The organism is Pseudacidovorax intermedius (assembly GCF_001476815.1).
GTDB classification, from domain to species: domain Bacteria; phylum Pseudomonadota; class Gammaproteobacteria; order Burkholderiales; family Burkholderiaceae_C; genus Xenophilus; species Xenophilus intermedius_A.
The window spans coordinates 56,308-111,328 of sequence record NZ_LDSL01000030.1; the positions used below are offsets into that span (position 1 = coordinate 56,308).

Genomic DNA, 55,021 nt, shown 5'->3' on the forward strand with positions numbered 1-55,021 from the left:
AGAAGGTGCCGGCCGACCTGGTGGCCAAGGTCAAGGCGCGCGAGGCGGAGATCCTGTCGGGCAAATACAGCGTCAAGATCGACGACCGCCAGCCCAAGTCGTCCAAGTGAGGCCCGCGCGCGCATGATCCGCCTCCGCCGATTGCTCCTGGCCCTGGCAGCCAGCGCCGCCCTTGCCGGCTGTGCCGGCATGGCCGCCGCGCCCCAGGCCGACACCACGCCGCGCATCGCCGTGATGTCGGCCTTTGAGCCCGAACTGGTCCTGCTGCGCCAGAAGCTGCAGGACGCGCGCACCACGCGCATCAACGGCGTCGAGTTCCACACCGGCACCCTGCAGGGCCGGCCGGTGCTGCTGTTCCTGTCGGGCATCAGCATGACCAACGCGACCATGAACACGCAGTTGGCGCTGGACCGCTTCAAGGTCAGCCACGTGGTGTTCAGCGGCATCGCGGGCGGTGTCAATCCCCAGCTGTCCATCGGCGACGTCACGGTGCCGGCCCAGTGGGGCCAGTACCTCGAAGTGCTGATGGCCAAGGAGGTGGCGCCCGGCCGCTACGAAAAGCCGCCCTTCATCCAGGATGCAACACTGCCCAACTTCGGCATGATGTTCCCGCGACCGGTGGAATTCCGCTCGGCCGCGCAGCCGCAGATCACGCGGCGCTTCTGGTTCGAGGCCGATCCAGGCATGCTGGCCGCCGCGCGCAGCATGAAGGTGGACCTGGCGGCCTGCGCCGCCGGCACTTGCCTCAGGCATGCGCCGCGCCTCGTCGTCGGCGGCAACGGGGTGTCGGGCCAGGCCTTCATGGACAACAAGGCCTTCCGCGAATACACCTACGCCACTTTCCAGGCCAACGTGCTGGACATGGAGACGGCGGCGGTCGGCATGGTGGCCCATGCCAACGGCGTGCCCTACATCGCCTTCCGCTCGCTGAGCGACCTGGCGGGCGGCGGCGACGGTGCCAACGAGATGGGCACCTTCATGCGGCTGGCGGCCGACAACTCGGCACAGGTGCTGCTGGCCTTCCTGGCGCAATGGAAGCCCTGAGCCCGGCGGGCGACGCGGCCGGCCGCGCGCCGGTGCTGCGGCTCTCGGGCATCACCAAGCGCTTCGGCCCGCTGGTGGCCAACGACGCCATCTCGCTCACGCTGCATGCCGGCGAAGTGCTGGCGCTGCTGGGCGAGAACGGCGCCGGCAAGTCGACGCTGATGTCCATCCTGTTCGGCCACTACGTGGCGGACGAGGGCCGCATCGAGGCCTTCGGCCAGCCCCTGCCGCCCGGCCAGCCGCAGGCCGCGCTGGCCGCGGGCATCGGCATGGTCCACCAGCATTTCACGCTGGCCGACAACCTCAGCGTGCTCGACAACGTCGTGATGGGCAGCGAGCCGCTGTGGCAGCCCTTCAGCCGCCGGACCGCGGCGCGCGAGCGATTGGCGGCCGTGGCCCGGCGTTTCGGCCTGCCGGTGTCGCCCGATGCGCGCGTGGCCACGCTGTCCGTGGGCGAGCGCCAGCGGGTCGAGATCCTCAAGGCGCTCTACCGCGGCGCCCGCATCCTGATCCTGGACGAGCCCACCGCCGTGCTGACGCCGCAGGAGAGCGAGGCCCTGTTCGACACCCTGGGCCAGATGGTGGCGCAGGGGCTGTCGATCATCTTCATCAGCCACAAGCTGGGCGAGGTGCTGCGTGTGTCGCACCGCGTGGCGGTGCTGCGCCAGGGCCGGCTGGTGGCCGAGGCCCGGGCCGGCGACGTCACGCAGGCCCAGCTCGCGCAGTGCATGGTCGGGCATGCGGTGGAGGCGCCGGTGCGGCAGCCGGCCCCGCGTGCCGGCGCCGCGGTGTGCGTGCTCGACGGCGTGAGCACCGACGGCGGCGCAGGCGCGCTGCGCGCGGTGTCGCTCAGGCTGCGTGCCGGGCAGATCACGGCCATCGCGGGTGTCTCCGGCAACGGGCAGGTCGCGCTGGCCGAACTGCTCTGCGGCACGCGCAAGGCGCGATCCGGCCAGGTGCAGTTGCTGGATGCCCCGCTGGCCGCGCAGCCGGCGCGGCTCGTTGCGCAGGGCGTGGCGCGCATCCCCGAAGACCGCCATGCCGTCGGCGTGGTGGGCGACCTGCCGGTGTGGGAGAACGCCGTGGCCGAACGCCTGCGCACGCCCGCCTTCTCGCGGCCTTGGCTGCCGGGCCTGCGCTGGGTGCGCCGCGCCGCGGCCCGTGCGCATGCGGCGCGCATCCAGCAGGCCTTCGACGTGCGCGGTGGCGGGCCCGACGTGCCGGCCCGTTCGCTGTCGGGCGGCAACATGCAGAAGCTCATCCTCGGCCGGGCGCTGATGGCGCCCGATGCGTCAACGACCGAAGTCCCCCGGCTCATCGTCGCGCACCAGCCCACCTGGGGCCTGGACATCGGCGCCGTGGCCTATGTGCAGCGGCAGCTGATCGCGGCGCGCGACGCGGGCGCGGCGGTGCTGCTGATCTCGGACGACCTCGACGAAGTGCTGGCCCTGGGCGATCAGGTCGCCGTCATGCATGGTGGCCATCTCACGCCCACCCGGCCGGCCGAGGCCTGGACCCGCGAGGCCATCGGCCTGGCCATGGCGGGCGAAGCGGAAAGGACGCCGGCATGACGATGCGGCTCGAACGACGCACGCAGCCCTCGCGCGCGGCGCTGGTGCTGGCCCCGGTGGGCGCGGTCGCCTTCACGCTGCTGGTCAGCGCCCTGCTGGTGCTGTGGGCCGGCGCGCCCGTGGGCCGCACCTACGGACTGCTGCTGTCAGGCGGCTTCGGCTCGGTCTTCGCGCTGAGCGAGACGCTGACGCGGGCCATTCCGCTGATCCTCACCGGGCTGTCGGCGGCCGTGGCCTTCAGGGCGCGGCTGTTCAACATCGGCGCCGAGGGCCAGCTCTACGCCGGCGCGCTGGCGGCGGTGGCCATCGGCGGCATGCACGACGGCACGGGGCTGGAATGGCCGGTGGCGGTGCTGCTGCCGCTGATGTTCCTGGCCGCCGCGCTCGCAGGCGCGGTGCTGTTGCTCGGCCCGGCGCTGATGAAGAGCCGCCTGGGCGTGGACGAGGTCGTGACGACGCTGCTGCTCAACTTCATCGTGCTGCTGGCCGTCGGCGCGCTGCTCGACGGCCCGATGAAGGACCCGGCGGCCATGGGCTGGCCGCAGAGCGTGGCGCTGCAGCCGGACCTCGAACTGTCCAAGCTCATTCCCCAGACGCGGGTGCACAGCGGCCTGCTCGGTGCGCTGGTGCTGGCGGTGGGCGTGTGGCTGCTGTTCAAGCACACGGTGCTGGGCTTCGACATCCGCGCGCTGGGCGCCAACCCGCGTGCCGCCGCCTTCGCCGGCGTACCGGTCACACGCACCGTCGTAGTGACCGCGCTGCTGTCGGGTGCGCTCGCTGGACTCGCTGGTGCGGTCGAAGTGTCGGGCCGCACCAGCTACGTCACGCTCGACATGTCGCCCGGCTATGGCTACACCGGCATCGTGATCGCCATGCTCGCGGGCCTGCATCCGCTGGGCGTGGTGGCGGCTGCCGTGTTCGTGGCCGGCGTCCTGGTCGGCGCCGATTCGATGAGCCGCGCCGTGGGCGTGCCGACCTACATCGCCGACGTGATCGTTGCCGCCTCGCTGCTGTCGGTGCTGGTGGCGGCGCTGTTCACGCAGTACCGGGTGAGGCGGTCATGAGCGCGGTGCCGCATCTTCGTGCCGATAAGGCCTCGGCGCTGGGAAGGACGTGCCCATGAGCGACGTGTTCGACATCGTCTCCCACGCCGCCTTCTGGGTGGCCCTGCTGCGCATCGCCACGCCGCTGATCCTGGGCACGCTGGGCGTGCTGATGTGCGAGCGCGCGGGCGTGCTCAACCTCGGCATCGAGGGGATCATGGTGGCCGGCGCCTTCGGCGGCTGGCTGGCCGTGTATGCCGGCGCACCGCTGTGGTGGGGCGTGGCGGCTGCGGCGCTGGTGGGCGCGGCGTTCGGCCTGCTGCATGCCTGGCTCACGGTCGGCCTGGCCCTGTCGCAGCACGTCTGCGGCTTGGGCATCACGCTGCTGGCGACCTCGCTGTCGTACTACGGCTACCGGGTGAGCTTTCCCAAGGTCAGCACGCCGCCCACGGTGACGCCCTTCGCGCCCATGGACTGGCTGCCGGTGCCCGTGCTCGACGCCCAGACGCCGATGACGCTGCTGGCCCTGCTGCTGGTGCCGCTGATCGGCTGGCTGCTCTACCGCACCCCCGCCGGCCTGGCGCTGCGCATGGTGGGCGAGAACCCGCAGGCCGCCGAGAGCCAGGGCGTGTCGGTGGCGGCCACCCGCACGGCGGCCATCGTGGCGGGCTCGGCGCTGATGGGCGTGGCGGGCAGCTTCCTCACGCTCTCGGCCTTCAACGCCTTCTTCTTCAACATGGTCAATGGCCGCGGCTGGATCTGCGTGGCGCTGGTGGTCTTCGCGTCCTGGCGGCCGGGCAAGGCGCTGCTGGGCGCGCTGCTGTTTGCCTTCTTCGACGCGCTTCAGCTGCGGCTGCAACAGGCCGGCGACGCCGCCCTGCCGTATCAGGTCTACTTGATGCTGCCGTACGTGCTGTCGATCCTGGCGCTGGTGCTGGTGGCCCGCAAGGCCAGCTATCCGCAGGCGCTGATGAAGCCCTACCGCAAGGGCGAGCGCTGAAGCGCCGCGTCGGCGCACGATAAGCTCGTGCCATGCCCGCGACCGAGCCGCCCTTCGCCCTCGTCGATCCCGCATGGCTCCAGGGCCCGCGGGTGCGCCTGCGCCCCTGGCGGCCCGCCGACCTGGCGCCCTTCGCCGCGATGAGCGCCGATGCGCAGACGATGGCCTACTTCCTCTCGACCCTGGACACCGCCGCCAGCGAGGCCATGGTGCAGCGCTGCCAAGCCCTGATCGAGACGCAGGGCTGGGGCCTTTGGGCCATGGAGCTGGCCAGCCCCGGTGCCGACGGTCCTTTCATCGGCCTGTGCGGGCTTCACCGGCCGGCCTGGTCCCTGCCTTTCGCGCCGTGCATCGAGATCAGCTGGCGGCTGGCCCGGCCCTGGTGGGGCCGGGGCCTCGCCCGCGAAGCGGCCGGACTGGCGCTGGCCGTCGGCTTCGGCCCATTGGCGCTGGACGAGATCGTCGCCTTCACCACGGCGGCCAACCAGCGCAGCCGCGCGCTGATGGTGCGGCTGGGCATGCGGCACGACCCGGACGACGACTTCGACCATCCCGCGCTTCCTGACGGCCATCCGCTCCAGCGGCACGTGCTCTACCGGCTTGCCGCGCCTCGCGGGGCCCGGCCGCAACGATGAATCAGGCGACACACCCCGACGTGGTGCTGGAAGCCTGGACGGCAGCGGCCGCCGGGCCGCGGCGCTTTCTGGTGCTGCCCGATGGCTGCCACGACCTGATCCTGCATCTGGGCGACGGCCCCGACGCGGCCAGTTGGCAGGTCTCGCCCCTGGACGACGCCGCCCGCCGCGTGGACAGCCCAGGCACAGGCCGCTGGTTCGGCTGGCGGCTGCGCCCCGGCACGCGCGTGATGCAGCCGCTGCTGCTGCAGTCGGTGGCCCAGCTCGGGCGCGATCTGCCCATCGATGCCAACGCGCTGCAAGGTCAGGTTGCGTCGAGACTGGCCGACTTCTGCCGCACCGATCCGCGGGTCGACGAAGCGCTCGCGGCCGTGGCGGGCGCCACCCACGTCGCTGCCGCCGGCCGCGCGCTTGGCGTGAGCGAGCGCAGCCTGCAGCGCCTGATCACGCCCGCCACGGGCCACCCGCCTGCCTTCTGGCGTTCGCTGGCACGCATCCGTGGCGCCGTGCGGGCGTTGGCCGGGCCGGCGCCGCTGTCAGCGATCGCAGCCGATCATGGTTTCGCGGACCAGGCGCATTTCAGCCGCGAATGCCGGCGATGGATGGGACAGCCACCGGCCCGGCTGCGGCGCGACGTCCAGGCGCTGCGGACGGCGACAGCGTCCGGCTACGGCTGATCCGCCGCAGGCGGCGCCACGGGCGTGCACAGCTCGACCAGCACCCCGTCGGCGTCGTGCACATAGGCGATGGTCTGGCCCCAGGGCATGGCCTCGGGCGCTCGCACCAGCGTCGCGCCGGCCGCCACGGCGCGCCCGACGGCCGCCGCCACATCCGTCGTGGTGAAGGCGATTTCGCCACTGGGCGCCGCCGGATCGGCGCGGCGGGGCGATTTGCCCAGGCTGCGCATCAAGGCCAGCGAGGCGAAAGCCAGCGCGGTGCCGCCGGTCTCGAGCTCGCCATAGTCGCCCTGCGGACTCACGAAACGGCGCCGCTGGCCGAACGCGCGTTCGTAGAAATCGAGCGTGGCTGGCACGTCGTCGACATAGAAGATGGCGTAGGCGAATTGCATGAGGGATGCTCCTGGAGTCGTCGAAAGAGGGACTGGCGTGGAAGCTTAGGCCAGGGCGGCCGCGTGCTCTTGAACGAAGCCGACGGGAGGACTGGAAGACGGCAGGATTGCAGACGCCCGGGGCGCCGTGCCCGAGGCCCACCCCTACACTGCCATGACGCTGGCAAGCCCCTTGCGAGCGCCACGCCATCTCCTCACGCCTGCCATGCTCGACCTGCTCATCACCCACGCCAGCCTGCCGGACGGACGCACTGGCCAGTCCATCGCCGTCCAGGATGGCCGCATCGTCGAAGTCGCGACCGCCCTGGCCGCACCGGCGCACGAGACCATCGACGCCGGCGGCCTGCTGGTCGCGCCGCCCTTCTGCGACCCGCATTTCCACATGGACGCCACGCTCAGCTACGGCCTGCCGCGCGTCAACCAGAGCGGCACGCTGCTCGAAGGCATCGCCCTGTGGGGCGAACTCAAGCCGCTGCTGACGCCCGAGGCGCTGATCGAGCGCGCCCTCGCCTACTGCGACTGGGCCGTGGCCAAGGGCCTGCTGGCCATCCGCAGCCACGTCGACACCAGCGACCCCAGCCTGCTGGCGGTCGACGCGCTGCTGGAAGTCAAGCGCCGCGTGGCGCCGTACCTCGACTTGCAGCTGGTGGCCTTTCCGCAGGATGGCGTGCTGCGCACCGCCGGCGGCGTGGACAGCCTGCGCCGCGCGCTGCGCAAGGGCGTGAACATCGTGGGTGGCATTCCGCACTTCGAGCGCACCATGGCCGATGGGGCCGAGAGCGTGCGCCTGCTGTGCGAGATCGCGGCAGAGGAAGGCAAGCTGGTCGACATGCACTGCGACGAATCGGACGATCCGCTGTCGCGCCACATCGAAACCCTCGCCTTCCACACCCAGCGCCTGGGCCTGCAGGGCCGCGTCACCGGCTCGCACTGCACGTCGATGCACAGCATGGACAACTACTACGTCAGCAAGCTGCTGCCGCTGATCGCCGAGGCGGGCGTGAGCGTCATCGCCAATCCGCTGATCAACATCACCCTTCAGGGCCGCCACGACAGCTACCCCAAGCGACGCGGCATGACGCGCGTGCCCGAGCTGATGGCCGCGGGCGTCAACGTCGGCTTCGGCCACGACTGCGTGATGGACCCGTGGTACGGCATGGGCTCGGGCGACATGCTCGAAGTGGCCCACATGGGCCTGCACGTGGCGCAGATGACCAGCCAGGCGGGCATCCGGCAGTCCTTCGAGGCCGTGACCACGAATGCGGCGCGGCTGATGCACCTGCCCGGCTACGGCATCGCGCCGGGCTGCGACGCGAGCTTCGTGCTGCTGCAGGCGCGCGATGCGGTGGAGGCCATTCGCCTGCGGGCGGCGCGCCTGGCGGTCTACCGGAAGGGACGGCTGATGGCCAGGTCGCCTGCGGCCACGTCGCAGCTGTTCGTCGAAGGTCGGCCGGCAAGCATCGCCTTCATGCCGGCGCGGGGCTGAACGCGCGGCGGGCGCGCCCGCCGCCTTTTGCGCCGCCTTCGCTCAGACGCTGCCCCGCTTTCTCGGTGCTGGCCGAGGTACGCGCGCATCCTTACCTTGACGACGCCAGCCGTGGGGCGCATCACCCACGCCTGCTCAGCGCTGGCCGTCGTGCACCGACACGTTCTCCTTGAGCAGGCCGCCCAGGCGCGAGTGCACGCGGCCGCCGGTGCCCATCACCAGCGCGAACAGGATCTCGCGCGGCCGCGGCGCATCCTGGATGCCGACCTCGATGCTGTTGAAGTGGCTGCGGACGTACGACGCGTGGACGTAGTGCACCGGCACCATCAGGCGGTAGCCCGCCACCGCCACCGCCTTGTTGGCCGGCACCATCGACTTGGGCTGGCCCAGCACCTCGCGCATGGCCCAGCCACCGGCCTCGTGCCAGACGGCGCCGTGCTCCATCTCGCCATCGACGCCCACGATCGCGGCCTTGCTGTAGACCTCGATGCTGTCCTTGCCGCCCAGCGCCTGCACCAGCTCGGTGGCCAACTCGGTGCCCAGCGCGCGCAACTCGGCCATGAAGGGCATCAGGTCGGGCTCGTAGCGGCCGGCGTAGGGGTTCTGGATCACGGCGCAAGCGGCCGCCAGCTTCAACGGTTGCGCGGGTGCGGGGCCGCCTTCGTGGTAGGTGGTCTCAATGGTAAGGCTGCGTTTGCGGATCTGGATGAGGGACATGGTGTGCGGGAAGAAGTGGGTTGGGTGCAGTATGTGCCGACGGAGCGTGGGGTCCTGGGGGCGCTAAGCGTAAAGGGTCGGGGGCAAGCGCTGAGCCAGCCACATCGTGGCCGATGCTGCCACGCATCGCAGGGCCGCGCCACCGGCTGCCTCGCGCACAGAGGTGCCATTCGTCGCTTCATTCTTTCCCGGAAATTAAATATTAATTGACGAACCAAAATTTATACTGATCGAATGTTTTCTGTTGTTCACGAAGATTTTTAGCGGATGCGTGAAAAATTCACGTCAGGTCGAGATCAGCCTTAGGAACTCCGCTGCTACGCTAATTCCCCAGGCCGGGCGGCCGGCCATCTTTTCCAAAGGGAGTTCTGACCATGCAGTTCCGTCGTGCACGCACGCAGCAGCGCGGATTCACATTGATCGAATTGATGATCGTCATCGCGATCCTCGGCATCTTGGCGGCGGTAGCGTTGCCGCAGTACACGAACTACTCCTCGCGCGCGCGGGCAGCAGCTGCGTTGACCGAGTTGTCGCCCATAAAGAGCGCCGTTGTGAATTGCGCAGCGGAGCTTGGAAAGTTCGCAGGCTGTGATAAGGGAGAAATGGGCATTCCAAACAGTTTTACCTCTACGAAAAACATTACCGGCGGCTACGAGGTCAAAGACGGCGTCATCAAGGCCACCACGGGCGTCACGGACGCCGCAGGCAAAAATCTCGACATCAAGCTGACGCCGACCCAGGCGGAAGGCGCCGCAAATATGGTGTGGACCACAGAAGGAACGATTTGCGACGAAACCCGCGGCATTCGCCCGGGACAGGCGGGTTGCGCCGAGAAGGCAAAGTCCGGGAGCTGAGTCAGCAACGCCGCAGAACAAGGTGCCTCGGCGCCTTTTTTGTTCGCTCGAAGGGCCCAGACGTACTGAGCCTGGCTCCCCACGACGATGCGCCAGTGCTTGGGCAGCACAACCACATTCACTGACCCGACAGCGCTGCGCGCACAACTGACCGAGCCCTGCTTTGGTGCATACCCGGTCGCCGCCCGCCATCACAAGGTGCAGACACCCCGGCATAGCGCCTAAATGACCAGGCACGCCGTTTGCTTAACTGATCACAGAAGTCCCCGGCAGCGTCGCCGACCGGACTTCGGCGCCCCGCCAATGTCGGCGGAACCCCGCGCGCCCGGCCCAGTTCGCTGAGCCTCCTGCGCGGTTGTTCCAACTCGATTTGCATCCCACGCTCCGGCGGCGGCGCTCGCGACAGGTCTTCAACAGACACTGGCCGCGATCCTGGCCCCCTGGCACGGGTGCGCAGGACTCCCCATGAAAATCATCGTCATCGGTCACGGCATGGTCGGCCACAAGTTCCTGGAAGAACTCGCCGTCTCCTCCCTGGCTTCGGCCGAGGTCACCGTGCTGTGCGAAGAGCCGCGGCCGGCCTACGACCGCGTGCACCTGTCCGAATTCTTCAGCGGCAAGACGGCCGAGCAGCTGTCGCTGGTGGAGGCCGGCTTCTTCGAGCGCAGCGGCTTCTCGCTGCGCCTGGGCACCCGCGTCGTCGCCATCGAACGGCGCAACAACACCGTCACCACGGCCGACGGCGAGGTGCTGCCCTACGACAAGCTCGTGCTGGCCACGGGTTCCGTGCCCTTCGTGCCGCCGGTGCCGGGCCGCGACCGCCCGCATTGCCACGTCTACCGCACCATCGAGGACCTGGAGGGCATGAAGGCCTCGGGCGCCAAGTCGAAGAGCGGCGTGGTGGTGGGCGGCGGCCTGCTGGGCCTGGAATGCGCCAAGGCGCTGCGCGACCTGGGCCTGGAGACGCACGTCGTCGAATTTGCGCCGCGCCTGATGGCGGTGCAGGTGGACGAAGGCGGCGGCCGCGTGCTGCGCAGCAAGATCGAGGCGCTGGGCGTGCAGGTGCACACCGGCCGCAACACGCTGGAGATCACCGATGGCGCCACGGCGCGCCACCGCATGGTGTTCGCCGACGGCACCTGGCTGGAATGCGACATGATCGTCTTTTCCGCCGGCATCCGGCCACAGGACGCCCTGGCCCGCCAGAGCGCGCTGGCCGTTGGCCCGCGCGGCGGCGTGGCGGTGGACGACCACTGCCGCAGCGCCGACCGCGACATCTACGCCATCGGCGAATGCGCCTCGTGGAGCGAGCAGCTCTACGGCCTGGTCGCGCCCGGCTACGAGATGGCCCGCGTGGCGGCCCGGCACTTGGCCGGCGATGCCGAAGCCGCCTTCGCGGGCGCCGACATGAGCACCAAGCTCAAGCTGATGGGCGTGGACGTGGCCAGCATCGGCGACGCCCACGGCCGCACGCCCGGCAGCCGCAGCTTCCAGTACGTGGACGAGATCAAGCAGGTCTACAAGAAGATCGTGGTCAGCGCTGACGGCACCAAGCTGCTGGGCGCCGTGCTGGTCGGCAACGCCGACGAGTACGGCACGCTGCTGCAGATGGCGCTCAACGGCATCGCCCTGCCCGCGTCGCCCGAATTCCTGATCCTGCCCGCCAGCGACGGGCAGGCCAAGCCCGGCCTGGGCGTGGACGCGCTGCCGGACACAGCGCAGATCTGCTCCTGCAACAACGTCAGCAAGGGCCAGATCTGCGCCGCCGTGGGCGACGGCGCCTGCACCATCGGCCAGCTCAAGGCCTGCACCAAGGCCGGCGCCACCTGCGGCGGCTGCGTGCCGCTGGTCACGCAGGTGATGAAGGTCGAGATGGCCCGCCGCGGCCTGGCCGTCAACAACCACCTGTGCGAGCACTTCCCGCATTCGCGGCAGGAGCTGTATCACCTGGTGCGCGTGGGCGGCATCAAGACCTTCGACGAGTTGCTGGCCAGGCACGGCCAGGGCCTGGGCTGCGACATCTGCAAGCCCACGGCGGCCAGCATCCTGGCCTCCTGCTGGAACGACTTCGTGCTCAAGCCCGAACTTGCCAAGCTGCAGGACAGCAACGACTACTTCCTCGGCAACATCCAGAAGGACGGCACCTACTCGGTGGTGCCGCGCATGCCCGGCGGCGAGGTCACGCCCGACGGCCTGATCGCGGTCGGCCAGGTCGCGAAGAAATACGGCCTGTACACCAAGGTGACGGGTGGCGCGCGGGTGGACATGTTCGGTGCGCGGCTGGAGCAGCTGCCGCTGATCTGGGAAGAACTGATCGCCGCCGGCTTCGAGAGCGGCCATGCCTATGGCAAGTCGCTGCGCACCGTGAAGAGCTGCGTGGGCAGCACCTGGTGTCGCTACGGCGTGCAGGACTCGGTGGGCCTGGCCGTCGAGCTGGAGAACCGCTACAAGGGCCTGCGCGCGCCGCACAAGATCAAGTTCGGCGTCTCGGGCTGCACCCGCGAATGTGCCGAGGCCCAGGGCAAGGACGTGGGCGTGATCGCCACCGAAAAGGGCTGGAACCTCTACGTCTGCGGCAACGGCGGCATGAAGCCGCGCCATGCCGAGCTGATCGCCAGCGACCTCACCAAGGCGCAGCTGATCCAGCTGATCGACCGCTTCCTGATGTTCTACGTGCGCACCGCCGACCGGCTGCAGCGCACCAGCACCTGGCGCGACAACCTCGAAGGCGGCCTCGACTACCTCAAGAAGGTGTTGATCGACGACAGCCTGGGCCTGGCCGCCGAACTCGAGACGCAGATGCAGGCCGTGGTCGACACCTACCAGTGCGAATGGAAGACCGCCGTGACCAACCCCGCCGTGCGCAGCCGCTTCCGCAGCTTCGTCAACAGCGATGCGCCGGACGAGCGCATCATGTTCGTCAAGGAGCGCGGCCAGATCCGCCCCGCCCGCGCTGAAGAACGCCCTGCTGCGCCGGGCGCCGCCGACGCACAGACCCAAGCCGAGCAGTCCGAAGCCACGCCCGCCTGAGGAGAACCCGCATGACCTCGACCCTCGCCCCCGAATGGACCGCCGCCTGTGCGGTCGACGACATCCTGCCCGACACCGGCGTCTGCGCCCGCGTGGGTGGCCGGCACATCGCCATCTTCCGCATCGGCGACGACCGCTTCTATGCCATCGACAACGTCGACCCGCGGTCCGGCGCCAGCGTGCTGTCGCGCGGGCTCACCGGCAGCCTGGGCGGCCGCACCGTCGTCGCCTCGCCGCTCTACAAGAACCACTTCGACCTGGTGACGGGCGAATGCCTGGAGGCGCCGCAGCACTCGGTGCGCGCCCATGCGGTGCGGGTGGACGGCGGCCGCGTGCTGGTCGCCCTCGGCTGAACGCCGCGCCCCCTTCTCGAACTCCAAGACTCTTCCAAGGAATCCCATGGCCTATCTCGCCCCCGCCGAATTCGTCACCAAGATGGTGGACGCCGGCGAATCCAAGCTGCTGATGTCCACCCGCGACACGCTGATCCGCTCGTACATGGCCGGCGCCATCCTTGCGCTGGCCGCTGCCTTCGCCGTCACGGTCACCGTCAACACCGGCAACGCGCTGGTGGGCGCCATGCTGTTCCCGGTCGGCTTCATCATGCTGTACCTGCTGGGCTTTGATCTGCTGACCGGCGTGTTCACGCTGGCGCCGCTCGCCGTTTTCGACAAGCGCCCCGGCGCGACCTGGCGCGCCGTCCTGCGCAACTGGTCGCTGGTCTTCGTCGGCAACTTCGCCGGCGCCCTCACGGTGGCCGTGTTCATGGCCATCATCTTCACCTTCGGCTGGTCCGAAGCGCCCAACGCCGTCGGCCAGAAGATCGGCCACATCGGCGAAGGCCGCACGGTGGGCTATGCGGCCCACGGCGCCGCCGGCATGCTGACGCTGTTCATCCGCGGCGTGATGTGCAACTGGATGGTCTCCACCGGTGTGGTGGCGGCCATGATGTCCACCACCGTGTCCGGCAAGGCCATCGGCATGTGGATGCCGGTGATGGTGTTCTTCTACATGGGCTTCGAACACAGCATCGTGAACATGTTCCTGTTCCCCTCCGGCCTGCTGCTGGGCGGCAACTTCACGATCATGGACTACCTGATCTGGAACGAGATCCCCACCGTGCTGGGCAACCTGGTGGGCGGCCTGACCTTCGTCGGCGCCACCCTCTACTCGACGCACTACAAGACGGCGCCCAAGCGCGCCCGCGCCTGACCGACGGCCGGCCGACGCGCACGCCGCCTTCGTGACCCGCCCGCCTGCGCCCGCCCTGGCCGTCACGCTCGGCCAGCATTCGCGCGCCGCGCCGGGCGGCGGCGCCAACCAGGACTTCCATGGCGCCATGCTGCCCACGGGCCACCTCCTGGCCAGCAAGGGCATCGCGGTGGCCATCGCCGACGGCATCAGCAGCAGCCCGGTCAGCCAGGAGGCGGCGCAGACGGCCGTCGGCGCCTTCCTCAGCGACTATTACGCCACCTCCGAAGCCTGGTCGGTGCGCCGCGCCGGCCAGCGCGTCATCGGCGCCACCAACGCGTGGCTGCATGCGCAGACCCTGCGCGGCGATGCCCGCTTCGACAAGGACCGCGGCCATGTCTGCACCTTCAGCGCGCTGGTGCTCAAGGGACGCACGCTGCACCTGCTGCACGTGGGCGATGCCCGGCTCTACCGCGTGCATCCGCACGCACTCGAGCCGTTGAGCGAGGACCACCGGCTGCACGTCTGCGCCGGCGAGTCCTACCTGTCGCGCGCACTGGGTGCCGGCGCGCAGGTGGAGATCGACTACCGCCACTGGGAGGCCGAGCCTGGCGAGCTCTACCTGCTGGCCACCGACGGCGCCTATGGCCATCTGGATGCGGACGCGGTGCACCGCCACCTGGCGCAGGCTGGCGACGACCTCGACGCCGCGGCCGCCGCCCTCACCGCCGATGCCCACGCACGCGGCAGCAACGACGACGCCACCGTGCTGCTGCTGCGCATCGACGCCCTGCCCGATGCCGACGCCCCGCTGCCATCGCTCAGCCGCGACGGCCTGGCACTGCCGCCGCCCCTGGCGCCCGGCATGGCCTTCGAAGGCTTCACGCTGGTGCGCGAGCTGCAGTTCAGCGCCCGCAGCCACGTCTACCTGGCCACCGACGACGCCACCGGCCTGCCCTGGGTCCTCAAGGTGCCGGCGGTGGACCTGCGCGACGATGCGGACGCCCTGGACCGCTTCGCCCGCGAGGAATGGATCGCGCGGCGCGTCGACAGCGCACACGTGGTCCAGGCCTGGCGCGGTGAGCGGCCGCGGCGGCACCTGTTCGTGGCCCTGGCGTACATCGAAGGCCAGACGCTGGCGCAATGGATGGTGGACCATCCGCGCCCCGACCTCGACACCGTGCGCAGCCTCGTCGAGCAGGTGGGCCGCGGCCTGCAGGCCCTGCACGGCCGCGAGATGCTTCACCAGGACCTGCGGCCGCACAACGTGCTGATCGACCGCCAGGGCAACGCGCGGTTGATCGACCTGGGCAGTGCCCACGTCGCTGGCCTGGCCGAGGCGGGCGACATGGCATTGCCAGCGGTGCCCGGCACGCTGCAGTACACGGCGCCCGAGTACCTGCTCGGCCAGGGCGGCAGCGTGCGCACCGAACTGTTCTCCCTCGCCGCCCTCACCTACCAGATGCTCTGCGGCCAGCTGCCCTACGGCCTGGACGCCAGCCGCGTGCGCACCCCGCAGGACCTGCGGCGCCTGCGCTACGTGCCGCTGCGCCACCACCGGCCCGAGTTGCCCGCATGGCTGGACGCCGTGCTCCAGAAAGCCCTGTCGCCGGAGCCGCGGAGGCGCCAGGAAGCGGTGTCCGAATTCCTGCACGATCTGCGTGCCCCCGGCGCCGCCTTCCACCGACAGCGCACCGTGCCGATGGCGGAGCGCGACCCGGTGCGCTTCTGGCAAGGCGTAGCACTGGTCCTCGGCGTGGCGGTGGTGGTGCTTCTTGGCCGCCTCGTCCTCGGGACGCCGTGAGCACACCGGCAGCAGCCCAACATCCTCAAAAAAGACGAAGGGGCCAAAGGCGAATGTTGACGCACCACAGGTTAAGGTCGGCACCGATTCCCTTTTGGTGCCCCCGTCCCCATTCATGACCGCCAAAGCCACACGCGCCGCCGCTGCAGCCACTTCCGCCAAGCTCGCCCTCTTCCTCGCCTCGCTCGCCGGGCTGGCACTGGGCCTGGTTTATCTGGTCAATCGATTCGGCTAGGCCCGGCCCAAAAGACAAAAGGCCCGCGATGCGCAAAACGCACCGCAGGCCTTTGTCGAATACTGGTGGGACGTGCGGGGGTCGAACCCACGACAAACGGATTAAAAGTCCGCTGCTCTACCAACTGAGCTAACGTCCCGCTTCACACCGATGCCAGCGCACCGTGTGCAGCAAAGCCAGCGATTATAGCGTGGATTTTTGTGAAATCTGGTCGATGACCCAACCTGCCGCGCACAGTCCGAAGGTCGCCGTGACGCTCACCATCGACCCGTAGCCGTGGCAGTTGAGCGAGCCGTCGCCGTCCATCGCGCAGGATGCATCGGGCGGCGCCACGGGCTCCCTGCTGAAAACGCAGTTCAGCCCGATCGGCTTGCCGTCCTTCGGCGCGCCGTGATGCTTGCGAAGGCGCTGGCGCAGCTGCGCCATGAGCGGATCGTGCGTGGCACGGGCCACGTCGTCGACCTCGACCTTGTGCGCATGCCGCTTGCCACCCGCGGCGCCGACGGTCACGAACCCGACCGAGCGCCGGCGTGCCAGGGCCCAGGCCGCCATGGCCGTCTTGGCCGCCATCTGGTCGCAGGCATCGATGACGGCGCTCACGGAGCCGGCGGCGGCTTCGGCCTGTGCAAGCACGGCGAGCCAGTTGTCGGGCGTGACGAAGTCGTCCACCGGAATCACGCGGCAGGCCGCATTGATCTGCGCGATGCGTGCCTGCATGGCCAGCACCTTGGCCTGGCCGACAGTTGCGTCCAGCGCATGGATCTGCCGGTTGATGTTGGACTCGGCCACGTGGTCCAGGTCGACCAGCGTGAGCGTTCCAACACCGCTGCGCGCCAGAGCCTCGGCCGTCCATGAGCCGACGCCGCCAATGCCGACCACGACAACGTGCGCGCGGCGCACGGCATCCGCACCGCCGATGCCATACAGGCGATCCATGCCGCCGAAGCGGCGCGCCAGGTCTGCTTGGCCGACGGCGGGGGCCGCGGCCCCTTCGCCGCCGTCGGCAGCGGCCGGGACGGATGGCGCGGTCAACGCAGGCGGGACAGTCGCTCGCGCGCCGCGGTGGCCGCTTCGGACTGCGGATAGGCCTTGACCAGGTCTTCCAGCGTGCGGCGTGCCGCACGCGCGTCTTTCAGCTCGATCTGGCAGTTGGCGATGGACAGCACGGCTTCGGGCGCCTTGGCATGGTCCGGCGCCAGCGACAGCATGGAGCGGAAGTTGGCGATGGCCTCGGTGTAGTTGCGCGTGGCGTACTGCGCATTGCCCAGCCAGAACAGCGCGGAGGGGTTGTAGCCGCTGCGCGGGTAGCGCTTGACGAAGTCGGCGAAGGCGGTCTGCGCCTGCGCGAACTGGCCGGCACGGAACACACCCAGCGCCGCCTCGAAGTCCGCCTTCTCGCGCGGATCGGCCGTGAAGTCCTTGCCATCCACCGACACCTGCTGCGGCTCGCTCTGCTTGAGCTTGTCGTCGATGGTGGTCTGGCGCTGCTGCAGGTCGCTCAGCGTTCGGGTCAGCTGCTCGTTCTGTCCGGTCATGCGGGCCAGGTCGCCACGCAGCGCGTCGATCTGCTGCTGCAGGTCGACCAGGCTGCGGCGCAACTGGCCGTTCTCGTCGGCGAGCCGCTGCGTGGTGTTTTCCGACTGTTGGCGGATGGTCTCCACACGCTGGCGCAGGTCGAGGATGGCGCGGCGAGCCTCGTCGTCCTCGAACAGCGCCGCATTCGCCCCGGCCGACAGGCACAGAAAAGCGGCCGCAAGGGCCGCCGGGCGGACGAGGTGCTGCAGGCGCTGCATCAGCGGTACACGATCTCGGCGCGGCGGTTCTGGGCGCGTGCGTCTTCGCTGGTGCCCTGGACGGCCGGCTTTTCCTTGCCGAAGCTGACGGCCTCGATCTGGCTGTCGTTCACGCCCAGCAGCGTCAGCGCGCGGCGCACGGCTTCGGAACGCTTCTGGCCCAGGGCCAGGTTGTACTCGCTGCCGCCACGGTCGTCGGTGTGGCCTTCGATGGAGATGCGGCGCGACGGGTTGGCCTTCAGGAAGCGGGCGTGCGCGTCGAGCAGTTGCTGGAATTCGGGCTTGACCGTGTAGCTGTCGAAGTCGAAGTAGACGATGCGGGCCACGCCGACCGGACCCTGGCGGGTCTGGGCGTTGGGATCGATGGTCACGGGGGCCACGCCGCTGGCAGCGCCGCCGGCACCGGAACCCGTGCCGCCCATGCCGGCGTTGCTCACCGGCGCCTCGTTGAGCTTGGTGCCCGACGAACAGCCCGCCACCAACGCGACGAAGGCCAGGGCAAAAATCGATTTCTTCAACATACGAACACTCCTCAGTGCGGACAAAAAATCATTGCTTCTGGAAGGGGCCCCAATCCGGTTCCCGGATGTCCCCCGCCTTCCCCGCCAACCGCGCCTTGATCTTGCCGTCCAACGTGGTCGTCATCAGCGCTTCTCTACCCTGGATCTGTGTGGAATAGACGAGCAGCTTGCCATTCGGCGCGAAGCTGGGGCTCTCGTCCGCTGCCGTGTCGGTGATGGCAGTGGCGTTGCCGGTGGCGAGTTCCATCACGTGGAGCTTGAAGGCGCCGCCGACCCGCGAGATGTAGGCCAACCACCGTCCGTCGGGACTGATGGCCGGCGAAATGTTGTAGGAACCCGAGAAGGTCACCCGCACCGGCGCACCGCCGCTCGCGGGCATCTTGTAGATCTGCGGTGCGCCGCCTCGGTCGCTCACGAAATAGATGGTGCTGCCGTCGGCCGTGTACGTCGGCTCGGTGTCGATGCTGCTGCTGCTCGTCAGGCGGCGCGGCTCGCCGCCCGTCGACGGGATGGTGTAGAGCTGCGAGCCACCGTCGCGGCTGAGCGTGACGGCCAGCGTGCGGCCGTCCGGCGCCCAGGCCGGGGCGCTGTTGGAGCCACGGAAGTTGGCCACCAGGCGGCGCTGGCCCGAAGCCACCGTGTGCACGTAGACCACCGGCTTGCGCGACTCGAAGGACACGTAGGCGAGTTCGCCGCCGTTGGGCGACCACACCGGCGAGATGATGGGCTCAGGACTCGCGAGTGCCGCCTGTGCGTTTTCGCCGTCGGCATCGGCCACCCACAGGGTGTAGCGGCCGCTGGCCCGCGTCACGTAGGCGATGCGCGTGGAGAACACGCCCTTCTCGCCCGTGAGCTTCTCGTAGACGTAGTCGGCGATGCGGTGGGCCGCGAGGCGCAGGTCGGCTTCGGGCACCGTGTAGCTCTGGCCGCCGAGGTCCTGACCGCGCACCACGTCCCACAGGCGGAATCGCACGTCGTAGCGGCCATCTGCCAGCCGGCTGACGCTGCCGGCCACCAGCGAATCGGCGGTGCGCTGGCGCCACAGCGCGAGGTCGGGCCGGCTGCTCTCGTCGAGCGACTGGCCGGAGGGATCGACGCCGCGGAACTGGCCGCTGCGCTCGAGGTCGGCCTGCACGATGGTGGAGAGCTTCTGCGGCGAGCTCTCCTCGCCGCGGAAGGGCACGAGGGCGATGGGCAGCTGGGTCAGTCCCACGCCGGACACCTCGACGCGGAACTGGGCAAAGGCCGGAAGCATCGGGGCCGCGGCAAAGGCCGTGATCAGCGTGCGGCGGCCAAGGGTCGGGAGATCGAAGAAGGACTGCGACGTCGACGGTTTATTCATGCAGCTCGGAGGAATTTACGCCTGGAAAGTTTCAGTTCGAGGACAGGTCGCCCGGGGCGCGAAGCCGGCGATGTTACACCTCGGCCCTCCGCGCAAACCCGGGCTTGCCAGCCGAAGTCGCTCACGTCCTACATGTCCCGGGGCGGTGCGACCCCGCCCGTAGAATCCGCCGCCATGTCGAGTTCTCCCGCCGATGCGGCCGCCCGGGCCCCCCTGACCCGCCGGCTCGCCAGGCTCATGACCTGGTTCGGCGGGTCCCGTCGCTGGTGGGTGCTGGCCGTGGGTATGTCCGTGCTGGCGGCCATCACCGAGCCCCTCATGCCGGCCCTGCTCAAGCCGCTGCTGGACCGCGGCTTCGCCCGCGGGCAGCTCGCACTGTGGACGGTGCCGACGGCCATCATCGGGCTCTTCGCGGTGCGCGGCGTGGCGCAGTTCGTGTCGCAGTACGCGCTGGCGCGCATTGCCAACGAGGGCATGCAGCGCATGCGGGGCGTGCTGTTCGAACGGCTGCTCGCAGCGGAGCTCGGCCTCTTCGCACGGCAGTCGGCCAGCGCCCTGTCCAACACCATCGTCTACGAGGTGCAGACCGGCGCCATGCTGCTGGTGCAGGCGCTGCTGAGCATTTCGCGCGACGGCTTCACCGTCGTCGCCCTGCTCTTCTACCTGGTCTACCTCAACTGGAAGCTCACGCTGGTCGTGGCGGTGCTGGTGCCCGGCGTGTCGTGGATCATGAAGGCGCTCTCGCGCCGGCTCTACCGACTGACGCTGATGGGCCAGCAGGCCACCGACGACCTGGCCTACGTGGTCGAGGAGAACGTGCTCGCGCACCGCATGGTCCGGCTTCACGGTGCCCAGGCCGGCCAGTCCGGCCGCTTCGACCGGCTCAGCCACAGCCTGAACCGGCTGGCGGTCAAGTCGACCATCGCCTCGGCCGCCATGACGCCGCTGACGCAGCTCTTCGCGGCCGTCGCGCTGTCGGTGGTGGTGATGATCGCCCTCTGGCAGAGCGGCGACCAGGGCCTGACCGTGGGCGGCTTCGTCGCCTACATCACGGCCATGCTGATGATCATCGCGCCCATCCGCCGCCTGGCGGACATGGCCAATCCCATCACCCGCGGCCTGGCGGCGCTGGAGCGCGGACTGGGGCTGATGGACGGCACGCCGGTGGAAACCGATGGCCGCTTCGAGATGGCGCGCGCGCAGGGCCGCGTCGAACTGCATGGCGTGCAGGTGCGCTACCGGGAGGACGCGGGCATGGCGCTGGAGGACATCGACCTGCACATCGCGCCCGGCGAGGTGGTGGCGCTGGTGGGGCCCTCGGGCTCGGGCAAGACCACGCTGGTCAACCTGCTGCCGCGCTTCGTTCAGCCCACTGCCGGCCGGGTCACGCTGGATGGTCACGACGTCGCCGACTGGCGGCTGCACAGCCTGCGCCGCCAGTTTGCGCTGGTGAGCCAGGACGTGGTGATGCTCAACGACACGCTGGCCGCCAACGTGGCCCTGGGCGCCGACGCGGTGGACCGGGACCGGGTCCTGCGCTGCGTGGAGGCCGCCAACCTGGCGCCGCACGTGGCACGCCTGCCCCAGGGCATCGACACCCTGCTCGGCCACAACGCGACGGAGCTGTCGGGCGGCCAGCGGCAGCGGCTGGCCATTGCCCGGGCGCTGTACCGCGATGCGCCCGTGCTGCTGCTGGACGAGGCCACGTCCGCGCTCGACACCGAATCCGAGCGCCTGGTGCAGGAGGCGCTGCAGCGCCTGATGGAGGGCCGCACCACGCTGATCGTGGCGCACCGCCTGTCCACCATCCAGCATGCGGACCGCATCGTGGTGATGGACCGCGGCCGCATCGTGGAACAGGGCAGCCATGCCCAGCTGATGGCCCTCGACGGGCTCTACGCCCGCCTGCAGGCGCCACGCGCGCCTTCCTCGTCCGCCGCCGCTGCCGCGGGCTGAACGAGACGGAATGCAGCGGGGCCCGGTGGCCCCCTCGTACCTCGACGCGACATGCCGCGCAAGCCACGTCCTACGCGCGGAAAGGCCAATACGCGTCCTCTTGAGTCAGGTCATGTACGAGTTTTAAAAACTTAACAGAATGTTAACCTGCACCATGACGTGGTGGAACGCGCCACGTCTTCCGACAGTCAGCGACGAAGGATTAGGCAATGCAGTCCACGCAAGCGGCACCTGCCGGTGCCCATGACGATCATTGCGGCACGCTAGACGATGACGCCGGTCCTGCGGGCATTCATGGCGTCCTGGCGGCCGTACGCCGCCATCTGGGCATGGATGTGGCGTTCGTCTCGCGCTTCGAAACCGAGGACCGGGTGTTCGAGTACGTGGATGCGGGCCCCGGGGCGCCGATCCAGCAACAGCAGCGGCTGTCGCTCAACGAGGGTTATTGCCTGAAGGTGGTGCGCGGCGAACTGCCCGAATGCATCCCGGACACCTCCCAGGTGGAAGCCGCCCGAACCATTCCGCAGACCGACAGCGTGCCCATCGGCTCCCATCTGAGCGTGCCGGTGCGTCTGCCCGACGGCCGCATCTACGGCACCCTGTGCTGCTTCAGCTATCTGCCCAATCCCGCACTCGGCGAGCGGGAGATGCGCCTGATGCACGCCTTTGCGGAAGTGGTCGGCCTGCGCGTCGAAGAGCGCACCGCGGCGCAGCGTGAGCGCCAGAACGTGGCGCGCGAGGTGCGCGATGCCATCGCGGCCGGTGCACCGCGCATCGTCTACCAGCCCGTCTACAGCATCGCCGAGCGGGCCGTGCGCGGCTTCGAATGCCTTTCACGATTCGACGTCGCGCCGAACCGTCCGCCGGACCAGTGGTTCCGCATCGCCGAGGAGGCGGGCGTGGGCATCGAACTGGAGTTGCGGGCCATCGAAAAGGCGCTCGAGAGCCTCAACGCCTTCCAGGGCCACTGCTCGCTGAGCGTGAACTGCTCGCCCGCACTCATCCTGTCGGGCAAGCTGCAGCCCCTGCTGGAAGCCGTGGCAACGCCGTCCCGCATCACGCTGGAGATCACCGAGCACGCCATCGTGCAGGACTACGTCGCACTGGCCACCGCCCTGGCGCCGCTGCGTGCGCTGGGCTGCTGCCTGGCGGTGGACGACGCCGGCGCCGGCTACGCCAGCATGCGCCACATCCTCAACCTCGCGCCCGAGATCATCAAGCTCGACATGAGCCTGACGCGCAACATCCACGACGACAGCAAGCGCCGCGCGCTGGCCAAGGGCCTGACCAGCTTCGCCCACGAGATCCACAGCCTGGTCATTGCCGAGGGTGTCGAATCGCAGGCCGAACTGGAGATGCTTCGGAACCTGGACGTGGACTGTGCCCAGGGCTACTTTCTGGCCCGGCCGCTGGGCCTGAAGGACGCCCTGGCCTTCAATCCGCAGGCCTGAGAAGAAACACCCCCATCTCCTTCCAGGGGCGCACCCGGTGGTCCGGCGAAGCCGGCTCCGCGGGGCCGCGCATCGCCTGCTGCGCGACCCTGCGAACCCGCTCAGAGCAGCACGATGTCGTACTGCCCCTGCCCCATCGCCGATTCGGCCTGCAGCGAGATCGGCTTGCCGATGAAGTCCGACAGCCCGGCCAGGTGCTGGCTCTCCTCGTCAAGGAACAGCTCGATCACCGCCGGCGACGAGACGATGCGGAACTCGCGCGGCGTGAACTGGCGCGCCTCGCGCAGGATCTCGCGCAGCACTTCGTAGGCGACGGTGCGTGCCGTCTTCACGATGCCCTGGCCGCCACAGGCGACGCAGGGCTCGCACAGCATGTGGGCCAGCGATTCGCGGGTGCGCTTGCGCGTCATCTCCACCAGGCCCAGCTGCGAGAAGCCGCTCGCCGTGGTCTTGACGCGGTCGCGGCCCAGTTGTTTGCGCAGTTCGGCCAGCACCTGCTCGCGGTGGTCGGCGCGGCCCATGTCGATGAAATCGACGATCACAATGCCGCCTAGGTTGCGCAGCCGAAGCTGCCGCGCGATGCCCAGCGCGGCCTCCAGGTTGGTCTTGAAGACCGTGTCGTCGAAATTGCGGGCGCCGACGTAGGCGCCGGTGTTGACGTCGATGGTCGTCAGCGCCTCGGTCTGGTCGATCACCAGGTAGCCGCCAGACTTGAGATCCACCCGACGGCCCAGCGCGCGCACGATGTCCTCGTCGATGTTGAAGAGGTCGAAGATGGGCCGCTCGCCGGTGTAGAGCGTCAGCTTCTCGGCCGCCTTGGGCATGAATTCGCGGCCGAAGCGCAGCAGCGCGTCGAATTGCTCGCGCGAGTCGATGCGGATGCTCGTGATGTGGTCGTCCACCAGGTCGCGCAGCACGCGCTGCAGCAGGCTCAGGTCCTGGTGCAGCAGCGACACGGGCGGCATCTTGCCCGACCGTTCGTGGATGCGCGCCCAGGTCTTGCGCAGGTAGGCGATGTCCTCGGCCAGTTCGGTGTCGCTGGCGTCCTCGCCATTGGTGCGCAGGATGTAACCGCCGTGCTCGCGCGGCGCCATGCCGGGCACGGCCTCGGCCTTCACCGCCGCATCGGCGAGCGTCTGCACGCGCTGGCGCAGCGCATCGCGCTGGTCCGGCGGAATCTTCTGCGAGACGCCGATGTGGTTGTCCTGCGGCAGGAAGACCAGCATGCGCCCGGCGATGCTGATCTGCGTGGACAGCCGCGCGCCCTTGGTGCCGATCGGGTCCTTGATCACCTGCACCAGCAGCGACTGCCCTTCGAACACCTGGCGCTCGATGGGCACGACTGACTGCGGCGGCCGGCCGTCGGCGGTGGGGCGCGTTTCGGCACCCGGCGCGGCGCGCGAGCCCGGCGTGTACGGCGCCACCAGGTCCGCCACGTGCAGGAAGGCGGTGCGCTCGAGCCCGATGTCGATGAAGGCCGACTGCATGCCGGGCAGCACGCGCGACACCTTGCCCAGGTAGATGTTGCCGACCAGGCCGCGCTCCAGCGTGCGTTCGACGTGCAGCTCCTGCACGGCACCGTGCTCGACGACGGCGACGCGGGTCTCCTGAGGGGCCCAGTTGATGAGGATTTCCTGCATGGCTTCGCGCTTCGACCTTTAGGGGATGCGCCAACCGGCCTGCCGCAGGAGTTGCGCAGTCTCGAAAGTCGGCAGGCCCATGATGCCCGAGTGGCTGCCGGCGATGTGGGCGACCAACGCACTCCCCAGCCCCTGGATCGCGTAGGCGCCGGCCTTGCCCATGGGCTCGCCGGACGCGACGTAGGCCGCGATCTGGCTGGTCGCTAACGGCGCGAAACGCACGCGCGAGACGCTGAGCGCCGCCAGCCGCCGGCGTCCGGCCTGCACGGCGACTGCCGTCATCACGCGGTGGGTGCGGCCCGACAGCGCCGCCAGCATGCGCCGCGCATCGGCCGCATCGGCCGGCTTGCCCAGGATGGCACCGCCCAGTGCCACGGTCGTGTCGGCGCACAGCACCGGTGCTGGCGGCAGCCCGCGGCGCTCGAGCCGTGCCACGGCCGCGTCGAGCTTGAGGCCGGTCACCCGCTGCACGTAAGCCGCCGCGGCCTCGCGCGGCAGTGGCGCTTCCAGCGATTCGGCATCCTCGTCGGCATCGGCCAGCAGCGGCCGGTGCGGCACCTGCAGCAGGTCGAGCAGCTGGGCACGGCGCGGGCTCTGGGAGGCGAGGTAGAGGAAGTCGGCGCGGGTCTTATTCACGGTGGTACGGATGGCCGGCGTTGACCGACCAGGCACGGTAGAGCTGCTCGACCAGCAGCACGCGCGCCATGGCGTGCGGCAGCGTCAGGTCGGACAGGCGGATGCGTTCATGGGCCGCCGCCTTGAAGGCGGGATCGAGCCCGTCGGGCCCGCCGATCACCAGCGCGACGTCGTCGCCTTCCCCCTGCCAGAAGGACAGGCGGGCGGCCAGGGCCTTGGTCGTGAGCGCCGTGCCCCGCTCGTCGAGCACGACGATGCGCATGCCGCGCGCAATGGCGGCCTCGATGCGCTCGCGCTCGGCGGCATACAGGGTCTCGAGCGACTTGGAGCCGCGCGGCTCGGTCTTGACCGCCTTGAGCTCCAGCTTGAGCTCGGGCGGGAAGCGCTTGGCGTAATCGTCCCAGGCGGTCTGCGCCCAGTCGGGCATGCGCTGCCCGACGGCGACCACCAGCAGCCTCATGCCTTCTTGCGGGCCGGTGCCTTCTTGGCCGCCGCCTTGCGGGCCGGGGCGTTCACGACCACCTTCTTGGGTGCGGCCTTCTTGGTGGCGGGCTTGCGGGCGGTCTTGGCGGCGGCGCCGCCCGCGGTCTTGCGTGCCGGCGCCTTGGGTGCCGCCGGCCTGGACGAAGACTTCTTCGCCGCCGGCTTGCGGGCGGCCGGTGCCGCGGCCTCGGCGCTGCCGCCGGCGGCACGCTTGCGCGGCGCCTTCCTGGCGGCCGGTGCATCCGGCTCGGACGCGGTGCGGGCCGAGGGCTTGGGAGCGCCGAACTTCACCCGCACCGGCTTGTCGCCCCAGATTTCTTCCAGGTGGTAGTAGGCGCGGATGTTGGGCTGCATGATGTGGGCCACGGCGGGGCCGCAGTCCACGATGATCCATTCGCCGTTGTCCTCGCCCTCGATGCGCGGCTTGCCGAAGCCGGCTTCCTTGACGGCCTCGCGCACGCTGGCGGCAAGGGCCTTGGTCTGGCGGTTCGAGGAGCCGGAGGCCACGATCACCCGCTCGAACAGCGGTGACAGGTGCTCCGTGTTGAAGACCTGGATGTCCTGGGCCTTGACGTCCTCGAGGCCATCGACGATGGCCCGCTGGAGTTTCTGGATGTCTTTCTTGGCGGAGGCGTCAGTGCTCATCAGGCTGGCGGTAGAGGTGGTGTTGGTCAATATAGCGCGCGACGGCAGGGGGAACCAGCGCCGCCACATCCTGCCGCTGCGCGGCGCGCTGGCGGATGTCGGTGGCACTGGTGTCTGCCGGCGCGAGGCGCAGGGATTCGAAGCGCGCCCCCGCCGGCAGGTCCGGCAGGCTGTTCGGGTCGAAGGCGATGGCATGGCCGGCGTCGTCCAGACGTTCGGCCACCGCCACCACGGCCAGCTGCAGGATCTGCCGCCAGCCGTGCCAGGTGGGCAAAGCCGCCGCCTGGTCGGTGCCGAGCATCAGCACGAATTCGGTGCCAGGCTGCTCGGCCCGCAATTCTCGCAGGGTGTCGAGGGTGTAGGTCGGGCCGCTGCGCAAGGTCTCGCGCGCGTCGACCACGACCGGACCCAGGGACTCGAACGCCAGCCGGGCCATGGCCACGCGGTGAACGGCATCGCTCAACGTACGGGCCTTGTGCCAGGCGTGGCCGGTCGGCAGCACCCGCAGTTCGCGCAGGCGCAGCTGGGCCAGGGCGGCGCGCACCAGCGCCACATGCGTGTTGTGCGGCGGATCGAAGGCGCCGCCGAACAGGCCCACGCGGGGTGTCACAGCCATTCGCGGCGCGGCAGGAAGTCGGTGTAGAGCCGTGCCTCGGGCGTGCCCGGCGCCTCCTCGCGACGGTAGGCCCAGCTGGCCTGCGGCGGCATGGACAGCAGGATGGACTCCGTGCGACCGCCCGATTGCAGGCCGAAATGCGTGCCCCGGTCCCACACCAGGTTGAACTCGACGTAGCGCCCCCGGCGGTAGAGCTGGAAGTCGCGCTCGCGCGAGCCCCACGGCAGGGCGCGCCGGCGCGCCACGATGGGCAGGTAGGCCGGCAGAAAGGCATCGCCCACCGCCTGCAACATGCCGAAGCTGCGCTCGACGCCGAGTTCGGAGAAGTCGTCGAAGAAGATGCCGCCGATGCCGCGCTGCTCACCGCGGTGTTTCAGGCAGAAGTAGTCGTCGCACCAGGCCTTGAAGCGCGGGTACTTGTCGTCGCCGAACGGTGCGAGCGCGTCGCGGCAGCTGCGGTGGAAATGCACCGCGTCCTCCTCGAAGCCGTAGTACGGCGTCAGGTCCATGCCGCCGCCGAACCAGCACACCGGCTCGGCACCGGCCGGCAGCGCGGCAATCATGCGCACGTTCATGTGCACGGTCGGCACGAAGGGATTGCGGGGGTGGAACACCAGCGAGACGCCCATGGCCTCGAAGGGCGCACCCGCCAGTTCGGGCCGGTGCTGGGTGGCCGAGGGCGGCAGGCGCGGCCCGCTCACCTGCGAGAAGCCGCAGCCGGCCCGCTCGAACAACTCGCCGCCTTCGAGGATGCAGGTCAGGCCCTCGCCCTGCAGTGGCTCGCCCGGCGACTTCTGCCAGGCATCGCGCACCGCACGGCCCCCGTCGGCCGATTCGACGGCCTCGACGATGCGCGCCTGCAGGCCGCGCAGCCAGTCGCCGACCGCCTGCGGCCGCAGCGCCATCAGGCGCCCTGCCCGCGCGCGGGCACGGCCCGGTGGCCGATGTCGCGCCGGTACTGCACGCCGTCGAAGCGCACCTGCGCCGCCACCTCGTAGGCGCGCTGTTGCGCCAGCTTGACGTTGTCGGCCAGCACGGTCACGCACATCACGCGGCCGCCGCTGGTGACGAGCTTGCCGTCCTGCAGGGCGGTGCCGGCATGGAAGACCACGGCGTCCGGCGCCTCCGCGGGCACGCCGCTGATGGCGTCGCCCTTGCGCGGATCCAGCGGATAGCCATGGGCGGCCAGCACCACGCCGAGGGCGGTGCGGCGGTCCCACTCCAGCTCCACCTGGTCCAGCGTGCCGTCGGTGGCATGCCAGAGCAGGTCGAACAGGTCGGACTTGAGGCGCATCATGATCGGTTGCGTCTCGGGGTCGCCCATGCGGCAGTTGAATTCGAGCGTCTTGGGATGGCCGGCGGCGTCGATCATCAGGCCGGCGTAGAGGAAGCCGGTGTATGGGATGCCGTCGCGCTCCATGCCGCGGATGGTGGGCAGGATGATCTCGCGCATCACCCGCGCATGCACCTCGGCCGTGACTACCGGGGCGGGCGAATAGGCGCCCATGCCGCCGGTGTTGGGGCCGTTGTCGCCGTCGAGCAGGCGCTTGTGGTCCTGGCTGGTGGCCAGGGCCGCGACGTTCCTGCCGTCGCACAGCACGATGAAGCTGGCTTCCTCGCCGGCAAGGAATTCCTCGATCACCACGCGCGCGCCGCCCTCGTTGTGGCTGATGCCCAGCTTGTTGTCGAGCAGCATGAAGTCGATGGCCTCGTGCGCCTCGGCCAGCGACGTGGCCACGACGACGCCCTTGCCTGCCGCCAGGCCGTCGGCCTTGATGACGATGGGCGCGCCTTTGGCGTCCACATAGGCGTGGGCGGCCGTGGCGTCGGTGAAGGTCTCGTACTCCGCGGTGGGAATCTTGTGGCGCTTCATGAAGGCCTTGGAGAAGGCCTTGGAGCTCTCGAGCTGCGCGGCCGCCTTGGTCGGGCCGAAGATGCGCAAGCCGTGGTCGCGGAATTCGTCGACCACGCCGGCCGCGAGCGGACCTTCGGGGCCGACCACCGTCAACGCGATCTTTTCCTGCTGCGCCCATTCGCGCAGCGCGACGGGGTCGGTGTGCGGCACCTGCACGAAGCGCTTGTCCAGCGCCGTGCCGCCATTGCCCGGCGCCACGTAGACGCGGGTGATGCGCTCGGAATGCGCCAGGCGCCAGGCCAGCGCATGCTCACGCCCGCCGCCGCCGATGACCAGAACCTTCATCAGTAGGCCTCCGCGATCGCCGCGTTGTGGTACACCTCCTGGACGTCGTCCAGGTCTTCGAGCATGTCCAGCAGCTTCTGCATGCGGACGCCGTCCTCGCCGGCCAGGTCGATCATGTTCTCGGCGCGCATGGTCACTTCCGCCAGTTCGGGCTTGAGGCCGGCGGCTTCCAGCGCGTTCTTGACGGCCTCGAATTCGGCCGGTGCCGTCAGCACCTCGATGGCGCCGTCGTCGTCGGTCACCACATCGTCGGCGCCGGCTTCGAGGGCCACTTCCATAACCTTGTCCTCGTCCGTGCCGGGCGCGAAGAGGATCTGGCCGCAGTGCTTGAACTGGAAGGCCACCGAGCCTTCGGTGCCCATGTTGCCGCCGTACTTGGCGAACATGTGGCGCACCTCGGCCACCGTGCGCACGCGGTTGTCGGTCATGGTGTCCACGATGATGGCGGCGCCGCCAATACCGTAACCTTCGTAACGGATTTCTTCGTACTGCACGCCTTCGAGGTTGCCGGTGGCCTTGTCGATGTTGCGTTTGATGGTGTCGGCGGGCATGTTGGCCGCCTTGGCCTTGTCCACCGCCAGGCGCAGGCGCGGATTGGCCGCCAGGTCACCGCCGCCGGTACGCGCGGCCACCATGATTTCGCGGATGACGCGCGTCCAGATCTTGCCGCGCTTCTCGTCCTGCCGGCCCTTTCTGTGTTGAATGTTTGCCCACTTGCTGTGTCCGGCCATGACCTGGTGCTCGCGTTTCTTTGTCTGTCGTTGACGGGGTGCGCAATTTTACCTTCCGGTCCGGCCGGCGCTTCCCGCGGACGGCATACTCCGCGTTTTAAAAAAACACAGAAGAACTCCGTGAGCACCGAATCCCCCTCCCCCACGATGCCGCACGCCGAAGCCTGCGACGTGTTCGTGATCGGCGGCGGACCGGCCGGCGCCACCATCGCGACGCTGCTGGCACGCCAGGGCCGCCGGGTGGTGATGGCCGAGAAGGCCCACCATCCGCGCTTCCACATCGGCGAATCGCTGTTGCCCGCCAACGTCGCGCTGTTCGACGCGCTGGGCGTGCGCGAGCAGGTCGAGCGCGTGGGCATGGCCAAGTGGGGCGCGGAGTTCGTCTCGCAGGAGCACGGCCGCAGCGTGCGCCTCGGCTTCGCCGAGGGCTGGAACAAGCAGCTCACCCACGCCTGGCAGGTGCGCCGTGCCGACCTGGACGAGATCCTGTTCCGCCACGCCGCGCAGGAAGGCGCCACCGCGCTCGAAGGCTGCCGCGTGCGCGACGTGGCCATGGATGCCGAGGGCGCGACGATCACCGCCACGCTGGACGACGGCGCCACCCGCCAGTGGCGGGCGCGCTTCGTGGTCGACGCCTCGGGGCGCGACACCTTCATGGCCAATCGGCTCAAGTCCAAGGTCAAGAACCCGCGCCACAACAGCTCGGCGCTGTTCGGCCACTTCCGCAATGCCTGGCGGGCCGAAGGCGAGTACGAGGGCTACATCACCATCTTCTGGTTCAAGCACGGCTGGTTCTGGTACATCCCGCTGGCCGACGGCACGGTGAGCGTGGGTGCGGTGTGCTGGCCCTACTACCTCAAATCGCGCGACAAGCCGCTCAAGGACTTCTTCGCGGACACCATCGCGATGAGCCCCGAACTGGCTGAGCGCCTCAAGGACGCCCAACTGGTCGACGACGCCGTCTACGCCACCGGCAACTATTCGTACAGCGGCACCCACTGCACGGGCGAGCGCTACCTGATGCTGGGCGATGCCTTCACCTTCATCGACCCGGTGTTCTCCTCCGGCGTGTACCTGGCCATGCACAACGCCTTCCGGGGCGCCGACCTGGTGGCCACCGCACTCGACGAACCGCGGCGCATGCCCGCGGCCCGCCGCGCCTTCGAGCGCTACATGCGCCGCGGCCCGCGCGAGTTCTCGTGGTTCATCTTCCGCGTCACCAACCCGACGATGCGCGACTTCTTCATGTACCCGCAGAACCCCTTCCGCGTGAAGGAGGCGCTGATGTCGCTGCTGGCCGGCGACATCCACGACGGCACGCCGATCTGGCGTTCGCTGCGCGTGCTCAAGACGATGTACTACGGCGTGTCGGCAGCGCATCCGCGTCGCAGCTGGCAGGCCTGGCTGCGGCGGCGCCGCAACGTGCGCGACCTGGGCCCGCTCAAGGGCGAGAACGTGCTCGAGAACCGATGAGCGTGGTGCAGGTGCAGGATGCCGTCGGAACGCCGGGCCGTTTCGCGCGCCACACATGGGCCGATGCCGCGCGCCTGCCGGCTGACCGCGTTCTCGGTGGCCTGGCCTACGGCGTGGCGGACGACGATGTGTCGCTGCCGGACTGGCTGGCACCCGTTCCCGCCGCTGCGTTGCTGTCCGACGATCGGGCGCATGCCGATGTCTGGCCCGCCGCAGGGCGGGTGCGCGAAGGCCGCACGGGCAGCATCCGCTGGCGCCATGACGGCCAGCACCTCTTCGGCGCCGTCGAGTTCGAGGAGGACGGCCGCGGGCTCGAGGTGCTGGCCCATCGCGCCTACCGCGACCTGTTCTCCACCCTGGCCGACACCGGTTACGCGCACCTGATGCGGCTGTGGAACTACCTGCCGCGCATCAACGAGGACGGCGGCGGCCTGGAGCGCTACCGCCAGTTCAACGCCGGCCGGCAACAGGCCTTCATTGACGCCGGCCAGGCGGCCTTCGAGGGCGCACCGGCCGCTTGCGCCCTCGGCTTCCATGGCGAAGGCCTGCTGCTGCGCTTCATGGCCGGCCGCACCGTGCCCGTGGCCATCGAGAACCCGCGGCAGGTGCCCGCCTGGCGCTATCCCGCCGACTACGGGCCGCGCGCGCCCACCTTCTCGCGCGCGGCCGTGGTGCGCACGGCCAGCGACGCCGCCCATCTCTTCGTGTCCGGCACGGCCAGCATCGTGGGCCATGCCACGGTGCACGAAGGCGACCTCGACGCCCAGATCGACGAAACGCTGCGCAACCTGGAGGCGGTGTTCGCCGAAAGCCGGCGCAGCGGCGTCGCCTTCTCGCTCGCGGACAGCGAGCCGGTGGTTTATGTCCGGCACCCCGCGCAGGCGGCCGCGGTACGCCACCGGCTGGCCCAGGCGCTCGGGCCGCAGAGCCGGTTCATGCGCCAGGCCGTGTACCTGCATGCGGACATCTGCCGCAGCGATCTGCTGGTCGAGATCGAGACGCACCTGCATGCGAGCGGTCTGCCCGGCGTGACCGCAACGGACGGCTCAGTGGCCGAGGAACGGGCATGACCCCGCGCGCCGACTTCTCCTGCGGGCAAAAGAAGCGCGGGTGCCGCCGATGAAGCTGCTCCTGAGAAGCCTCAAGGCCGTCGCCCTCGCCCCGCCGCTCTACGTGCTGCTGCTCGGCCTGGGCCTGATGTCGCTCGCCTGGAACCTGCTCGCCATGCTGCTGCACCCGGTGCTGCCGCCGCGGCTGGGGCGCCGGGTCGGCCGCGCCGGCATCGCCCACGGCTACCGCCTGTTCTGGACCGTCGCCAGCGCCTGCGGAATGATGCGCATCGATGCCCGCTGCCTGGCCGCCCTGCGCGACGAGCGCGGACTGGTCATCATCGCCAACCACCCGACCATGCTCGATGCGCTGCTGCTGGTGGCGCACCTGCCGCGCAGTGCCTGCATCATGAAGGCCTCGCTGATGAGGAACGTCTTCCTCGGTGCGGGTGCCCGGCTGGCACGCTACATCCGCAACGACTCGGCGCGCACCATGGTGCGGCTGGCGGTGGACGACCTGCGCGACGGCGGGCAGCTGGTGGTGTTCCCGGAGGGCACGCGCACCTCCGGCGGCCGGCTCAATGCCTTCCGCCCCGGCGTGACGCTGATCGCCCGGCTGGCCCAGTCCCCCATCCAGACGGTGTTCATCGACACCGATTCGCCCTATCTCGGCAAGGGCTGGCCGATCTGGCGCGTGCCGCCGCTGCCCATCATCTTCACGCTGCGGCTGGGCGAACGCTTCGCGCCCATGGCCGACAGCAACGCCCTCACGGCGCGGCTCGAACACTACTTCCAGCAACATCTGGCGGCCGGGCAGGATCCCGGCACGCCTGCCGCCGAATGCAAGAGTCCTCGCGCACCCACCTGGTCCTGATCCCCAGCTACAACACCGGCCCGAAGCTCTTCGACACGGTGCGCGAGGCCCGCGCCCGCTGGAGCCCCGTGTGGGTGGTGGTGGACGGCAGCACCGATGGGACCGGCGAGGCGCTGCAGCAGCAGGCGGCCAGCGACCCAGGCCTGCGCGTCTGGCTGCTGCCGCGGAACCAGGGCAAAGGCGCGGCAGTGATGCACGGCCTGCGCGCGGCGCTGGCCGAAGGATTCACGCATGTGCTGACCATGGATTCGGACGGCCAGCATCCGTCGGACCTGATCCCGGCCTTCATGCAGGCCTCCCAGGCGCGGCCCGACACCATGGTGCTGGGCCGGCCGGTGTTCGACGCCAGCGCGCCGCTGCTGCGGGTGCGGGGCCGACGGGTGTCCAATGGCTGGACGCAAGTGGAGACGCTGTTCGCCGGCATCGGCGACTCGCTTTACGGCTTCCGTGTCTACCCCATTGCACCGCTGCTGCGGATCATGGCGCGCCAGCCATGGATGCGGCGTTTCGATTTCGACACCGAAGCGGTGGTGCGCCTCGCGTGGGGGGGCGTCAAGCCGATCAACCTCGACGCACCGGTGAAGTACCTCAGTGTGGAGGAAGGCGGCGTGTCCCACTTCCGCTATGGCCGCGACAACGTGCTGCTCACCTGGATGCACACGCGGCTGATGGTCGAATTCGTGCTTCGGCTGCCCGCGCTATTGTGGCGCCGGTTGCGCCGCGCGCCGCCGTTCCAGCCTTGATCCGCGCCCCGGCCGGCCCTTCAGACCGGTGGCGGCAGGCCGGCCGAACGGGAACGCAGGAATGCCGGCAGCACCCGCGCCACCCGCTGCATCATGGCGAACTCGGTGTCGTTGAGCTCCTTGTCCTCCGAGTCGAAATGGCACAGCGAGCCGTACAACTCGCCCTTGTCGTCCAGCACGGGCACGCCGTGGTAGCTCAAGAGCACGCCCTGGTAGACGTGGCCATCCAGCCGTCTGTCCCGGCCGGAGTCGCAGGTGCGGAACTCGCCGTCGCGCAGCACGTATTGGCAGAAGCTGTCCCGGAAGGGCACGACCGCCAGGTGTTCCGGACGGACTTCACCGGACTTGTCGACCAATTCGAGGTTGCGCATCAATTCGCCCTCGAAGCGGTACACGCCGGTGTAGCGGTGAGGCACACGGGCGTTCAACTCACGCAGCCCGCCCGCCAGCCCTTCCAACTCGCAGACACGCACGAACCACTGGATTTCGTTCATCAGCCTCGATCCTCCGAAGCTGCGATTGTGGCATTGGCCCCGCACACTGGATGACGCATACCTGAACGGACGCGGGGGATGCTGCGGGCGACAGAAGTGTTCAGGACTCCGGCCATCGCTGCGGCACGCGCCGCAGCTTGCTCGTGTCGTAGCCCAGCGCCTTCAGCCGTTCGACGGCAGCGGCGTAGCGGGATTCGGCGATCGTAGGCTGCCGCGCCATGATCCAGGCATAGTCGCGGGCCGTGCGGCCAATGATCGTGAGCTGGTACGCGGGATCGACGTCGACGATCACGTATTCCGCCTTGATCGGCCACACGAACTGCATGCCCCACACCGCGTTGCCGGTCCCTGGCACCACGGTTCCGACAGGATTCATGGTCTTGAGTGCGCCGTCGAAGCCGCCCTCGCGGTACCGGAACCGGGTGTCGATGCGCCCGTCTGCCGCCAGCGAATAGGACTCCACGGCGTTGTAGGCATCGCGCTCCGGCAGGGTCGGGATGTTGCCGATCACATACCAGTCCCCCATGAAGCGCTGCAGGTCCACCTGCTGCATGCGTGGGATCGGTGGCTTGGACGTCGCGCAGCCGGCCAGGATGGCGACGGCCGCCAGACCGAGGCAAAGATTGCGCAGCCGTCTGCGCGACGAGGGACTCAGTGCGTTGGATGCTCGGTTGCGGCCCATGGCATGTGCTCCATACAGATGTAGGGTGCGACGCTCATCCGACGGCGCCCACGGCCGCGTGGGCGGAATTCGCAGGAATTCGCCCGACGGCATGCTGCGCGCTCGCGGCTAGCATCGGGCGAGGGAGGTCAGTCGCCGCATCGCGGCAGGCGCCCGCCCGCCTGCCCTTGCCATGCGCCCTTCTCTTTCGTCCCACTCCCGCACGTGCCTCTGCGCGGCCTACCTGCTGGTCGCCGCCGCCAGCCTCTGGCTGCGCCAGGGCTTTCCCGTGGTGGCCGATCCCGCAGCGGTCTTCGACGACGCGCATTTCGTGAAGCAGGCCTACGCGCTCGCCGGCGGCCAGTGGCTCGGCGACTACAACCGGACCACGCTGATCAAGGGCGCGGGCTACCCGCTGTTCATCGCGCTCAGCGCCGGGCTGGGCCTGCCGCTCAAGATGGCCGAGCAGGCGCTCTATCTGGCGGTCGGCGGCGCGTTGGCCTTCGCACTCGGCCGGCGTGCCAGGGCGCCGTGGGCGGGATGGCTGCTTTTCGTCGGGCTCGCCTTCAATCCTGCGTTGTGGCATCCCTCGCTGGCGCGGGTGATCCGCGAAGGCTTCTATGTCTCGGGCATGTTGGCGGTGGTGGCGCTGGCCGCCTGGTCCTTCGCCCCGCGCTGCCGGCGGCGTGCCGCCATCGCCGCCGGTGCGGGACTGGCCCTGGGCGTGTTCTGGATCACCCGCGAGGAAGGCGTCGCCATCCTGCCCGCCTTGGCCACGATGGCGGCGGTCGGCATCGCGCTGCAATGGCAGCGCCGCCAGCGCATCCAGCTACGCCGCCCGCGCTGGTCCGCGCCATCACTGCTTCGAAGCGGGCGCGCGCTCGCCATGGCGGCTCTGTTGATGGGTGCCGCCGGTGCGACGGTGGTGCTGTCCGTCAAGGCCGCCAACCGGCACATGTATGGCGTCTTCCTCGCCACCGAGTTCCAGAGCGGTGCGTTCGTGAGGGCCTATGGCGCGCTCGCCCGCATCCAGCACGACCGCTGGCAGCCCTACGTCGTGTTCCCCGCCGACGCCCGCGCACGGGCCTACGCCGTGAGCCCCGCCGCCCGTGAACTGCAACCTTTCCTTGATGGGCCGGTCGGCGAACTCTGGCGCCGCACCGGATGCCAGCAGACCGGGCAGTCGCCCTGCCCGGAGATCCTTTCCGGCTGGTTCATGTGGGCGCTGCGCGACGCCGCCTGGAATGCGGGGCACCATCGCAGCGCCGCCGAAACCCAGGCCTTCTACGATCGCCTGGCCAGCGAGATCAATGAAGCCTGCGACCAAAGCCGCATTCCTTGCGGCCCGCCGCGCGCGACGCTGGCGCCGCCCTTCCAGGCGCAGCGCCTCGGCGCCACGCTCCACGCCGCACGCGACATAGCCGGCATGCTCGCGCGACTGGGCGACGGCCAGTGGGGCACGCCCGCCAGCGTCGGCGCGACGGAGCATCTGGACACCCAGTCCCAGATGGTCGGCACGATCAGCCGGCCGGCACACCACCGCTACGAGGCGGCGGGCTGGATCACCGGCCGCGACCAGTTGCCGCAGATGGCGCTGCTCGGCCCCCAGGCCGAGAGCGTGCCGATGACCCTCGAGTTGCGCCGCGTCTCTGCCGAGGAGCAGGCGGCCGGCTTGGCGGCGGGCTGGCGCCTGCGCATCGTCAGCGGCTGCGCGCCCCAGGCCTGCCAGCTGGAAGTGGATGGCCGGCGCTACCCGCTCGCGGCTGGACGGCTGCCGTTGCCGGCCGGCACCGGCGTCATCGACATCGAGCGCCTGCGCGACCTCTCGCGCACCTTGCCGGGCAGACGCATGGAGGCGCAGCAACGCCTGGCGGCCCTGCTCGCCGCCGCCTACCACCGGGCAATGCCGGTGGCGCTCGTCCTGGGCGCCCTCGGAATCGCAACGGGCGTGGCGCTCCGGCAGAAGCGGCGCCGCGACCCGGCGGCCGAACTGCTGCTGGTGCTGCTGGCGGGCGCGGCGGCAGCGGTGGCCACGCGCATTGCCCTGCTGGCCTATCTGGAAGCCACGTCGATCCCGTCGGTCAACATGCTCTATGCATCGCCCGCCACACCGCTGGTGATCGTCCCGGGAACGTGCGGAATCTGGCTCGGGCTGCGCACGCTGCGCAGCCGCCGCGTCGCAGGGCGACGTGCCGCCTGACCGACGCGAGACGCCGCCACGCGCGCCTGAGCCGGCGGCGGCTGAGAACGCTCAGGGCCGCTTGAGCCCGAACGCGCCGAGCACCTGCTCGGCGTTCTTCTGCATCTGTTCCTGCATCTGCTGGAAGGCCGTCTTCGACTGCTCGACGTAGGTCCCCATCAGGCCCTGCAGCACCGGCGACTGCATGCTCATGAAGCGCGACCACATCTCCGGCGTGAAGGTCTGGGCCTTGTCGGCCATCTGGGCCTGGACCTCGACCATGGCCTGGATGTTCTTTTCGAGGTAGGGCGCCATGAAGCCCTGCATGGCATTGCCGTAGAAGCGGATGATGCTGGCCAGCACCTGTTCGGTGAACATGGGCGCGCCGCCAGCCTCCTCTTCCAGAATGATCTGCAGCAGGATGCTGCGGGTGATGTCGTCGCCGGTCTTGGCATCGCGCACCACGAAGAGGTTCTGGTCCATCACCAGCTGCTTGACGTCCGCCAGCGTGATGTACGTGGAAGAGTCCGTGTCGTAGAGCCGTCGGTTGGGGTACTTCTTGATCACCCGTTCCGACGCCCGGGAAGCCCCCTTCTTGCTCTGCACTGGAGAATCCTTCAAGCCACACACCTCGCAAACATCGAAAGCCATTCTAGGGAGGGGCTCCGGCGGGCACGCACAGGTTTACCCTGCCCGACGCCGTCACCAGGCGGCGCAGGCGCGCAGGCTCAAGGATTGGGGTACTCGCCGCCGCAGTTGCCGCAACGGGCGACCTCGCAGTTCCCGCCGAGGCTCGATTCAAGTGCCAGCGGGCTGCGCGCACCGGCGAACACCCAGCAGCGCGGGCAATGCTCCCGGCCTTCCACCGGCAGGTAGGAACGCGCGCGCTGCTGCACCCGCTCGCGCGTCACCAGCACGCCCATGCCTTCGGCGCGCGCCACGTCCTGCGCCGCATAGGTGCCGGAACGCCCACTGGCAAGGTCGTTGATGCCATAGACCGCCCGAGCGAACTCCAGCGGCGCCTGGCGAAGCAGCATGGCGGTGCGTCGCCGCGCAAGGCTGTCGTCGGGCAAGGCGGTCGGCGAACTCATGGTGGGCCCCTGTCGTGGCGAGAAGGTTGAGGGAGCCAGCCAAGGTATCACAACTTGCAACAAAATGCATCGTCGACAAGCGTCGAAAGTTGGCAAGCGCGCCCAGGCGCAGCCCCCTGCCGCGACACGCCAGCTTTTTTCTCTGCGCGTGCTCGCCTGCTTGCGCGAATCGAAAAAACCACGCTATACTCTACCCTCTCGAACAAACACAGGCGCGTAGCTCAGCTGGTTAGAGCACCACCTTGACATGGTGGGGGTCGTTGGTTCGAGTCCAATCGCGCCTACCAATCTCGTGTGTGAACCAGGCACACGAAAACAAGAAATAGCCCCATCAGGGGCTATTTTTTTGCTCGCATCGACGCCGTATGCGCGGCGCCTCGCGCTTGCGGCGCATGCGAGGGTCTCCACCCCCTCGCCCCATTCGATGCAAAAGCCCGGCAAGCCGCCGCGGCGCGGCGCTCAACGCCGCCGAGCCGACCTCACGCCCGACACACCGGCCACGATGCCCAGCACATGCGTCAGACGCGCGGTGTCGCCGATCTCGATGGTGAAGGTCATCCAGGCCGTTCCTCGCACCGACTGCGTCTGCACGCCGATCACGTTCATCTTCTCGCGTACGAACACGTCCGAGATGTCGCGCAGCAGGCCCTGCCGGTCCGCAGCTTCGACAGCCACATCCACGGCATACACCACGTCGCCGCCCGCGCGGGCGCTGCCCCACTCCACGTCGATGACGCGGGCAGAGTCCCTCGCAGCCATCATGCGGAAGTTGCTGCAGTCCAGCCGGTGCACGCTCACGCCGTGGCCGCGCGTGACGAAGCCGCCGATGGCGTCGGGGGGCGCAGGCCGGCAGCACTTGGCCAACTGCGTCATCAGCGACGACACGCCCACCACCAGCACGCCACCCTTGCCGGAGCCGTCGGTCGCGCGCGACTTGCGGATCAGCGGCGCCTCGTCGGCGGCGGGCTGCTGCTCGGGCGGGCGCAGGAGGTTCTCGATGTTGCGCAGAGAGAACTCGTCCTTGCCCACCACTTCGAACAGATGGTCCGCCGTGCGGAAGCCCAACTGCGTGGCCAGGTCGTCCAGCTTGAGGGCCGTACGGCCCTCACGCTGAAGCAGCTTCTCGACGGCCTCGCGGCCGCGGGCGACGGTCTCGTGCGTGGCCTGGGCGTTGAACCAGGCACGCACCTTGGCGCGTGCCCGGTGGCTGGCCAGGTAACCCAGTTCGGTGTTGAGCCAGTCGCGCGAGGGGCCGCCGTCCTTGGTGGCGATCACCTCGACCGTCTGGCCGTTCTGCAAGGGCGTGTTGAGCGGCACCATCGCGCCATCCACCCGCGCACCGCGGCAGCGGTGGCCGAGCTGCGTGTGCACCGTGTAGGCGAAGTCCACCGGCGTGGAGCCCTGCGGCAGCTCGACGATGGCGGCATCGGGCGTGAGCACGTAGATGCGGTCGTCGAAGAGGCCGCGGCCCTGCTCGCCGCCCGACAAGTCGCGCTCCCAGGCCAGCAGTTGGCGCAGCACGGCGATCTTGGCGTCGTATTCGCCACCGGCCCACACGCCCGCGTAGCCCTTCGCGCCCGCCTCCTTGTAGGCCCAGTGGGCGGCGACGCCATGCTCGGCATGCTCGTGCATGTCGGCCGTGCGGATCTGGATCTCGATGGGCTTGTCCGGCCGGCCACCCGCCACGTCGCGCACCACCGTGTGCAGCGACTGGTAGCCGTTGGGCTTGGGCCGGGCGATGTAGTCGTCGAACTCCTCCACGATGGGATGGAAATGCGCATGCACCCAGGCCAGGGCCGCATAGCAGTCCTTGACGTCGCCCACGATCACACGCAGCGCCAGGATGTCGAACACCTGCCCGAAGTCCAGCGACTTGCCGCGCATCTTCTTGACGATGCTGTAGATGTTCTTGGGCCGGCCCTGCACCTTGGCCTCGATGCCCTGCGCTGCGAGGTCACGCTCCAGCCGCGCGCGCAGCTGTTCCACGTAGACCTCGCGCTCGGCGCGCTTCTCGTCGAGCAGCTGCGCGATGAGCTTGTAGGTGTCGGGCTCCAGGAAGCGGAAGGACAGGTCTTCCAGCTCCCACTTCACCTGCCAGATGCCCAGCCGGTTGGCCAGCGGCGCGAACACCTGCAGCGACTCCCGCGCCATGCTCTCGGACACCGGTTGCTTGACCGCCGCCGCATGCCGCAACGTCTGCAGGCGCGAGGCCAGGCGCAGCATCACCACCCGCAGGTCGCGCGAGAAGGCCAGCAGCATCTTGCGCACCGTCTCGGTCTGCGCGCCGCTGCCGTCGGCCATCTGCACCACGCCGCGGGTCTGCTTCTGTACCTGGACCAGCTTGGTGGTCTCCAGGGCCAACGAGGCGTAGTTGTCGCCGAAGACCTTGGCGATGACCTCGTGCGGACGGTTCAGGTGCGGGCAGGCATACACCAGATAGCTGGCCGCCTGCATGGCCTCGGAGCCGCCCATGGAGGCGACGATGGCGGCCACGGCATCGGCGTGGGCGAGCGTGTTCTCGCCCGTGTCGAGCGTCTCGCCCTCGATCAGCGGGGCGGCAAAGGCGCGCGCGCGGGCCAGCATGTCCTCCATTCCGGGCGCGACCTGCGCGGTGGCGGCGGACAAGGCATGTTCAACGACGGCTGGCTCGGACACGGACGCTCTCACTCCTGCGATTCTTGTTCGCCCCGGCTCAGGGGCCCATCAAAAAGGACACGACGACCTCGGACTGCGCCGGATCGACCAGCGTCGGCGCATGGCCCACGCCTTCGAATTCGACCAGCGTGGCACGTGGACCGCGCTGCGTCATGGCCTCGGCCGTCGCGGGAGACAGCAGATCAGACTGCGCACCGCGCAACAGCAGCGTGGGCGCGCCGACCAGGTCGTAGGCGCCCCACACGGCGGCTTCGGCCTGCGCCGCGGCCTCGCGGCTGAAGCTCTTGAGGCCCACGGCCAGCGCAGGGTCGTAGTGCAGACGGAAGGGGCCTGCACCCAGTTCCACGTCCTCCCCTTGCGGCGCAAGACGGCGGCTGCCGTCCGGGCTGCGAAGTCGCGCGGGCACGAGCATCGGCTCGGTCAGCGCACGCCACTGCGCCGGCGTGTGCGGACCGAAGCCTGTCGAAATGCCGGCCAGCATCGCCGCGGCCTCGTCGACCGTGGCGTACTCGCCGCCCTGGCCAACGTAGCCGGAGATGCGGGCGATGGCGTCGAATTCAACGGCCGGGCCCACGTCGTTCAGAACCAGCCGCGACACTGCCGCCGGTTGCAACGCGGGCTGGGACGCCAGGAAGATGCCGATCAGCCCGCCCATGCTCGTGCCCACGTGGTCCAGCCGGTCGATGGGCGCGCGCGCGTGCAGCCGCGCCAACAGCGCGATCATGTCGCCGAGATATTGCGCAAAGGTGTAGCCCGCAGGGTCCGCCAGCCAATCGCTGCGGCCGCGGCCCACCACGTCGGGGCACACGATGCGCACGGGGCCGCGCGCCCGCGCCAGCAGCGCCTGGGCCAGCGCATCGAAGTCACGCCCCTGCCGCGTGAGACCGTGCACGCACAACACAACGTGGCCGGCCTGCGGGTCGCCCCACTGCCAGTAGGCCATGCGATGGCCGCCCGACGGGTCCGCGCAGTCCACGAAGTCGAGGTTGGGCTGGGTCATGCGGTCGTCTCCGGGGCGCTGGGGATAATGCTCGCGTCATCCTAATTGATCGCGGAGTACAGGCCCCATGCTTCAAGGCAAAACAGCGCTGGTGACGGGTTCGACCAGCGGCATCGGTCTCGGCATTGCGAAGGCGCTGGCGCAGCAAGGCGCCAACCTCGTCCTCAACGGCTTCGGCGATGCGGCCGGGCCACTGGCGGAGATCCGTGCGCTGGGCGTGAAGGCCGAGTACCACGACGCCGACATGAGCAAGCCGGCGCAGATCGAGGACCTGATGGCCTTCGCCGCCGCCAGCTTCGGCCGGGTGGACGTGCTGGTCAACAACGCCGGCATCCAGCACGTGGCCAAGGTCGAGGACTTTCCCGCCGACAAGTGGGACGCGATCATCGCGATCAACCTCACCAGCGCCTTTCACACCACGCGGCTGGCCATCCCGGCCATGCGCGAGGCCAACTGGGGCCGCGTGATCAACATCGCTTCCACCCACGGCCTGGTGGCCTCGGCGCAGAAGTCCGCCTACGTGGCCGCCAAGCACGGCATCGTGGGCCTGACCAAGGCCGTGGCGCTGGAGACCGCCACCACCGGCGTGACCTGCAATGCCATCTGCCCCGGCTGGGTGCTGACGCCGCTGGTGCAGAAGCAGATCGACGACCGCGCCGCCCGCGAAGGCATCCCGGTGGCGCAGGCCAAGAAGGACCTGCTGGGCGAAAAGCAGCCCTCGCTGCAGTTCACCACTGTGGACCAGCTGGGCGGGCTCGCCGTCTTCCTGTGCTCGCCGGCCGCCGAGCAGGTGCGCGGCGTGGCATGGCAGATGGACGGCGGCTGGACGGCGCAGTAAGTCCGGCGGCCCTACCCTGCCCCCGGCGCGATGCGGGCGACGGCGCCCGAACGCATCAGACGCGTCGCCGCCTGCCTTACTTGAGCTGCACCGAACCCGAGACGTTCACCGTCACCGCCGCCTTGCCGGCCTCGACCGGCACCGGCGCTGCCGCATCGGCCTTGAAGGCCATCGCCTCGGCCGCCATCATGCGCGGCCGCACCGGCATGCCCTGGTTGCCGCTCACCGACACCTGGCGCAGCGTGTAGCCCGAGAAGCCGAAGCCCCGGGCCAGTTCGTCCGCCTTGCGGCGGAAGTTGTCGATGGCCTGGGCCTGCGCCTCGGCCTCCAGCTTGCGCGTCTGTTCGCGGCTCAGGCTGAAGCCGACGTTCATCACGCTCAGGCTGTCGATGCGGCCGGCCACCTGGGCGATGCGCGCGAAGTCGCGGCCCTCCAGCACGATCTGTGCGCTGCCCTGCCAGCCGTTGATCTTGCCGTTGCGGTCGTAGCGCGGCGACAGGCTGAAGTCGCCCGTGCGCACCTCCATGTCGCTCGGCTGGGCCTGGCGTTTCGCCTCGGCCAGCGCGCCGTCGATGGCGGTCTTGAGCTGGGTCTGCACCGCCGCTGCCGTGGTGCCGTCGCGCGTGGTGCCCAGCGTCATCGTCAGCGTGTCCTGCTGCACCTCGACCGTGCCGCTGGCCGACAGCTGCAGCACGTTCTGCGGTGGCGCCCAGCCGCCGGGCAGGGGCGACTCCTGCGCGGCGGCGTTGAGGGACAGGGCGACGAGGGTGGCGGCACCGAGGGTGCGGGCGGCAATGCGGAAGGGGGTCAAGAAGATCCTCATGGAAAGAAACTGGAAGAAAGACGACAGGTGGGAGCGCCCGTCAGGGCCGCGGTTCCCGCCAGGGCAGCGAAGGCAGTTGCCAGCCGCGGCGCGGCGGGCTGTTGTCGGCCCGCGCGGAACTGGCGTCGGGCCCCATGCCGTCCCCGGGATGGCGTGCGTTCCACTCACTGCGCAACTGCTCGCGCAACTCGGCACGCTGCGCCGGCGAGAGCTGGCGCATGGCGGCCTCGGCGGCCTGCTCGTCCATCATCTGCCGCTCGTTCTGGGCGGCACGCGCCGGCCAGCGCGAACCATCGGCGGCCCGCGCGTCCTGGGCCGCCGACAGGCCGGCAACCGCCAGCATGACCGCCATGCCCAGGCCGCCGGCAGCTCGCAGGGGGAACATCGCATTCGTCATGAGTCCACACTCTGCCACCGCTTCAATGCGCGAACTTTGCTGTCACGCGAGAACGCGCAAGTTGTGTAACGTCGTGTCAGGCCTCGCCCTGATCCAGCCGAATCGGCGAACTCGACCGACACAATCGGCTCTGTTACAAATCTGCATCCAGAACTGTCGTGCCTATGACTCAAAACCAGACCCGTACCGACAAGATCGTGATCGTCGACGACGACGCCCGCATCCGCGACCTGCTTCGGCGCTACCTGACGCAGGAGGGCTTCGAGGTGATCGTGGCCGAGGACAGCAAGGCGCTCAACCGCATCCTGCTGCGCGACACGGTCGACCTCATCGTGCTGGACCTGATGATGCCGGGCGAGGATGGACTGTCGGTATGCCGCCGCCTGCGCGCCGCCAACGACCGCACGCCGATCATCATGCTGACGGCCAAGGGCGAGGACGTGGACCGCATCGTCGGCCTGGAAGTCGGCGCCGACGACTACCTGGGCAAGCCCTTCAACCCGCGCGAGCTGCTGGCCCGCGTGCATGCGGTGCTGCGCCGCCGCCCGCCACAGGAGGCGCCGGGCGCGCCGTCCTCCGAGAACGAGATGGTGACCTTCGGGCCCTTCGAGTTCGACCTCGGGTCGCGCACGCTGCGCAAGGACGGCGAGGAACTGTCGCTGACCACCGGCGAATTCGCCATGCTCAAGGCCCTGGTGCGTCATCCGCGCCAGCCGCTGTCGCGCGAGAAGCTGGCGCAGCTGGCCCGCGGCCGTGAGTTCGAGCCCTTCGACCGCAGCCTGGACGTGCAGATCTCGCGCCTGCGCAAGCTGATCGAGTCCGACGCCGCCGCCCCGCGCTACATCCAGACCGTGTGGGGCGTGGGCTACGTCTTCGTGCCGGACGGCAACGCCTGACCGTGCCGCCTGCGGCCCCCGCCAGCCCGTCCGCCGGGCGACCACCCCCCATCGATTCGACCCAGGGCACCCTTCCGTCGCCGCTGGAGATGTCCGAGCGCGCGCGGGGCAAGAGCCGGTTCAGGCTCGGCTTCAGCCTGTTCTGGCGCACCTTCTTCCTGCTGACGCTGCTGCTGCTGGGCTGCATCTACGGCTGGCTGCAGACCTTCCGCGCCTTCGAGGACGAACCGCGCACCGTGCAGACGGCGCACCAGATCGCGTCGCTGGTCAACCTGACCCGCGCGGCGCTGGTGTATTCGGATGCCATCACGCGCGTGTCGCTCATCAAGACGCTGGCCGACCAGGAGGGCGTGCGCATCGTGCCGCGCGAGCCGCGCGACAGGTACGAGGGCTATACCGACCGCGCGCTCGACCGCCGCGTGCGCGACGAGCTGATCCGCCGCCTGGGCGAAGGCACCACCATCGCCAGCGAAGTCAACGGCGAAGCGGGCCTGTGGATCGGCTTCACGATCGACGGCGACCAGTACTGGCTGCTGCTCGATCCCACCCGCTTCACGCGCGTGGGCGGCCGCACCTGGCTCGCATGGTTCATCACCGCCGGCATGATGTCGCTGGCCGGCTCGGCGCTGATCACGCGGCTGATCAACCGGCCGCTCAAGCAGCTCTCGCGTGCCACCACGCAGGTGCGCGAGGGCGAGTACGAGGCCCACCGCCTGGACGAGCATGCGCGCACCAACGAGATCCGCGCCGTCAACATCGGCTTCAACCGCATGGCCGACCAGCTCGCCAAGATCGAGCAGGACCGGGCGGTGATGCTGGCCGGCATCTCGCACGACCTGCGCACGCCGCTCGCCCGCCTGCGGCTGGAGACCGAGATGAGCGTGGCCGACGAGGATGCGCGGGCCCACATGGCGGCCGACATCGCGCAGCTGGACGGCATCATCGACAAGTTCCTCGACTACGCCCGGCCCGACCACGTGCGGCTGCAGCCGCTGCGGCTGCGCGACATGGTGGACGACAGCGTGTTCCCGCTGCGCGACCAGGACGACCTGGAGTTCCAGATCAACGTGCCCCCGGACGCCATGGTGCTGGCCGACGAGGTGGAGCTCAAGCGCGTGCTGTCCAACCTGCTGGAGAACGCGCGGCGCTACGGCCGCACGCCCGGCATGAACGTGACGCAGATCGACATCCAGGCGCAGACGCAACCGACGGCGGTGCTGATCAAGGTGCGCGACCACGGCCCTGGCGTGGCGCCGGTGATGCTGGCGCAGCTGACCAAGCCCTTCTTCCGCGGCGATGCGGCCCGCACCTCGGCCGCGGGCGCCGGCCTGGGGCTGTCGATCGTGGCCAAGAACATCGAGCGCATGGGCGGCACCTTCGCGCTCACAAGCACGCCGGGCCGCGGCTTCGCGGCCCACATCCGCCTGCAGCGCGCGCACAGCGCCAATGCGGCCCCCCCCGAGCGGCGGCCCACGCCCTCCTCGCCCACGCCACTGACATGAACTTCCGTCCACTCGGCCGCTCCGGCCTGCAGGTCTCGCCGCTGGCCTTCGGCGGCAACGTCTTCGGCTGGACCGTGGACGAGGCGACCTCGTTCCGCCTGCTCGACGCCTGGGTCGATGCCGGCTTCAACTTCATCGACACGGCCGACGTGTACTCGATCTGGGCGCCGGGCCACACCGGCGGCGAGTCGGAGACCATCATCGGCAAGTGGCTGCGGGCCTCCGGCAAGCGCGACCGCATCGTGCTGGCCACCAAGGTCGGCAAGCCGATGGGCGAAGGCAAAAAGGGGCTGTCGCCGCGCTACATCCGCGAGGCGGTCGACGCCTCCTTGCGCCGGCTGCAGTGCGACTGCATCGACCTGTACCAGTCGCACGACGACGATGCCGACACGCCGCTGGCGGACACGCTGGGCGCCTATGCCGAGCTGATCCGGGCCGGCAAGGTGCGGGCCATCGGTGCGTCGAACCACACGGCGCCGCGGCTGGCCGAGGCACTGGCCGTGTCCGAACGCCTGGGTCTGCCGCGCTACGAAAGCCTGCAGCCGCTCTACAACCTGTACGACCGCGCGGTGTACGAGGCCGAGCTGGAGCCGCTGTGCCAGGCGCAGCAGCTGGGCGTGATCAACTTCTTCGCGCTGGCCATGGGCTTCCTGACGGGCAAGTACCGCAGCGCCGCGGACGCCGCGCGCAGCACGCGCGGCGAGCGTGCCGTGGCGGCCTACCTCAACGACCGAGGCCGGCGGATCCTGGCGGCGCTGGACGACGTGGCGGCCGAGACCGGTGCCAAACCGGGCCAGGTCGCGCTGGCGTGGCAGATCGCCCGGCCGTCGATCACCGCCCCCATCGCCTCGGCGACCTCGCTGGCGCAACTGCAGGAGCTGGTGGCGGCGGCACAGTTGAAGCTGGCTCCCGAGCAGATCAAACGGCTGGACGAGGCGAGCGCCGAGCAGGTTTGATGCCCTTGCCGCCCAGGACGGGCGCGTCGAGCCTCGCCAGCCGTTCGACGCGCGGCGGATGACCCACACCCGTCCGGGCTGAGCCTGTCGAAGCCCGGGCCAGCGCCGCCTAGCCCTGCGCGCTCGCGCCCTCCTCCGGCGCCAGCACCAGCGCGAACAGTTCGCTCCTGAAGTGGATGCGCAGGCGTCCGAAGGCGCGGTTGCGGTAGGTCTTGACGGTGGGCACCGCCAGTCCGAGGTCCGCAGCGATGCCCTCCTGCGTCATGCCGCGCAGCAGCCGTTCGCAGACCGCCAGTTCGCGCGGCGTCAGCGCCGGGCAGCGCGCCAGCAGGCGCTGGGCCGGTGAGGCGGGCGCCGCCGCCGGCCCGGCCAGCGCCACGTGCTTGCGCGCCAGCGCCATCAGCAGCGCCCCAGCCTCGCCGAAGTCGGCCAGCTGTCCATCGGCCAGCGGGCGCTGCCCGTCGTGGCGGTAGAAGTTGACGGCGAACAGCGCGCCGTCCGCCGACGCTTCGCGCTCCACCACCGACACCCGCTCGCGCACGCCGTGCGCGTCGTAGACCTTGGCGCGGTGTTCCGGCGGCACCTCGCCGGCCGTGATGTGGCACAGGCGCAGGGGCGCCGTCTCGCCGTCGCGGAAGGTGCGGTCGTGCTGCACGGGGCCCGACAGGTAGGCCCGCCAGCAGTCGCGCGTGGTGTCGGGCACGCCCAGGCTGCCGCTGGTGAAGATGGCCGGGCGGGCGCCCGTGCGGTAGATGGAAAAGGAGGCCACCGGCAGCGTCGCCGCCACGGCGCGCAGCAGGCGCGGGCCGAAATCGGTCTCGCCCAGCGCCGGCACCACCTCGGGCATGCGCGCGGCCAGCAGCGCATGGGCGCTGGCGCCGGCGGGCAGGGAGGGGCTCCAGGTTCTCATGGCAGGCGCGGGACGGGCGGCCGGGTCATTGGGGGAAGTCCGTCATCCTCAGGGATGACCGGGTGCCCGCGCCACCGGACTTACGCTAGCCGGATGATGATGTCCGACAACGATCCGCTGGCGCCCCCCACCCTGTCGCACTTCGCCGAAGTGGCGGTGGACGTGGGCCAGCCGCTCGTGCTCGGCCGCGGCCCCCAGGGCCTGCGGCGGGTGGTGCCCATCCTGGGCGGCACGGCGCGCGGCGAGGGCTGGACGGCGCGCGTGCTGCCCGGCGGCGCCGACTTCCAGCGCTTCGCCACCGAGGGCTGCTCGGTGCTCGACGCCCGCTACGGCCTGGAGACGGACGCCGGCGATCTGATCTACGTGCAGAACCATGCCGTGCGCGCTGCCGCGCCCGAGGTGATGGCCCGGCTGATGCGCGGCGAACCGGTGCAGCCGTCGGAGGTGTACTTCCGCTGCACGCCCAGCTTCGAAACCGATTCGCCCGCGCTGCGCTGGATCACCGAACGGCTGTTCGTCGGCTGCGGCGTGCGGCATCCGTCGCAGGTCGTCATGCGCTTCTTCGTGCTGGCGTGAGACCGGGCTGCGCCCCGCCCTCGCCCCCTTTCCCATCCCGCCGCAGAACACTTCCAAGGAGACTCCCCATGACCCGATTCCGCACGTCCTTCCGACTGCTCGCCGCCACCGCGGCCCTGACCGCCGCCTGGTCCGGCGCGCAGGCCCAGACGCCCGCCTATCCGAGCCGGCCCGTGCGGCTGATCGTCGGCTTTCCGGCCGGCACCGGGCCGGACATCGTGGCGCGCCTGCTGGCACAGAAGCTCTCCGAAGGCTGGAACGGCGTCGGCGTGGTGGTGGACAACAAGCCCGGCGCCGGCGGCACCATCGCCGCCAGCGAGGCCGCGCGGGCCCAGCCCGACGGCTACACGCTGATGCTCGGCGAGACCGGCCAGCTGTCCATCGCCCCCAGCAGCTACACCAAGCTGCCCTACGACCCGAAGAAGGACTTCGCGCCGGTGAGCCAGGTGGTCACCAGCAACTTCATGCTGGTGGTCAATCCGCAGAAGGTGCCGGCGCGCGACGTCAAGCAGTTCGTGGACTGGAGCCGCCAGCAGAAGGGCCTGTTCATGGGCACCTTCGGCGCCGGAACGCCGGGTCACTTCGGCGCCTACATCTTCGGCGAGGCCATCGGCATGAAGCCCGAGGCCGTGCACTACCGCAACACGGGTGATGCGCTCGCCGGCCTGATGAGCGGCGATGTGGCCGGTGCCTTCGCCAGCGTCGGCCTGGCCGCGCCCAACGTCAAGGCCGGCAAGCTCGTGGCCCTGGCGGCCAGTGGCGACACCCGCGCCGCCCTGCTGCCCGACGTCCCCACCTTCAAGGAGCAGGGCTACGGCCAGGTCGTGTTCCAGTCGTGGTTCGGCATCGTGGCGCCCAGCCGCACGCCGCCCGAGGTGCTGGCCAAGCTCGAAGCGGACATCCGCCGCGCCATGCAGTCGGCCGACGGCAAGCAGCGCATGGAAGACGCCGGCTTCAGCGTGACCGGGACCACCGCCAAGGAGTTCGGCAACATCATCGCGGCCGATACTGTGACCTGGGGCAAGGCCGTGCAAGCCACCGGCTTCAAGGCGGACTGAGCCATGCGCCCCACCTTCGGACTCGGCGCGGCCGCGGCGGGCGCCGCCGCGTTGCTGGCGGCGTGCACCAGCCCCGGCGACGCACCGCCCGCGGCCCAGGCCGCGTCCACGCCCTTGGCCTGCGCCCAGCTCGCACGGGCCGTGCCGCACGGCACGCGGCTCACGCTGGCCGAGGAAGTCGCCGCCGGCACCATCAACCTCACCGGGATCCAGCCCGGCGCACCGGGCGCCACCGCGCCGGTACCCGCTCATTGCCATGTTCAAGGGAAGATCGCCGAGCGCACCGGCCTGGACGGCAAGCCCTACGCCATCGGCTTCGACCTGCGCCTGCCCGCGCAATGGAACGGCCGCTTCTTCTTCCAGGGCGGCGGCGGCACGGACGGCGTGCTGCGCGATGCCATCGGCGTGCTCACCGGCGGCGGCAACACCAGCAATGCGCTGATGCAGGGCTATGCGGTGGTCTTCACCGACACCGGCCATCTGAATGAGCCTGGCCCCAATGGCCCCTACCAGTTCGGGCTGGATCCGCAGGCACGGGCCGACAACGGCTACAACTCCATGGCGCAGACCGCGCGCGTGGCCAAGACGCTGATCCGCGCGCACTATGGCCAGGCGCCCCAGCGCTCGTACTTCGTCGGCTGCTCCAACGGCGGGCGGCAGGCCATGATGATGACGCAGCGCTATCCGGAGATGTTCGACGGCGTCATCGCCTCGGCGCCGGCCTACCGCGTGCCGCTGGCTTCGGTTCAGGCGGTGTACGACACCCAGCTCTATGCCCGTGCCGCGGCCGAGCAGGCGCCGCCCGGTCCCGACGGCCGGCCGGTGCTCTCGAAGGCCTTCTCGCCCGGCGACATGAAGCTGCTCACCCGCGAGGTGCTGCGCCAGTGCGATGCGCTGGACGGCCTGGCCGACGGGATGGTGAACAACTGGCCGGCGTGCCACTTCAAGCCCGAGGTGCTGCGCTGCACCGGCGCCAAGACGGACGCCTGCCTGGGCCCAGCGCAGGTCGATGCGCTGCAGCGCTCCTTCGCCGGGGCCCGCGATGCGCAGGGCAAGCCGATCTATTCGGACTGGGTGTTCGACGCCGGCCTGCATTCGGTGGACTGGACGCGCTGGAAGTTCGGCGACGCGGCCAGCGGCCCTGCCAACGCCCGCAACCTCACGCTGATGACCGGTGGGCTCGCGATGTTCTTCACCACGCCGCCCACCGTGACGAACGACTTCTGGGCCTATGCGATGGGCTTCGACCCGCAGCGCGACACGGCCAAGGTCTATGCCACCGAGGGCGCCTTCCGCGAGTCGGCGATGCGCATGGTGGCGGCCGACTCGCCCGACGTGGACGCCTACGCCCGCCACGGCGGCAAGATCCTGTTCTTCCACGGCGTGAGCGACCCGGTGTTCTCGGTGACCGACACCGTGCGCTACCTGGAGCAGCTGCGCCAGCGCTACGGCGCCGCCACTGACGGCATGGCCCGGCTGTTCACGGTGCCGAACATGGCCCATTGCAGCGGCGGCCCGGCCACCGACCAGTACGACGGCCTGACGGAACTGGTGAACTGGGTCGAGCAGGGTCAGGCGCCCGAGCGCGTCGTGGCCCGTGCCCGGCCCGAGAACGCCGACGTGCCCTGGCCCGGCCGCACGCGTCCGCTGTGTGCCTATCCGAAGCAGGCGCGCTACAACGGCAGCGGCAGCATCGAGGACGCGGCCAACTTCAGTTGCCGCTAGGCGCAGGCTTGGCGGGCGCGCGGTAGAGCATCACCGCCGCCCGCGCCTCCATGGCCCGGCCCTCGCCCACGGGGCCCAGCTTCTCGGCCGTCTTGGCCTTCACGTTGACCTGGCCCGGTGCCAGCGCCAGCACCTCGGCGATGCGCGCGCACATGGCCGGGATGTGCGGTGCCAGCTTGGGGGCCTGCGCGACGATGGTGCTGTCCACGTTGCCGATGGCCCAGCCCTGCGCCTGCACGCGGCGCGCCGCCTCGGCCAGCAGCACGGCGGAATCGGCGCCGCGGAACTGCGCGTCCGTGTCCGGGAAATGCCGGCCGATGTCGCCCAGCGCGGCGGCGCCCAGCAGCGCGTCGGTGATGGCGTGCAGCAGCACGTCGGCATCGGAATGGCCGAGCAGGCCCACGGTGTGCGGCACGTCCACGCCGCCCAGGATGAGCTTGCGGCCTGCGGCCAGCTGGTGCACGTCCCAGCCCTCGCCGATGCGGAAGGGGAAGTCGAAGTCGGCGGCGTGGTTCATGGTCGTCGTCATGGTCATCGGTCGGCCGCGGCGTGGCGGGCCTGGAGCACCGCCGCCGCCAGGGCGAAGTCGTCGGGAAAGGTCACCTTGAAGTTGCTGGCAGTGCCGGGCACCAGCCGCGGCGCCAGGCCCAGGCCCTCGATGGCGCTGGCCTCGTCGGTCACGGCATCGCCCATGCGGGCCAGGGCCTCCTGCAGCAGGCCGATGCGGAACATCTGCGGCGTCTGGGCCAGCCATTTGTCAGCGCGCGCCACCGTGGCGGCGACGCGGCCATCCGGCGTCGCGGCCTTGAGCGTGTCGGGCAGCGGCAGCGCCAGCAGCCCGCCCACAGGATCGTGCACACAGGCGCCGATCAACGCGTCGACCTGCGAGGGCAGCAACAGGCAGCGGGCCGCATCGTGCACCAGCACCCAGTCGGTCGGCAGGGCGCCAGCCTCTTCGCGCAGCGCGGCCAGGCCCTGCGCCACCGACTGGGCGCGGGTGGCGCCGCCAGCGCGCAGCAGCCATTCGCCGGGGGCAGGAAAGCCGGGCAGCACCTCGGCGAGGCGCTGGTCGTCCGGCGCCACGACCAGCGCGATGCCCGCGAGTCGCGGACCGAGGGCGCGGAAGACGTCCAGCGTGTGCGCCACCAGCGGCCGGCCGGCCAGCGGCTCGTACTGCTTGGGGCCGGGGGCGCCGGCGCGGGAGCCAGTGCCGGCACAGGGGATGAGTACGAACAGGCGCGGCGGAGGGGGCTGGGACATCGGCAGGAGGAAGCGTCGGACGTGCGTGGATGGGCGGATGCGGGGCGGCGCTTCGACAGGCTCGGCGCGAGCGGTTCTGCGGACGCATCGAACCGCCCGCCATCGACGGCACAGGACAGCGGGCACGACGCCTCATCCGACGCCCGGTCGGCCAGTCCCGCCCCGGCCAGGGACAAGCCCCGCATTCTAAAATTGACCGCTTCACCCTCCCCGCCGCACCGGCCGGGAGGGCCTGTCTTTTGGTGCCGCACTGCATGGACCTGCCCGCCCTCTCCCCCGGCAAACGCTTCACCCTTCCCCGTCCGCCCTCCTCCAGCGACGCGCTGCTGCTGGCCAGGCTGGCGCAGCGCGAACGCGCGGCCGGCCGCACGACCGCCATCTTCACGGCCGATGCCACCGACACCCAGCGGCTGACGGACGAGCTGGCCTTCTTCGCGCCCGAGCTGCGCTGCGCCGTCTTCCCCGACTGGGAAACGCTGCCCTACGACAGCTTCTCGCCGCACCAGGACCTGATCAGCGAGCGCCTGGCAACGCTGTGGCGCATCCTGCAGAAGGAGGTGGACGTGGTGCTGGTGCCCGCCACCACCGCGCTCTACCGCCTGGCGCCGCCCGGCTTCATGGCCGGCTACACCTTCCACTTCCGCACCCGGCAGAAGCTGGACGAGGCGCGGCTGAAGGCCCAGCTCACGCTGGCCGGCTACAGCCATGTGACGCAGGTGGTGAGCCCCGGCGAATACGCGGTGCGCGGCGGCCTGATCGACCTGTTCCCGATGGGCTCGCCGCAGCCCTTCCGCGTCGATCTGTTCGACGACGAGATCGACTCCATCCGCACCTTCGACCCCGACAGCCAGCGCAGCCTCTACCCCGTGCCCGACGTGCGCCTGCTGCCCGGCCGCGAGTTCCCGATGGACGACGACGCCCGGGCGCATTTCCGCAGCCGCTGGCGCGAACTGCTCGAGGGCGATCCGACCAAGAGCCGCATCTACAAGGACATGGGCAACGGCGTCGCCACCGCCGGCATCGAGTACTACCTGCCCCTGTTCTTCGACCAGACGGCGACGGTGTTCGACTACCTGGCCGGCGCCAGCAAGGAAGGCCGCGACGGCGACGCGCCCTCCTCCGTCACGCTGGTGCTGCACGGCGACCTGGAGGCCGCCTTCCAGCATTTCTGGCAGGACACGCGCGAGCGCTACCGCCTGGCCCACGGCGACCCCGAACGGCCGGTGCTGCCGCCGGAGGCGCTGTTCCTCAACGCCGAGCAGTTCTACGGCCAGACCAAGCCGCATCGCCAACTGTCGCTGCGGCCTGCATCCGCTCAGGCTGAGCCGGTCGACGCCTTCCCCGAGTTCGCGCTGCTGCCCTCGCTGGCCGCCGCCCGCGGCGCTGACGATCCGCTGGCCCGCCTGAAGGAACACATCCAGGCCACCCGCCACCGCGTGCTGCTGCTGGCCGAGACCGCTGGCCGGCGCGAAAGCCTGCTGGACTTCCTGCGCGCCAGCGGCGTCGGCCCGCCGGCCTTCGACACCCTGGCCGAATTCGAGGCCGAGGCCACCGAGAAGATCGGCATCGCCACCGCCGCGCTGGCCGCCGGCTTCGCCTGGAACGAGGCCGGCATCGACTTCGTCACCGAGACCGAGCTCTTCGCCACCGGCACCGGCAGCGGCCGCCGCCGCAACAAGCGGCAGGAGGCCACCAGCGACGTCGATGCGCTGATCAAGGACCTGTCCGAGCTGAACCTGGGCGACCCGGTCGTCCACAGCGCCCACGGCATCGGCCGCTACAAGGGCCTGGTCAACATGGACCTGGGCCAGGGCACGGGGCCGGACGGCAAGCCGCTGCTGCAGGAATTCCTGCACCTGGAGTACGCCGACAAGGCCACGCTCTATGTGCCGGTGAGCCAGCTGCACCTCATCAGCCGCTACACCGGCGTCAGCGCCGACGAGGCGCCGCTGCACAAGCTGGGCAGCGGCCAGTGGGACAAGGCCAAGCGCAAGGCGGCCGAGCAGGTGCGCGATGCGGCGGCCGAGCTGCTCAACATCTATGCCCGCCGCGCCGCGCGGGAAGGGCATGCCTTCCGCTTCCAGGCGCCGGACTACGAGGTCTTCGCCAACGACTTCGGCTTCGAGGAAACGGCCGACCAGAAGGCGGCGATCCACGCCGTCATCCAG

The 55,021-nt window shown here is 69.9% G+C and carries 53 protein-coding genes and 2 tRNA genes (2 of these 55 running past the window's edge); 29 read left to right on the plus strand and 26 right to left on the minus strand.

What is annotated here, in order from left to right; all coding sequences use genetic code 11:
• The 7 genes in view from NS331_RS04170 to NS331_RS04200 are tightly spaced (at most 55 nt apart) and all read left to right on the plus strand, a layout consistent with a single transcriptional unit that may run on beyond the window.
• Positions 1-110: the 3' end of a BMP family protein gene (locus tag NS331_RS04170; RefSeq protein WP_058640751.1), read on the plus strand. It extends 889 nt beyond the left edge of the window; only the last 110 of its 999 coding nucleotides appear in the window; its start codon lies beyond the left edge, outside the window; its stop codon occupies positions 108-110.
• 13 nt (positions 111-123) lie between these two features.
• Entirely contained in the window at positions 124-1,044 is a 921-nt protein-coding gene (locus NS331_RS04175) for a 5'-methylthioadenosine/S-adenosylhomocysteine nucleosidase (RefSeq protein ID WP_058640752.1), read from the plus strand.
• A complete protein-coding gene (locus tag NS331_RS04180) occupies positions 1,032-2,615 on the plus strand; it encodes an ABC transporter ATP-binding protein (protein ID WP_058640753.1) in 1,584 nt (527 codons plus the stop codon). Before NS331_RS04175 ends, NS331_RS04180 begins: the two co-directional genes overlap by 13 nt.
• 2 nt (positions 2,616-2,617) lie before the next feature.
• Positions 2,618-3,679 carry an ABC transporter permease gene (locus tag NS331_RS04185; RefSeq protein WP_058640813.1) on the plus strand — a complete coding sequence of 354 codons (1,062 nt, stop codon included), beginning with the start codon at positions 2,618-2,620 and terminating at the stop codon, positions 3,677-3,679.
• A 55-nt stretch (positions 3,680-3,734) separates the two neighbouring features.
• Positions 3,735-4,658: an ABC transporter permease gene (locus NS331_RS04190; RefSeq protein ID WP_058640754.1), complete on the plus strand. Its 924-nt coding sequence runs from the start codon at positions 3,735-3,737 to the stop codon at positions 4,656-4,658.
• 32 nt (positions 4,659-4,690) lie between these two features.
• Positions 4,691-5,293 carry a GNAT family N-acetyltransferase gene (locus tag NS331_RS04195; RefSeq protein WP_058640755.1) on the plus strand — a complete coding sequence of 201 codons (603 nt, stop codon included), beginning with the start codon at positions 4,691-4,693 and terminating at the stop codon, positions 5,291-5,293.
• Positions 5,290-5,970: a helix-turn-helix domain-containing protein gene (locus tag NS331_RS04200; RefSeq protein ID WP_082702243.1), complete on the plus strand. Its 681-nt coding sequence runs from the start codon at positions 5,290-5,292 to the stop codon at positions 5,968-5,970. Before NS331_RS04195 ends, NS331_RS04200 begins: the two co-directional genes overlap by 4 nt.
• On the opposite strand, the gene NS331_RS04205 is transcribed toward NS331_RS04200, so the two are convergent.
• Positions 5,961-6,362 (minus strand): VOC family protein, encoded by a 402-nt coding sequence (locus NS331_RS04205; RefSeq protein WP_058640757.1) that lies wholly within the window; start codon positions 6,360-6,362, stop codon positions 5,961-5,963. The two genes, NS331_RS04200 and NS331_RS04205, sit on opposite strands and share 10 nt — an antisense overlap.
• Before the next feature lie 205 nt (positions 6,363-6,567).
• Between NS331_RS04205 and NS331_RS04210 the strand changes: the two genes are divergently transcribed.
• Entirely contained in the window at positions 6,568-7,848 is a 1,281-nt protein-coding gene (locus tag NS331_RS04210) for an amidohydrolase family protein (protein ID WP_058640758.1), read from the plus strand.
• Positions 7,849-7,983: 135 nt separating this feature from the next.
• Here NS331_RS04210 and NS331_RS04215 read toward each other — a convergent pair whose 3' ends face one another.
• The gene (locus tag NS331_RS04215; protein ID WP_058640759.1) at positions 7,984-8,565 is read right to left on the minus strand and encodes an amino acid synthesis family protein; all 582 of its coding nucleotides are present in this window, start codon (positions 8,563-8,565) and stop codon (positions 7,984-7,986) included.
• Positions 8,566-8,939: 374 nt separating this feature from the next.
• Here NS331_RS04215 and NS331_RS27335 point away from each other — a divergent pair, with 374 nt between their 5' ends.
• The 5 genes from NS331_RS27335 to NS331_RS04235 all read left to right on the plus strand — a co-directional run bounded on the left by NS331_RS27335 (position 8,940) and on the right by NS331_RS04235 (position 15,444).
• The gene (locus NS331_RS27335) at positions 8,940-9,419 is read left to right on the plus strand and encodes a pilin (protein WP_082702244.1); all 480 of its coding nucleotides are present in this window, start codon (positions 8,940-8,942) and stop codon (positions 9,417-9,419) included.
• Between the two features lie 465 nt (positions 9,420-9,884).
• Entirely contained in the window at positions 9,885-12,449 is a 2,565-nt protein-coding gene (gene nirB, locus NS331_RS04220) for a nitrite reductase large subunit NirB (RefSeq protein ID WP_058640760.1), read from the plus strand.
• 11 nt (positions 12,450-12,460) lie between these two features.
• Positions 12,461-12,802, plus strand: coding sequence for a nitrite reductase small subunit NirD (gene nirD, locus NS331_RS04225; protein WP_058640761.1), 342 nt, complete (start codon positions 12,461-12,463; stop codon positions 12,800-12,802).
• 46 nt (positions 12,803-12,848) lie between these two features.
• Positions 12,849-13,661, plus strand: a complete 813-nt coding sequence (locus tag NS331_RS04230; protein WP_058640762.1) for a formate/nitrite transporter family protein — start codon at positions 12,849-12,851, stop codon at positions 13,659-13,661.
• 31 nt (positions 13,662-13,692) lie between these two features.
• A complete protein-coding gene (locus NS331_RS04235; RefSeq protein WP_058640763.1) occupies positions 13,693-15,444 on the plus strand; it encodes a bifunctional protein-serine/threonine kinase/phosphatase in 1,752 nt (583 codons plus the stop codon).
• Positions 15,445-15,742: 298 nt separating this feature from the next.
• Here the strand turns inward: NS331_RS04235 and NS331_RS04240 are convergent.
• From NS331_RS04240 to tolB, 5 genes are all read right to left on the minus strand, one after another.
• Positions 15,743-15,818: transfer RNA gene (locus NS331_RS04240), tRNA-Lys, on the minus strand.
• A 44-nt stretch (positions 15,819-15,862) separates the two neighbouring features.
• Positions 15,863-16,615 (minus strand): tRNA threonylcarbamoyladenosine dehydratase, encoded by a 753-nt coding sequence (locus NS331_RS04245; RefSeq protein ID WP_082702253.1) that lies wholly within the window; start codon positions 16,613-16,615, stop codon positions 15,863-15,865.
• Positions 16,616-16,707: 92 nt separating this feature from the next.
• Positions 16,708-17,472, minus strand: coding sequence for a tol-pal system protein YbgF (gene ybgF, locus NS331_RS04250; protein ID WP_058640765.1), 765 nt, complete (start codon positions 17,470-17,472; stop codon positions 16,708-16,710).
• Positions 17,472-17,993: a peptidoglycan-associated lipoprotein Pal gene (gene pal / locus NS331_RS04255; RefSeq protein WP_058640766.1), complete on the minus strand. Its 522-nt coding sequence runs from the start codon at positions 17,991-17,993 to the stop codon at positions 17,472-17,474. Before pal ends, ybgF begins: the two co-directional genes overlap by 1 nt.
• Positions 17,994-18,021: 28 nt before the next feature.
• A complete protein-coding gene (tolB, locus tag NS331_RS04260; protein ID WP_082702245.1) occupies positions 18,022-19,335 on the minus strand; it encodes a Tol-Pal system beta propeller repeat protein TolB in 1,314 nt (437 codons plus the stop codon).
• A 174-nt stretch (positions 19,336-19,509) separates the two neighbouring features.
• Here tolB and msbA point away from each other — a divergent pair, with 174 nt between their 5' ends.
• Both msbA and NS331_RS04270 read left to right on the plus strand, forming a co-directional pair.
• Entirely contained in the window at positions 19,510-21,291 is a 1,782-nt protein-coding gene (gene msbA / locus NS331_RS04265; protein WP_058640767.1) for a lipid A export permease/ATP-binding protein MsbA, read from the plus strand.
• A 209-nt stretch (positions 21,292-21,500) separates the two neighbouring features.
• Complete coding sequence (locus NS331_RS04270; RefSeq protein ID WP_082702246.1) at positions 21,501-22,742, plus strand: sensor domain-containing phosphodiesterase; 1,242 nt, start codon at positions 21,501-21,503, stop codon at positions 22,740-22,742.
• A 101-nt stretch (positions 22,743-22,843) separates the two neighbouring features.
• Here the strand turns inward: NS331_RS04270 and rng are convergent, their stop codons facing one another.
• The 8 genes from rng to NS331_RS04310 are packed head-to-tail and all read right to left on the minus strand — an operon-like array spanning position 22,844 to position 29,693.
• Positions 22,844-24,382 (minus strand): ribonuclease G, encoded by a 1,539-nt coding sequence (gene rng, locus NS331_RS04275; protein ID WP_058640769.1) that lies wholly within the window; start codon positions 24,380-24,382, stop codon positions 22,844-22,846.
• Positions 24,383-24,400: 18 nt separating this feature from the next.
• Positions 24,401-25,018: a Maf family protein gene (locus NS331_RS04280; protein WP_058640770.1), complete on the minus strand. Its 618-nt coding sequence runs from the start codon at positions 25,016-25,018 to the stop codon at positions 24,401-24,403.
• Entirely contained in the window at positions 25,011-25,478 is a 468-nt protein-coding gene (gene rlmH, locus NS331_RS04285) for a 23S rRNA (pseudouridine(1915)-N(3))-methyltransferase RlmH (RefSeq protein WP_058640771.1), read from the minus strand. Before rlmH ends, NS331_RS04280 begins: the two co-directional genes overlap by 8 nt.
• The gene (rsfS, locus tag NS331_RS04290) at positions 25,475-26,146 is read right to left on the minus strand and encodes a ribosome silencing factor (protein WP_058640772.1); all 672 of its coding nucleotides are present in this window, start codon (positions 26,144-26,146) and stop codon (positions 25,475-25,477) included. The genes rlmH and rsfS overlap by 4 nt, the downstream gene beginning before the upstream one ends.
• Entirely contained in the window at positions 26,136-26,762 is a 627-nt protein-coding gene (gene nadD, locus NS331_RS04295; RefSeq protein WP_058640773.1) for a nicotinate (nicotinamide) nucleotide adenylyltransferase, read from the minus strand. The genes rsfS and nadD overlap by 11 nt, the downstream gene beginning before the upstream one ends.
• Positions 26,753-27,667, minus strand: a complete 915-nt coding sequence (hemF, locus tag NS331_RS04300; protein WP_058640774.1) for an oxygen-dependent coproporphyrinogen oxidase — start codon at positions 27,665-27,667, stop codon at positions 26,753-26,755. Before hemF ends, nadD begins: the two co-directional genes overlap by 10 nt.
• Positions 27,667-28,962, minus strand: coding sequence for a phosphoribosylamine--glycine ligase (purD, locus tag NS331_RS04305; RefSeq protein WP_058640775.1), 1,296 nt, complete (start codon positions 28,960-28,962; stop codon positions 27,667-27,669). The genes hemF and purD overlap by 1 nt, the downstream gene beginning before the upstream one ends.
• Positions 28,962-29,693 (minus strand): YebC/PmpR family DNA-binding transcriptional regulator, encoded by a 732-nt coding sequence (locus tag NS331_RS04310; protein ID WP_058640776.1) that lies wholly within the window; start codon positions 29,691-29,693, stop codon positions 28,962-28,964. Before NS331_RS04310 ends, purD begins: the two co-directional genes overlap by 1 nt.
• 147 nt (positions 29,694-29,840) lie before the next feature.
• Between NS331_RS04310 and NS331_RS04315 the strand changes: the two genes are divergently transcribed.
• The 4 genes from NS331_RS04315 to NS331_RS04330 are packed head-to-tail and all read left to right on the plus strand — an operon-like array spanning position 29,841 to position 33,832.
• Positions 29,841-31,166, plus strand: a complete 1,326-nt coding sequence (locus tag NS331_RS04315) for an NAD(P)/FAD-dependent oxidoreductase (RefSeq protein ID WP_058640777.1) — start codon at positions 29,841-29,843, stop codon at positions 31,164-31,166.
• On the plus strand, positions 31,163-32,236 hold the full coding sequence (locus NS331_RS04320; RefSeq protein WP_153012740.1) for a chorismate transformation FkbO/Hyg5 family protein: 1,074 nt from the start codon (positions 31,163-31,165) through the stop codon (positions 32,234-32,236). The genes NS331_RS04315 and NS331_RS04320 overlap by 4 nt, the downstream gene beginning before the upstream one ends.
• A gap of 49 nt (positions 32,237-32,285) precedes the next feature.
• Positions 32,286-33,089, plus strand: a complete 804-nt coding sequence (locus NS331_RS04325) for a lysophospholipid acyltransferase family protein (RefSeq protein ID WP_058640778.1) — start codon at positions 32,286-32,288, stop codon at positions 33,087-33,089.
• Positions 33,056-33,832, plus strand: coding sequence for a glycosyltransferase family 2 protein (locus tag NS331_RS04330; protein ID WP_058640779.1), 777 nt, complete (start codon positions 33,056-33,058; stop codon positions 33,830-33,832). The genes NS331_RS04325 and NS331_RS04330 overlap by 34 nt, the downstream gene beginning before the upstream one ends.
• Before the next feature lie 20 nt (positions 33,833-33,852).
• Here the strand turns inward: NS331_RS04330 and NS331_RS04335 are convergent, their stop codons facing one another.
• Complete coding sequence (locus tag NS331_RS04335; RefSeq protein WP_058640780.1) at positions 33,853-34,326, minus strand: GAF domain-containing protein; 474 nt, start codon at positions 34,324-34,326, stop codon at positions 33,853-33,855.
• A 100-nt stretch (positions 34,327-34,426) separates the two neighbouring features.
• Positions 34,427-35,008, minus strand: a complete 582-nt coding sequence (locus NS331_RS04340) for a lipocalin family protein (RefSeq protein ID WP_082702247.1) — start codon at positions 35,006-35,008, stop codon at positions 34,427-34,429.
• Positions 35,009-35,276: 268 nt separating this feature from the next.
• Here NS331_RS04340 and NS331_RS04345 point away from each other — a divergent pair, with 268 nt between their 5' ends.
• Positions 35,277-37,187 carry a hypothetical protein gene (locus NS331_RS04345; protein WP_153012741.1) on the plus strand — a complete coding sequence of 637 codons (1,911 nt, stop codon included), beginning with the start codon at positions 35,277-35,279 and terminating at the stop codon, positions 37,185-37,187.
• Positions 37,188-37,238: 51 nt separating this feature from the next.
• On the opposite strand, the gene phaR is transcribed toward NS331_RS04345, so the two are convergent.
• Both phaR and NS331_RS04355 read right to left on the minus strand, forming a co-directional pair.
• Positions 37,239-37,817 carry a polyhydroxyalkanoate synthesis repressor PhaR gene (phaR, locus tag NS331_RS04350; RefSeq protein WP_058640782.1) on the minus strand — a complete coding sequence of 193 codons (579 nt, stop codon included), beginning with the start codon at positions 37,815-37,817 and terminating at the stop codon, positions 37,239-37,241.
• A 77-nt stretch (positions 37,818-37,894) separates the two neighbouring features.
• Entirely contained in the window at positions 37,895-38,257 is a 363-nt protein-coding gene (locus tag NS331_RS04355) for a hypothetical protein (protein ID WP_058640783.1), read from the minus strand.
• Positions 38,258-38,467: 210 nt separating this feature from the next.
• On the opposite strand from NS331_RS04355, the gene NS331_RS04360 reads away from it, so the two are divergent.
• Positions 38,468-38,544: transfer RNA gene (locus NS331_RS04360), tRNA-Val, on the plus strand.
• Positions 38,545-38,716: 172 nt separating this feature from the next.
• Here the strand turns inward: NS331_RS04360 and NS331_RS04365 are convergent.
• Together NS331_RS04365 and NS331_RS04370 are read right to left on the minus strand one after the other, a co-directional pair.
• Positions 38,717-40,849, minus strand: a complete 2,133-nt coding sequence (locus NS331_RS04365; RefSeq protein WP_082702248.1) for a RelA/SpoT family protein — start codon at positions 40,847-40,849, stop codon at positions 38,717-38,719.
• A 100-nt stretch (positions 40,850-40,949) separates the two neighbouring features.
• Positions 40,950-41,912 carry an alpha/beta fold hydrolase gene (locus tag NS331_RS04370; protein ID WP_058640785.1) on the minus strand — a complete coding sequence of 321 codons (963 nt, stop codon included), beginning with the start codon at positions 41,910-41,912 and terminating at the stop codon, positions 40,950-40,952.
• Positions 41,913-41,979: 67 nt separating this feature from the next.
• Between NS331_RS04370 and NS331_RS04375 the strand changes: the two genes are divergently transcribed.
• Positions 41,980-42,750 carry a 3-hydroxybutyrate dehydrogenase gene (locus NS331_RS04375; RefSeq protein ID WP_058640786.1) on the plus strand — a complete coding sequence of 257 codons (771 nt, stop codon included), beginning with the start codon at positions 41,980-41,982 and terminating at the stop codon, positions 42,748-42,750.
• A 76-nt stretch (positions 42,751-42,826) separates the two neighbouring features.
• Here NS331_RS04375 and NS331_RS04380 read toward each other — a convergent pair whose 3' ends face one another.
• Together NS331_RS04380 and NS331_RS04385 are read right to left on the minus strand one after the other, a co-directional pair.
• A complete protein-coding gene (locus NS331_RS04380; RefSeq protein ID WP_242873648.1) occupies positions 42,827-43,507 on the minus strand; it encodes an SIMPL domain-containing protein in 681 nt (226 codons plus the stop codon).
• A gap of 106 nt (positions 43,508-43,613) precedes the next feature.
• Positions 43,614-43,958: a hypothetical protein gene (locus NS331_RS04385; protein WP_058640788.1), complete on the minus strand. Its 345-nt coding sequence runs from the start codon at positions 43,956-43,958 to the stop codon at positions 43,614-43,616.
• 176 nt (positions 43,959-44,134) lie between these two features.
• Here NS331_RS04385 and ompR point away from each other — a divergent pair, with 176 nt between their 5' ends.
• The 3 genes from ompR (at position 44,135) to NS331_RS04400 (ending at position 47,324) form a co-directional block, all read left to right on the plus strand.
• The gene (gene ompR / locus NS331_RS04390) at positions 44,135-44,866 is read left to right on the plus strand and encodes an osmolarity response regulator transcription factor OmpR (RefSeq protein ID WP_058640789.1); all 732 of its coding nucleotides are present in this window, start codon (positions 44,135-44,137) and stop codon (positions 44,864-44,866) included.
• 89 nt (positions 44,867-44,955) lie between these two features.
• Positions 44,956-46,368 (plus strand): sensor histidine kinase family protein, encoded by a 1,413-nt coding sequence (locus tag NS331_RS04395; RefSeq protein WP_082702249.1) that lies wholly within the window; start codon positions 44,956-44,958, stop codon positions 46,366-46,368.
• Complete coding sequence (locus tag NS331_RS04400) at positions 46,365-47,324, plus strand: aldo/keto reductase (protein ID WP_058640790.1); 960 nt, start codon at positions 46,365-46,367, stop codon at positions 47,322-47,324. Before NS331_RS04395 ends, NS331_RS04400 begins: the two co-directional genes overlap by 4 nt.
• A gap of 109 nt (positions 47,325-47,433) precedes the next feature.
• On the opposite strand, the gene NS331_RS04405 is transcribed toward NS331_RS04400, so the two are convergent.
• Complete coding sequence (locus tag NS331_RS04405) at positions 47,434-48,234, minus strand: helix-turn-helix transcriptional regulator (RefSeq protein ID WP_193758043.1); 801 nt, start codon at positions 48,232-48,234, stop codon at positions 47,434-47,436.
• A gap of 99 nt (positions 48,235-48,333) precedes the next feature.
• Here NS331_RS04405 and NS331_RS04410 point away from each other — a divergent pair, with 99 nt between their 5' ends.
• The 3 genes from NS331_RS04410 to NS331_RS04420 all read left to right on the plus strand — a co-directional run bounded on the left by NS331_RS04410 (position 48,334) and on the right by NS331_RS04420 (position 51,593).
• The gene (locus NS331_RS04410) at positions 48,334-48,810 is read left to right on the plus strand and encodes a DUF3237 domain-containing protein (RefSeq protein WP_058640818.1); all 477 of its coding nucleotides are present in this window, start codon (positions 48,334-48,336) and stop codon (positions 48,808-48,810) included.
• A 68-nt stretch (positions 48,811-48,878) separates the two neighbouring features.
• On the plus strand, positions 48,879-49,868 hold the full coding sequence (locus NS331_RS04415) for a Bug family tripartite tricarboxylate transporter substrate binding protein (RefSeq protein WP_058640791.1): 990 nt from the start codon (positions 48,879-48,881) through the stop codon (positions 49,866-49,868).
• 3 nt (positions 49,869-49,871) lie between these two features.
• Positions 49,872-51,593: a tannase/feruloyl esterase family alpha/beta hydrolase gene (locus NS331_RS04420; protein WP_082702250.1), complete on the plus strand. Its 1,722-nt coding sequence runs from the start codon at positions 49,872-49,874 to the stop codon at positions 51,591-51,593.
• On the opposite strand, the gene ispF is transcribed toward NS331_RS04420, so the two are convergent.
• Both ispF and ispD read right to left on the minus strand, forming a co-directional pair.
• Complete coding sequence (ispF, locus tag NS331_RS04425) at positions 51,580-52,122, minus strand: 2-C-methyl-D-erythritol 2,4-cyclodiphosphate synthase (RefSeq protein WP_242873644.1); 543 nt, start codon at positions 52,120-52,122, stop codon at positions 51,580-51,582. The two genes, NS331_RS04420 and ispF, sit on opposite strands and share 14 nt — an antisense overlap.
• Before the next feature lie 2 nt (positions 52,123-52,124).
• Positions 52,125-52,853 (minus strand): 2-C-methyl-D-erythritol 4-phosphate cytidylyltransferase, encoded by a 729-nt coding sequence (gene ispD, locus NS331_RS04430; RefSeq protein ID WP_058640792.1) that lies wholly within the window; start codon positions 52,851-52,853, stop codon positions 52,125-52,127.
• A gap of 254 nt (positions 52,854-53,107) precedes the next feature.
• Here ispD and mfd point away from each other — a divergent pair, with 254 nt between their 5' ends.
• Positions 53,108-55,021: the 5' portion of a transcription-repair coupling factor gene (gene mfd, locus NS331_RS04435; protein WP_058640793.1), read on the plus strand. It continues 1,614 nt past the right edge of the window; only the first 1,914 of its 3,528 coding nucleotides appear in the window; its start codon is at positions 53,108-53,110; the stop codon falls past the right edge of the window.

What these genes read in the sequence shown, in the direction of transcription:
- NS331_RS04175 (WP_058640752.1), top strand. Translation starts at nt 124, where the DNA reads ATGATCCGCCTCCGCCGATTGCTCCTGGCCCTGGCAGCCAGCGCCGCC.
- NS331_RS04180 (WP_058640753.1), top strand. Translation starts at nt 1,032, where the DNA reads ATGGAAGCCCTGAGCCCGGCGGGCGACGCGGCCGGCCGCGCGCCGGTG.
- NS331_RS04185 (WP_058640813.1), top strand. Translation starts at nt 2,618, where the DNA reads ATGCGGCTCGAACGACGCACGCAGCCCTCGCGCGCGGCGCTGGTGCTG.
- NS331_RS04190 (WP_058640754.1), top strand. Translation starts at nt 3,735, where the DNA reads ATGAGCGACGTGTTCGACATCGTCTCCCACGCCGCCTTCTGGGTGGCC.
- NS331_RS04195 (WP_058640755.1), top strand. Translation starts at nt 4,691, where the DNA reads ATGCCCGCGACCGAGCCGCCCTTCGCCCTCGTCGATCCCGCATGGCTC.
- NS331_RS04200 (WP_082702243.1), top strand. Translation starts at nt 5,290, where the DNA reads ATGAATCAGGCGACACACCCCGACGTGGTGCTGGAAGCCTGGACGGCA.
- NS331_RS04205 (WP_058640757.1), bottom strand. Translation starts at nt 6,362, where the DNA reads ATGCAATTCGCCTACGCCATCTTCTATGTCGACGACGTGCCAGCCACG.
- NS331_RS04210 (WP_058640758.1), top strand. Translation starts at nt 6,568, where the DNA reads ATGCTCGACCTGCTCATCACCCACGCCAGCCTGCCGGACGGACGCACT.
- NS331_RS04215 (WP_058640759.1), bottom strand. Translation starts at nt 8,565, where the DNA reads ATGTCCCTCATCCAGATCCGCAAACGCAGCCTTACCATTGAGACCACC.
- NS331_RS27335 (WP_082702244.1), top strand. Translation starts at nt 8,940, where the DNA reads ATGCAGTTCCGTCGTGCACGCACGCAGCAGCGCGGATTCACATTGATC.
- nirB (WP_058640760.1), top strand. Translation starts at nt 9,885, where the DNA reads ATGAAAATCATCGTCATCGGTCACGGCATGGTCGGCCACAAGTTCCTG.
- nirD (WP_058640761.1), top strand. Translation starts at nt 12,461, where the DNA reads ATGACCTCGACCCTCGCCCCCGAATGGACCGCCGCCTGTGCGGTCGAC.
- NS331_RS04230 (WP_058640762.1), top strand. Translation starts at nt 12,849, where the DNA reads ATGGCCTATCTCGCCCCCGCCGAATTCGTCACCAAGATGGTGGACGCC.
- NS331_RS04245 (WP_082702253.1), bottom strand. Translation starts at nt 16,615, where the DNA reads ATGGATCGCCTGTATGGCATCGGCGGTGCGGATGCCGTGCGCCGCGCG.
- ybgF (WP_058640765.1), bottom strand. Translation starts at nt 17,472, where the DNA reads ATGCAGCGCCTGCAGCACCTCGTCCGCCCGGCGGCCCTTGCGGCCGCT.
- pal (WP_058640766.1), bottom strand. Translation starts at nt 17,993, where the DNA reads ATGTTGAAGAAATCGATTTTTGCCCTGGCCTTCGTCGCGTTGGTGGCG.
- tolB (WP_082702245.1), bottom strand. Translation starts at nt 19,335, where the DNA reads ATGAATAAACCGTCGACGTCGCAGTCCTTCTTCGATCTCCCGACCCTT.
- msbA (WP_058640767.1), top strand. Translation starts at nt 19,510, where the DNA reads ATGTCGAGTTCTCCCGCCGATGCGGCCGCCCGGGCCCCCCTGACCCGC.
- NS331_RS04270 (WP_082702246.1), top strand. Translation starts at nt 21,501, where the DNA reads ATGCAGTCCACGCAAGCGGCACCTGCCGGTGCCCATGACGATCATTGC.
- rng (WP_058640769.1), bottom strand. Translation starts at nt 24,382, where the DNA reads ATGCAGGAAATCCTCATCAACTGGGCCCCTCAGGAGACCCGCGTCGCC.
- rlmH (WP_058640771.1), bottom strand. Translation starts at nt 25,478, where the DNA reads ATGAGGCTGCTGGTGGTCGCCGTCGGGCAGCGCATGCCCGACTGGGCG.
- rsfS (WP_058640772.1), bottom strand. Translation starts at nt 26,146, where the DNA reads ATGAGCACTGACGCCTCCGCCAAGAAAGACATCCAGAAACTCCAGCGG.
- nadD (WP_058640773.1), bottom strand. Translation starts at nt 26,762, where the DNA reads ATGGCTGTGACACCCCGCGTGGGCCTGTTCGGCGGCGCCTTCGATCCG.
- hemF (WP_058640774.1), bottom strand. Translation starts at nt 27,667, where the DNA reads ATGGCGCTGCGGCCGCAGGCGGTCGGCGACTGGCTGCGCGGCCTGCAG.
- purD (WP_058640775.1), bottom strand. Translation starts at nt 28,962, where the DNA reads ATGAAGGTTCTGGTCATCGGCGGCGGCGGGCGTGAGCATGCGCTGGCC.
- NS331_RS04310 (WP_058640776.1), bottom strand. Translation starts at nt 29,693, where the DNA reads ATGGCCGGACACAGCAAGTGGGCAAACATTCAACACAGAAAGGGCCGG.
- NS331_RS04315 (WP_058640777.1), top strand. Translation starts at nt 29,841, where the DNA reads ATGCCGCACGCCGAAGCCTGCGACGTGTTCGTGATCGGCGGCGGACCG.
- NS331_RS04320 (WP_153012740.1), top strand. Translation starts at nt 31,163, where the DNA reads ATGAGCGTGGTGCAGGTGCAGGATGCCGTCGGAACGCCGGGCCGTTTC.
- NS331_RS04325 (WP_058640778.1), top strand. Translation starts at nt 32,286, where the DNA reads ATGAAGCTGCTCCTGAGAAGCCTCAAGGCCGTCGCCCTCGCCCCGCCG.
- NS331_RS04330 (WP_058640779.1), top strand. Translation starts at nt 33,056, where the DNA reads ATGCAAGAGTCCTCGCGCACCCACCTGGTCCTGATCCCCAGCTACAAC.
- NS331_RS04335 (WP_058640780.1), bottom strand. Translation starts at nt 34,326, where the DNA reads ATGAACGAAATCCAGTGGTTCGTGCGTGTCTGCGAGTTGGAAGGGCTG.
- NS331_RS04340 (WP_082702247.1), bottom strand. Translation starts at nt 35,008, where the DNA reads ATGGGCCGCAACCGAGCATCCAACGCACTGAGTCCCTCGTCGCGCAGA.
- phaR (WP_058640782.1), bottom strand. Translation starts at nt 37,817, where the DNA reads ATGGCTTTCGATGTTTGCGAGGTGTGTGGCTTGAAGGATTCTCCAGTG.
- NS331_RS04355 (WP_058640783.1), bottom strand. Translation starts at nt 38,257, where the DNA reads ATGAGTTCGCCGACCGCCTTGCCCGACGACAGCCTTGCGCGGCGACGC.
- NS331_RS04365 (WP_082702248.1), bottom strand. Translation starts at nt 40,849, where the DNA reads ATGGAGGACATGCTGGCCCGCGCGCGCGCCTTTGCCGCCCCGCTGATC.
- NS331_RS04370 (WP_058640785.1), bottom strand. Translation starts at nt 41,912, where the DNA reads ATGACCCAGCCCAACCTCGACTTCGTGGACTGCGCGGACCCGTCGGGC.
- NS331_RS04375 (WP_058640786.1), top strand. Translation starts at nt 41,980, where the DNA reads ATGCTTCAAGGCAAAACAGCGCTGGTGACGGGTTCGACCAGCGGCATC.
- NS331_RS04385 (WP_058640788.1), bottom strand. Translation starts at nt 43,958, where the DNA reads ATGTTCCCCCTGCGAGCTGCCGGCGGCCTGGGCATGGCGGTCATGCTG.
- ompR (WP_058640789.1), top strand. Translation starts at nt 44,135, where the DNA reads ATGACTCAAAACCAGACCCGTACCGACAAGATCGTGATCGTCGACGAC.
- NS331_RS04395 (WP_082702249.1), top strand. Translation starts at nt 44,956, where the DNA reads ATGTCCGAGCGCGCGCGGGGCAAGAGCCGGTTCAGGCTCGGCTTCAGC.
- NS331_RS04400 (WP_058640790.1), top strand. Translation starts at nt 46,365, where the DNA reads ATGAACTTCCGTCCACTCGGCCGCTCCGGCCTGCAGGTCTCGCCGCTG.
- NS331_RS04405 (WP_193758043.1), bottom strand. Translation starts at nt 48,234, where the DNA reads ATGAGAACCTGGAGCCCCTCCCTGCCCGCCGGCGCCAGCGCCCATGCG.
- NS331_RS04410 (WP_058640818.1), top strand. Translation starts at nt 48,334, where the DNA reads ATGTCCGACAACGATCCGCTGGCGCCCCCCACCCTGTCGCACTTCGCC.
- NS331_RS04415 (WP_058640791.1), top strand. Translation starts at nt 48,879, where the DNA reads ATGACCCGATTCCGCACGTCCTTCCGACTGCTCGCCGCCACCGCGGCC.
- NS331_RS04420 (WP_082702250.1), top strand. Translation starts at nt 49,872, where the DNA reads ATGCGCCCCACCTTCGGACTCGGCGCGGCCGCGGCGGGCGCCGCCGCG.
- ispF (WP_242873644.1), bottom strand. Translation starts at nt 52,122, where the DNA reads ATGACGACGACCATGAACCACGCCGCCGACTTCGACTTCCCCTTCCGC.
- ispD (WP_058640792.1), bottom strand. Translation starts at nt 52,853, where the DNA reads ATGTCCCAGCCCCCTCCGCCGCGCCTGTTCGTACTCATCCCCTGTGCC.